This window comes from Nitratireductor arenosus, from assembly GCF_009742725.1.
Lineage (GTDB): Bacteria > Pseudomonadota > Alphaproteobacteria > Rhizobiales > Rhizobiaceae > Mangrovimarina > Mangrovimarina arenosa.
Genome location: NZ_WPHG01000008.1, coordinates 57672 through 111999, shown reverse-complemented (window position 1 = coordinate 111999; position 54328 = coordinate 57672). Strand labels below are relative to the sequence as shown.

Here is a 54328-nt window from a genome sequence, read left to right as displayed (position 1 = left end):
TGTTGATTGCGCGCGGCCGGCATGCCGGCCGCGCAAGGTCAGGCGCCCTGTTTGACGATGGTCTTGACCTTGGCGCGCGCCTCCAGCGTGCGGTGGACGGGGCATTTATTGGCGATCTCCTCGATCTTGTCGGCCAGCGCCTCTGGCACCGCGCCCTCGACAGTAATGACACGTTCGAAGCGGTCGATCTTAGCGCTGCCCGCCCGCTCCTCGTCGCTGCACTCCTCGCAATCGCGCGCATGCACCTTGGCGTGCGAAACATCGACGCTGACCCGGCCGAGTTCGACCTTCTTGAAGTCGGCATAGATGCGCAACGTCATCGACGTGCAGGCGCCAAGCGCCATCGACAGAAAGTCGTAGGGCGACGGGCCGGTATCGAGGCCGCCCACGCTTTCGGGCTCGTCGGCGAACAGGCGGTGGCGCCCGGCCTGGACGGCGTTTTGGAATTTGCCGGCGCCGGTTTCCGTCACCCGCACATGCTCGACGTTTTCCGTGCCTTGGGGCGTGTCCCTGCGCAGATAGCGCCCGGCCCAGCCGACGATCACCTGGGCGGCGAACTCGGCGTCGTCGGGATTGGTGAGCAGATGGTCGGCCTTGTCGAGCGACACGAAGCTCTTGGGGTGCTTGGCGCTGGTGAAGATCGTCGTCGCGTTCTCGATGCCGACGACGGCGTCGACGGGCGAGTGGAGGACAAGCAGCGGCTTCTTCATCCCCGCGATGGCGTCGGCAAGACGGGTCGAGCGAACATCGTCGACAAACTGCTTACCGATGCGGAAGCTGCGTCCGGCCAGCGTTACCTCGGCCTCGCCCTTGGTCTCGATCTCCGACAGGCTGGCGCCGAAATTCTTCAGCACATGGCCGGTATCGGCAGGGGCACCGATGGTGACGACGGCCTTGGCCTCGGGCACGTCCTTGGCGACGGCCAGCACCGCCGCGCCGCCGAGCGAATGGCCGATCAGTAGCGACGGAGCTTGATAATTTTCGCGCAAGAAGGCGGCGGCCGACAGAAGGTCGGCGACATTGGAGGAAAAGTCGGTCGAGGCGAACTCGCCCTCGGAGGAGCCGAGCCCGGTAAAGTCGAAGCGCAGCACCGCGATACCGGAACGCGACAGTTCGGAGGCGATCCGGCGCGCTGCGACGAGGTCCTTGGAGCAGGTAAAGCAATGGGCAAACAGCGCATAGGCGCGTATCGGCCCATTCGGCGTGTCGAGGCGCGCCGACAGCTTGGCGCCGGAATGTCCCTCGAAATCCACGCGCACGATCGTTTCCTTCATGGCAATCCTCGTTGTTCGGGCGGATCGCCGGACCGTATCAGGTCGTGTCGCCGGGCTCCCGTAAAATTTCGTTCAACCGCTCCTGCTCCTCCGCGTTCAGCGGCGGCGGCCCGGCTCGCCGGGCGCGGCCGCTGACGAGGAGGAAGATGCCGCCGACGGCGAGCAGCACCACCGGCGTCGCCCACAAGGCGGCGTTGCGCAGGCTGAAGCGCGGCCTGAGCAGGACGAACTCGCCATAGCGCGCGACCACGAAATCGATCACTTCCTCGTCGGTGTCGCCGGCAACCAGACGTTCACGCACCAAAACGCGCAGATCCTTGGCGAGGTCGGCGTTCGAATCGTCAATCGACTGGTTCTGACAGACGAGGCAGCGCAGATGCGCCGACAACGCACGCGCGCGCTCCTCCAGCGCCGGATCGTCCAGCACCTCGTCCGGCTCGACGGCCAGGCCAGGCCCCGCCCAGGCCGACGTCAGGACGAAAAGTCCCGCAGCCAGATGGCGCGCGGCCGTTCTCATGTGGTGGCCGCCGCGTGCCCGGCCTTCTTGGGCCGCGCCGGCGCACCGACGCGCAGGCGCCGGTCGGCCAGCGACAGCGTCCCGCCTATCATCATCACCAGCGCACCAAGCCAGATCAGAGTCACCAGCGGTTTCCACCAGATGCGCACCACGATGCCGCCATCGTCGGTCTCGTCGCCGAGCGAGACATAAAGCTGGCTCAGGATCAGCGTCTCGATGCCGGCTTCCGTGGTCGGCATCCGGCGCGCCGTGTAGAGCCGCTTGGACGATATGATGGTGGCGATCTGGCTGCCGTCGGCGTCGAAAACCGGAAACACGCCCTGGTCCTCGGTGTAGTTCGGCCCGCGATGCGGGTTCAGCGCCTCGAAACGCAGCGTATAGCCGGCCACGTCGACGGTCTCGCCGGGCTTCATGGTCAGGATCGTCTCGGTCTGCAGCGTGACGACGGCGATCACGCCGAGCGTTGACAGTCCAAGCCCGAGATGGGCGAGCGCCGTGCCATGCGCCGAGCGCGGCAGGCCCATGAGCCGGCGCAGAGCCGCTTTCGGCGCGACCTTACCGATACCCGCCCGCATGGCGAGATCGGTTAACGCACCGAAGATCAGCCAGAAAGCGAGGCCGACGCCCAGCGCGGCAAGCGCCGCGTTCTTGTCGAGAAACAGCAGTGCGAGAATGCCGGCGAGCGCGGCAAGCGCAAAGGCGACGGAGAGACGCTGCGCCACGGCGAGCACGTCGCCGCGCTTCCACGCCAGGAGCGGGCCGAACGGCACCGCAACCAGCAGCACGGCGAAGACCGGGCCGAAGGTCAGGTTGAAGAACGGCTCGCCGACCGAAATCTTGTCCCCGGTCACCGCCTCGATGGCGAGCGGGTAAAGCGTGCCGACCAGCACCGTGGCGGTGGCCGTGCTCAAAAAGAGATTGTTGAGCACCAGCGCGCCCTCGCGCGAGATCGGATGGAACAGTCCGCCCGGGGCGAGCGCCTGGGCGCGCCAGGCAAACAGCGCCAGCGCGCCCCCGATGAAAAAGACCAGGATGGCAAGGATGAAGACGCCGCGGCTCGGGTCGCTAGCGAAGGCGTGCACGGAGGTCAGTACACCCGAGCGCACCAGGAAGGTGCCGAGCAGCGACAACGAAAAGGCGAGGATGGACAGAAGAAGCGTCCAGATCTTGAGCGCCCCGCGCTTTTCCATCACGATCGCCGAATGCAACAGCGCGGTGCCGGCCAGCCACGGCATGAAGGACGCGTTCTCGACCGGGTCCCAGAACCAGAAACCGCCCCAACCGAGCTCGTAATAGGCCCAGAAGGAGCCCATCGCGATGCCGCCGGTCAGAAATATCCAGGCGACCAGCGTCCAGGGTCGAACCCAGCGCGCCCAGGCCGCATCGATACGGCCCTCGATCAGCGCGGCGACGGCAAAGGAAAAGCAGATCGAAAAGCCGACATAACCCAGATAAAGCAGCGGCGGATGGATGGCGAGCCCGACATCCTGCAGGATCGGGTTGAGATCGCGACCCTCGATCGGCGCCGGGCTAAGCCTGGCGAACGGATTCGAGGTCATCAGGATGAACAGAAAAAACGCCACGCCGACCATGCCCTGCACCGACAGCACGGTGGCCTGCAAGGTCGCGGGCAGATTGCGCCCGAACGCGGCGACGAGGGCGCCGAACAGGGTCAGGATCAACACCCACAACAGCATCGAGCCTTCGTGATTGCCCCATGTGCCGGTGATCTTGTAGAGCATCGGCTTTTGCGAGTGCGAGTTCTCGAACACGTTGACGACGGAAAAATCGGACAGCATGTAAGCCGAGACCAAGGCCGCGAAAGCCAGCGCCGTCATCGCGAAACAGGTGATCGCGACCGGACGGCCGACGGCCATCAGCCGGGCGTCGCCGGTCCGCGCGCCGAGAAGGGGCAGCGCCACCTGGACCAGCGACAGCGCGAAGGCCAGCACGAGGGCGAAATGTCCGGTCTCGGTCATCGTGGCGCTACTCCTGGGCGTGTTGCCACACGCCCTGTTCCTTCAGGCTGTCGGCGACTTCCTTCGGCATGTAATTTTCGTCGTGCTTGGCCAGAACGCTGTCGGCCACGAACGTGCCGCCGGCATCGAACGTGCCTTCGGTAACGACGCCCTGCCCTTCGCGAAACAAATCCGGCAGCAGGCCAACATAAACCACGGGCACCCGGTTCTCGCCATCCGCGACGGCGAAGGTGACCCGGCTGCCTTGCCCCCGCATCACCGAGCCATCCTCGACCAGACCACCGAGGCGCACGCGCTGGCCGGGCGGCACCGCCGCCTCCGCGATGTCGGCGGGCATGTAGAAATAGGAGGTCTTTTGCCCGAGCGCGTAAAAGGTCAGCGCCGTCGCCGCACCGAGAAACCCCAGCGCGCCGGCGATGATTGACAATCTCTTTTGCTTGCGTGTCATGCTTACTCCACCGCGCCGAGGCCGAGCGTTCCGGCAAAGTCGCGCAATTCCTGTCCGGCCTCGCTTTCGGGGCCCAAGGCCTTGAGACCGCGCTCCAGGGCCTGCCTCGCATCGTCCTTGCGGCCAAGCACGCTGTAGGAGCGCACGAGCCGGCGCCAGCCCTCCGCATCGGCGGGATTGTCGCGCAGGCGCTGGTCCAGGCTCGCGACCATGGTCTCGATCATGGCGGCGCGATCCTCGGCGTTCATCTGCGCCGCCGCCTCCACATCGTCCCGGGACGGGCCACCGGCAACGGGAGCGGGAGTGCCAAGTTCGGCTTGGGCGCGCGCCAGCGCCTCGCCAATCACGCCGCGCCAGGGCGAAGATTGCGGCAGATCGTTTTGCAGTGATGTCAGCGCGGTGATCGCGTCTTCCAGGCGGCCGTCCTGCGCCTGCGCCGTCGCCAGATAAAACCGCGCCTTGGGATTGATATCTCCGCCGGCCGCCAGGGCGCGGCGGAACGCGTCGGCGGCCTCCTTGGTCACGATGCCGCCGGCTTCCGCGAACAAAGCCTCGCCCAGACCTGTTTCGCGAGCCGGATCGCTGCCCAGAAGCCTGATCGCGTTACGATAGGCGACCGCCGCGTCGCCGGATCGATTCATGCGCAGATAGATCGGCGCCAACACGTTCCATCCGCGGCCGTCCTGGGGATTGGCGCGAATGTGACTTTCGGCCCGCGCCACCAGCTCGTCCAGCGTGTTGTCGCGCGGGTCCTTTTCAAGCCGCTGGGCCAGCGGCTGGGCGGGCAGATCGGGCGAACCGATCGCGGTGTAGACACCCCAGCTCAGCAGCGGGACGCCGAGTACCGAGCAAGCCGTAACGATCGGTACGAGCATGGAAGTGCGCGGGGCGGCCGCGATGCGGGTGGCCTCGAGCTTGATCATCCTGCGGCCGATCTCGGCACGTGCCTCCTCGGCCTCGCTCTCGCCGATCAGGCCGCGCTGCCTGTCGCGCCCGATCTCGGCAAGTTGGTCGCGATACACTTCCAGATCGTGGGCGGCGGCCGGTGCATGGGAACGCGGCGGGCGTGCGAGCGGCAGCAATACCGCGAGCGAGGCGGCAATCGTCAGCAGCGCGAGAATGAGCCAGAACACCATCATCAATCACATAGACCCGCCGGCCTGTTCTGCCAATCGCCGCGGCATGCGGCGATTTGGCTCCTGAGGCCACTAGGCGCCTGACGCTACGTCAGCGGCGTCCAGCTTCCGTCCTCGTTGCGGCAGGCGGTGCCACGCGCCTCGCGCGTGCCGGTCGTCCCGGTCACCGCATGCTTATATTGCCGGCAGTCCTGGCTGCCGACCCGATAGGGCTGGGCCGCGACCACCTCGCCCGACCACGTGCCACCATCGTTCTGCCAGGTGACCGGCTTACCGCCCGGCGTATGTTCGAGCGCGGTGTACTCAGCCTGCAGGGCGAGCCGACGCTCCCGCGTATTCAGACCCTTGCCGAGTTCGCGACCGATCAGGCCGCCATCCATCGCCTTTTCGATCGAGGCCGTCGACTGCAGCCCCGGCGTTACCCGGCCGAGCGAGGTGGTCGTGCAGCCGGAAAGCAAGGCGCAGGCGAGCGCAAGCAAGAGATTCGGTCTCATGTGGCCGGCCTGCATTCCTTTTTTCGGATAGTGGCGAAGATGATCGATTCCGCGTACCGGCCAGTTTTGACCGAAATTTGGCGCGGCTTCAATCACGCGGCGTCAACATTGTCGTCAACTGGCCTGCCGAAGCACGATTGCGACCCGCAGACCGCCCAGTTGCGCGCGCTCGAGCGCGATAGTGCCGCCATATTCGCGGACAAGGTCGGCAACGATCGCAAGCCCGAGCCCGGTGCCGGGCTTGCTTTCGTCGAGCCGGCTGCCGCGTCTGAGCGCCTCGCGCGCCCTGTCGGGCGGGATGCCCGGCCCGTCATCCTCGATCAAAACTTCGAAGCTCTCCCGGCCATCCTCGCCCGCCGCCAGCGAAACCCGGACGTGGGATTTGGCCCACTTCACCGCATTTTCCAGGAGATTTCCCAAAATCTCCTCCAGATCCTCGCGTTCGCCAGCGAACACGATATCGTCGGCCGGAAGGCGACAATCGAGGGTCACCGCCGGATTGAGCTTGCGGAATACCCGCACCAGCCGGTCCACGATGTCGCGCGTCGGCGTACGGAAGACGACGCTGTCGCGCTGGGCGGCGATGCGCGCGCGCTTGAGGTAATGCTCGACCTGCTCTTGCATGGAGGCGGCCTGTTCGACGATCAGGCCACCCTTCTGCCCGCCCATCGAGCGTCCCTCGTTGAGCAGCACGGCAACCGGCGTCTTCAGCGAATGGGCGAGATTGCCGACCTGGGTGCGAGCACGCTCCAGGATGCGGCGATTGTTTTCGATCAGCGCATTGGTCTCGTTCGCCAACGGTTCGATTTCGGAGGGGAAGCGCCCGTCGAGTTTCGTGGCGGTGCCTTCGCGCACCTGGGCGAGCGCGTTGCGAACCTGATCGAGCGGGCGAAGGCCGAACAGGATCGCCACCGCGTTGATGGCGATCATGCCGGCACCGAAAACCGCGAGATAGGTGTAGATCTGCCACTCGAACTGGCTGATTTGTTGTTCGAGTTCGCTGCGATTGCCCATCACACGAAAGCGGGCGATCCGGTTTTGCGCGTCGAGGATGAAATCGTTTTCCAGAACGTCTATGCGCTCGCCGCCGGGACCGGTCGTCTCGTAGCGGCGTTGGAATTCGCTGTCGAACGGCACGTCCGAAACGGGCGGGGCGGGGATCGGCCGGGTCATCGAAGGGGAACGGAAGCCGCCGCCAAGCCCGGGCGACAGCGGTTCGACGGCCCAGTACCAGCCGGAATCGGGTTGGGTGAATTTGAGGTCGTAGAGTTCCGGGGCGCCCCGCAAGCTACCATCTTCGGCAACGCTGACGGCGGTAACGACGCTGTAGAGATGGGCCGTCAGAAGCCCGCGGAAACCGCGCTCCTCGGCATCGCGGTAGAGCGCGGAGATCAGCGTCGCGATGACGACAAGCGCGGCGATGGCCCACAAGCTGGAATAGGTAACGACACGAAAGGAAAGCGAACGCGGCCCAAACCTCATCCGCCGCGCCCGGCCTGCCATACCGTCCAGGTCGCGGACGAGTTCCCGCTCATTCGGCAAGCCCGTGCATGCGGTAGCCCATGCCGCGCACGGTCTCGATCAGGTCATTGCCGATCTTCTTGCGCAACCGTCCGACGAACACCTCGACGGTGTTGGAATCGCGATCGAAATCCTGGTCGTAGAGATGCTCGACCAGTTCCGTGCGCGACACCACCTCGCCCATATGATGCATCAGATAGGCAAGCAGGCGGAATTCGTGCGACGTCAGCTTCACCGGCGCGCCGTCAAGGTCCACCTTCGAGGTCTTGGTATCGAGCCTGAGGGCTCCGCAGACCAGTTCGGTGGTGGCGTGGCCGGCGGCCCGCCTGATCAGCGCGCGAACCCGCGCCAGCACTTCCTCGATATGGAAGGGCTTGGCGACATAATCGTCCGCGCCGGCGTCGATGCCGGCGACCTTGTCGCTCCAGCGATCGCGCGCCGTCAGCATCAGCACCGGCATCTTCTTGCCGTCGCGGCGCCATTGCTCGATGACGCTGATGCCATCCATCTCCGGCAGGCCGATATCGAGAATGACGGCATCATAAGGCTCGGTATCGCCGAGGAAATGGCCTTCCTCGCCGTCATAGGCGCTATCAACGACATAGCCCGCCTCCGCGAGCGCGTCGCTAATCTGTCGGTTGAGGTTCTTGTCGTCCTCGACAACGAGTATGCGCATCAGATCCTCGACGTCATCGATTGTGCCCGGACCTATCTAACGCGCTTCGGCCACGGAGGAAAAGCGGTTCGTCGGCCTCTATCCCGCGTTCACGGTGGTCTGCACGCGGCGCGGCGGCTTGCCGTCCTTGCTGGGCACCGTATAGGTGATGATACACACCGTGCGCCCGCCCTGGTCGACGGCTACCGCCTTGCGAAGCTGGCCGCCGGCGCTGGAGGCCACCGACCGGCCGATCGCGTTACAATCGGCGGCGATCGTGTGGATATAGGCCGGCACGCTCGGGGCCTGCGCAAGCAGGGTGGCGTGCGCGGGACCGGTCATCGCCACGGCAAGCGCCAGGACCGCGTTCCTGAGATGGGGAAAAAAACCGTTCATGGCGTTCTTCTAGCCGGCCGCGGCTGAACGCGGAATGAACATGCGCGGCTCGAAGCGGCCTTGTCGCCCAGTCCGGACACGTTTTTTTCCCCTGCTCAGCCGGGATTGGCCTCGGTGTTGCTAATTTCCGCAAGCCTAGCCGATTTTCGTCGTCGCGGACAATCGGCCGAAAAGGGCGAAAATTCCCGAAATCGCGGTGACGGTTTCCAGCACGGTCTCGGTCAACGCGGCGTCGTCGACCTCGCCAAGCGGCAAGCCGAACAGGCCGGCAGTCCCAGTCAGCACCGTGATGAGCGATGCCCAAACGGTGCGCGACATATACCAGGGTTTGGTTGCGTTCATGGAGACGTCTCCTTTCTTTGGGTCGGATGGCGGTTGAACAGGTGGCAAAGAAGCGACGGCCTCAGCCGATTTCGGCCCGCAGGACCGCCTTCAGGCCAGGGGCGCCGGCGGGACCCTTCTTCTGCATCACGACGATATCGGCCTCGGCCGGCGTGGTGGCGAAATCGGCGAGGATGTCGGCGGTCGGATAGGTCCAGTGCGGCACGGTCGTTTCGGCAGCGCGCACGAGGGCACCGGCGGGATTACGGATTTCGACCCGGTAGGCCTCCGCCTCCTCGCCGAGCGGGATTTCGGCCGGCTCCCAACTGTCGGCGGCAATCCGGCCGCGGCGTATCCAGCGGATCATCAGATCGCCGCCGGGTTGCGGCCTGACGGCGAGGTGAACCGGCGCCAGCGGTTTGGCCGCGCGCACGCCGCCGCCGAGATGGGCCGCCGCAAAGGTCGAGCCGCCGAAATCCGCGCCGGCCGGACCGATCAGCCAGTGAAGCGGCAGCCCGACCTCCTGGACGCGCAATCCCGCCGGACGGACGGCAGCGTCCAAAACAATGAACGGCGCGCCAGCCGCGGCGCCGGCGGCCGTCGCGTCCTCGGTGCCGAGCTGTCCGCGCAGCAACCCGCCCAGTTGCCAGATATTCGGGGCCGTCTCGACGGCTGTCTCGAACTGGACGATTTCCCAGACGCCGTTATCCGCCCTGATGGCGACCGCATTGGCACCGTTCAGCATTTGGATGGTGGACACGCTCGCAAGTTCGCCGCCGCGTAACTGCACGCGCGGACTGTTTGCCCGGTCGATACGCCCGACCGGCCCGCTGGCCAGATCGGTGACAAGCACGCCGACGACCGCCGGCCGGTCGAGATCGGCGCGCTCGTCGAAACCGGTCCCCTCGGGCGAGGCGAAGACGCGTTGTGACCGCCACGGCCGCGCCCACGCGGCGATCTGCAATTGCCGGTGCGGCTCGTCGGCGGCGGCCATCAGCGGCAGGTCCAAAAACACGGCGAACGGTGCCGCGACCGCGTTCGGCAGGCGGGCAGGAATGTCGCTCGGCGCGGGGATATCGGGGGTTTTCGGCACGCGTTCAACACACCGCGCCTCGACGTGGCGGACCAGCCCCTCCTCGATCCCGGTCACCAGGAATTCGCCGGTGAGCCCGACCTGCGGCAAGGTGACCAGCGAGCCGACCACGAGCAACCGCTCGCTCGCCGGCACGAAAAAGGCTACCGTCTCGCGTCCCCGCCAATGCCGGCGCTGCCAGTCGACGGCGATCGTTCGGGCCGCGCCCTCTTCCAGGTTTCCCGAAAAAGACAGCGTCTCCTGACGGTTATTGCTAGCGTCCGGACGGACATGACGTGCGGTCGCGGCCTGGTAGTCGCGCATGGGGTCGCGAAAGGCGAGCATCACCTCGCCGGGCTGGTCGTGGGGCGGCGCGCGCATATGCGTGACCACCGGCTCGGGATCCCGTGCAACGAGGTCTGTGACCTCGACCGCCTGGCCCGGCAGCGTTTCGACGTCGCGCACGACAAGTACGCCGGCCGCCTCGATCACGGCCAACCCGTAGATTTCGGCCAGTTCCTCCAGCACCGCGCGCGCCGTGGACGGCTGGACGACCACATAGCCGACCAGCGTGCCGCCGGCATCGGTCGTGTCGGCCAACGGCAGGCCGTGATCGGCCAGAACCGCGTTGACCAGGTCGGCGACCGTCGGATTGGCCACGCGCCCGTTCAGCCAATGGCCGAGCGGCCAGTTGCCGCCGTCGCCCCAGATGTCCGTGGCCAGCGGGAAGACGGGAAATGGCCGCGCGTCCCAGGCCCACAGATAGATCCGCTCCCGGTCGACCATGCGCCCGCCATAGGCGCCCGACACCGGATTGTCGGTCTCGTCGAAGCCGACGACCGCCTCGTCCCAATGATCGAGATGGGTGCGCAGGAAACGATGTTGGGCGAGGTCCGAGCGGCCGCCATTGGAAAAATACGGCAATGCGCTTTCGGCGGATTTGGGATCGACGAACACATTGGGCTGGTTCGGCCCCTTGTCGCAGGCCGGACAACCGAGTTCGGTGAACCAGATCGGCTTCGAACGGGGCACGAACGCCGTCGGCGTCGCCGCCTCCACCCCGCCCGGGCGATCATGATGCGGGTTCGACCACCACGAGACGATATCCTTGGGGCGGAACACCCACGGCTTGCCGTAGGCGCCGTCGGTGATGGCGCTGCGCTCGCGCATCAAGCGCGCCGCCTCGCTTACATAATGCCAGTCGTACCCCTCGCCCCCGGCGATCGCCGCCCGCAGCGCCTTGGCGTCGTAAGGACCCGAGGCGCCATCGGGACTGGCGCCGGCATGATCGCCGTCGCGCCAGTCGGCCAGCGGCAGGTAATTGTCGATGCCGATCGCATCGATGGCCGGATGGGCCCACAGCGGATCGAGATGGAAATAGACGTCGCCGCTGCCATCTGACGGCTGGTGGCCGAAATATTCCCTCCAGTCCGCGCCGTAGCTGATCTTGGTCGGCGCGCCGACGACGAGACGCACCTGCGCCGCCAGATCGCACAGCGCTTCGACCACCGGATAAGCGTCGGTTTGATCGCGCAGCGTCGTCAGGCCGGGCAGTTCGGAGCCGATCAGGAAGGCGTCGACGCCACCGGCCGCCTGCGCCAGCATCGCGTAATGCAGCACGAAACGGCGATAGCCCCAGTCCTGCGGATCGCCGGCATACCGGGCCATTCCGTCTTCAATCGAAAAGTCGGCCGCCGTCGCCGCGCCCATGAACAGATCGGCCTGGCCGCGCGCGGAGGCGGTTTTGTCGGCGCTTTGAGGCCGGCCCGGCGCCGGATCGCACGTGATGCGGCCACGCCATGGATAACGCGCCTGGGCGGAGCCGCCATAAGGGTCTGGAAGCGTATTGCCGGCCGGCACGTCCATCATGATGAAGGGGTAGAGCGTGACCTTCAGGCCGCGAGCCTTCAAGGCGCCGATCGCCTGGATCACCGACAGATCCGACGGCGTGCCGCCATAGGCGGCGCGGCCCGCGTCCTGCGAGACGATGTCGGCCTCGGTCGGGCCGAGCCCGCCTGCTTCCCAAGGAACAGACGCGGCGGCGACCGACGGGTCGGCGATGCCGGGCCGGATACGGCACTGTCCGGCCCTCAGATCATTGCCGAACCAGGTCGCCACCAGGGCGACGTTTGTCAGGTTCGGACAGGTGGCGACCAGTTCGTCGAGCGAGGCTTCGAAATCGCTGGCGGCGTAAAGCACGTGCCGGTTGACGAGCCCGGCCTCGCCCACCTGGACGCTCTGGCTGACCTCGCCCGGCGCGTAGCCGAACTGGGTCGATCCCGGGATCAGCGCGACGGCGCGCACCTGGCCGCACAGGGGACCGACAGGGCGGATGACTTCGAACTGGAGCTGCGGCAGGCGGTTGCCATACGCCTCAAGCGGTAGGCGTTCGAACACCACATAGGCTATCCCGCGATAGGCCGGAGCGTTGCCCGCGCCCTGCTTGGCCTCGATCAACGGATCGGGCGGCTGATCCTCGCTGCCGCGATAAAGACGCATCGTCACCGCGGTCAGGTCGAGTTCGCGGCCGTCGGCCCACACCCGGCGGATCGTCGCGATCTCACCCTCGCACAGGGCGAACGCCGCGTTGGCGAAATAGGTGTAGGTATTGACGCGCGGACCGCCCTTGCCGCCCTGGCGCTCGGAGGTGCGGGTTTCTTCGAACCGCGTCGCCCAAATCAGCGTGCCGCCCAGCCGCGCGGTGCCGTAAAGCCGGGGCACGGGCGTTCCATCCTCAGCCGAGAACGGCTGCGCACCTTTCAGCCGCGGTCCTTCCCGCGTGCGCGTCCCGCCCAGCACATAGCGGTCCAGGGCATAGCCGGCGAGCGCGCCGGCGGCGGTACCGATGGTGACGCCGGTCGCGCCCAGAAAACCGCCGAGATAGGCGCCGGCGGCCTGTAGCAGGAGTGTGGCCAAGACTTGCCCTCAGTCGGGTTCGGGAAACGAGAACACGCCGGCGATGCGGCGGCGCCATTGCGGCACGAGCGCGGAGACGGTCACCGCATGGCCCTGATAGGCGTGCACGAAACGATCCGGCGCAAGTAGGATGCCGGCATGTTTGGCCGGCAGCGCCGGTTTCCAGCGAAACAGAACCAGGTCGCCGGCCGCGGCTCCGGCCAGCGGACGCTCGCGACAATAGCGGCGCGCCGCGTCCAGCAGGCGGTCGCGTCCGCCCGCTTCCGCCCAGTCAGGCGCGTATGCTTCGACCGGCTCGGGTTCGTCTTCGTAGAGCGCGCGCCAGACGCCACGCACCAGTCCCAGGCAATCGCAGCCGACGCCCTTTTTCGATCCCTGATGACGGTAGGGGGTTCCCACCCAATCGAGCGCTTCGGCGACGACCCGCGCGCCAACCGACCCGTTCGATGCCGGCTTCACGCTCATGGCACCAATGGGCTCCCGTCGAAGGTTTCGTCCGGCGTCGCGTACCCATAGGCGACATCGTTGCCCGGCAGATGCGGAAAGCCGCGGAAATTCAGATGATTGCCGAATTTCGCCTTGCAGGTGGAAAACCGCTTGTCGCAGCCGGCGCGCAGCGCCACCGCCGTACCGGGAGGCGGCAGAGGCGCAGTATCACGCCAGATCACCAGTTCGTCGGCCGCGCTGCCGCGCCGATGCGCAAGAATGCGATGGCGCGCCCCCGCCAGCGGCCCGTCGAGACAGGTCAGGATACCATTGGAAAACCAGGCGGGCTCGAACGTCTCGATGCCGTCGACCGCCACCATGTCGGCGGTGACGACGGCGCTCACCGTCCCCTCGCCGGCAAAAGCGGGCTGGTCGAGGGCGACGCCGCAACGCCCGTCGCCCAGTTCCGCATCGCAGCCGCGGCGGAACCAGCGTCCGCGCGGCTGGTCGAGATGGCGCTTCTGGCTTTCCAGCTCGGCGCGAAAACGTCCGTCCTCCAGCGTGATCCTGCCAATCACCGCCTTGCGCAGCAATGCGTGTTGGTCGGGCGCGCGCCAGTTGACCAGAAAGGTCTCGACGGTCGCCCCGTCGAAACGCCCGGCTGCGATTTCCCCGGCATCGAGATCGGCCGAAAACAGCGCGCCTTCGATATCGAGCGTGTCGACCGACAGTCCGAGGCTTTCGCGCGTTTCGCTGGCGGAAAACCCCGAATCCGGCGCGCACGGCGTGCCGTCGACGACCAGCGGACGGTCGTGGTCGGTGAACCCCAGAACCGTCGCGTCGGCCCGCACGACGCGCCAGCAATGGCACACAGTCGTCACATCGCGTTGCAAATGCGCCAGAAGGTCGGGCGAAAAGCCGCTCACGACAGAACCTCGATCAGGGGAATGGCAGGAATCTGGCCGGCCTTGAAAGCGGCAAGGTTGACCGACAGCGCCTCGCTATCGAAGCGGACCGGGACGTCGAATTCGTAACCGGCCGTGACCGACAGGCCGGCCTGGGGGATCGAGGCGGGCTCGAATACGACCAGCCCGGTGGTGGCATCGACCGTGAAGTCGACGCCCGCCACCCCACCCGCGCCGTCCACCGCGACGCTGACGGTGCCCTCGACCGGCTTGCGGATCGGGCGCTGATAGGCGTCCGGTCCCGAACCGTAAATCTTGATCAGCTGATAGGCGGCGGTCGCGCCGTCGCCGGTTCCGATCGTCTGGTCGAGGGCGGACGGCGTTTCGTGCGGCGCGCAGGATTTGCGGTCGAACGGATCGCGAAAGCGGAAACCGTGCAGCGATCCGCGCCGCGCCTCGAAAAAGGCCAATACCGCATAGACGTCATCAAGCGAACGCAGCCCGGTGCCGGCATCGTAGCTGCGCCTGGACTCGGCAAACCTGGCATTGCGCCTTTCCCGGCCGGAGGTCAGCGTCACGATCTCGTTGCGCCGCACCGGCCCGCCGGTCGCCCCGAAAGACACCGCGCTTGGGAACAGCACCTCATGAAACGCGTCAAGTTCGGCCAATGCCGCCTCCCCCGTTTTGCCTGTCGACCCGGTCCGATCACAGCGAGCGTGCGCCGCGCGAGGCGGCGCGCGCGATCATGCCGGTGATCTGCGCTTCGGATTTGCGGAACGAGGCGGCGTCCGGCGTCGTCACGTTGAAGACGATATTGACCGGCGCTGTCGTCCCGCCCGCAGCCACACCCAAGCGTCCGTCGGCGCCGCGCGCAAGCGGCAGGATAGCCTCCGCGCCGGCCTCGCCCATCAGGCCCAGTCCGCCCGGCATTGGAAAATAGGTCGGTTGCGACACCACCCCGCCAGCGGCGAACCGGGTCGGTTTGCCCGGAACCCCGCCTTTGGCGTGCGGAACGGCCTTCAGCAACATGTCGAACAGGCTGGACATGCCCGCGCCGATCAGGTTCTGCAGCGGCGCCAGCGCCTTGCCGAGCGCCATCTCCGACAGGCTGAGGGCGAGGCGGCGCAACACGTCCTCCAGCGCCCGGCCGCTGAAGGCGGCCCGTTTGAACGCGTTCGTCAGGCGCGCGCCGAAATCGTCCGACAGGCTTTTGAGGTCGTCGAAGACCTTGCGTACGGACTCGGCGTCGAATTCCAGGTCGATCCGCGCGGTATCATCCATGTCTGTCCCTAACTCGCTGGTCTGGAAACCGTGTCATCAACGCTTCGAGAGCGGCGCGGTCCGGCACCGCGCCGGCACCGCGCACGACAAGCCCGCTCGCGCAGGCGAACTCCTTCGGCGTCATGGCCCAGAATTGGGCCGGCGACAGTCGCAAGACGCCGAAGCCGATCGCCATCAGTCGTGACCAATCCATCGCTGCCGCCCGCTTGCCCGTCGTCACGTCGTATTTGCGGCTCCGTCGCGCGGCTCCGCCGGCACGGCGTCCGCCGCCGCGAAGGTGGCGGTGAGAAGCCGCGCCACGATCTCGGCAAAGCCGGCCACGCCGCCGTCGACCGCCATCGCCATCACCTCCTCGTCGGTGAGCGACGCGCCACCGCCGCGCAGGCCCGCACCGACAATGCGTGCTAGGTCACGGGCCGAAAGCCGGCCGCTCGCGATCCGCTTGACGAGCGTCTGCAGGTCGCCCGCCTCGAAACCGGCCTCCAGTTCGGCCAGCGCGCCCAGCGTCAGGCACAAGCGGTAACGCCTGCCGTCGAGCTCGGCGGCGATCTCGCCGCGCTGCGGATTGATGATCATCAGCTTGCCGAAAAGCCGATCGCGCCGGCCGATTCGAGCGCCAGTTCGAACGTCACTTCGGCATCGTGAGTGCCGGCATATTCCAGCGCGGTGATCTGGAAGGGCCCCTCCACCGTGCCGAAGTCAGGCACAACGATCTGCCAGTCGGCGGTCGCGCCGGCAAAGAAGCGGGCGCGGATCTCGGCATCCGACTGCGCGTCCTTGAAGATGCCCGATCCGCTCACCGATGCGCGCTGCACGCCCGAGCCGGCAAGCAGTTCGCGCCAGCGTCCGGCCGAGTCGGAATCGGTGATGTCGACCGTCTCGCTGTTGAACGCCAGCCGCCGCGCCCTGAGACCGGCGACGGTCAGAAATCCGCCCATCCCGTCGATGTCGAGCTTCAGCAACAGGTCCCTGCCCTTCTGCGCAGCCATGAACACGGTCCTTTCGTTTGGTGAGAATTCGTGGTGGCGCCGCCGGCGCTCAGCCCGCCGCCTCGATCAGCGCGCGAAATCGCATTACGCCCCGGTAAAGGGCGAGGTCGTCGTCGTAGCGCACCTCGGCGAAGTCGTGCCGCATCAGGACCAGCCTGCCTTCCGCCAGCGGCACCGGTTGGTCGGCCAGGCGCGGCTTGATCAGCTCCATGATCTCAAGCGCTTCGGCCTTGCCGCGTGCCTTCGACCACACATGCAGGCTGAAAAGCTGCTCGGTGCCGTTCTCGGTGCCGGTGCTCCAGTCGTAAACGCTGGTGCGACCGAAGGTGACATAGGGAAACGGCACGTTGGCCGGTGCGTGATCGTAGATGCGCGCGCCGCCCAACCGCGCCGTCAGGCCGGCGTCGGCGCTCAGCGCCGCATGAACGGCCGCCTGCAGTTCAATCGCTGCGGCCGCCATGCGCGCCTCCCGCCTGCGGCATGCGCGGGTCGGGCGCGCCTGCGGCCTTTTTTCCGCTCGCAGCCCGAAGCCGCCGGGCGTGATCTTGCTTCACCCGTTCATCGGCGCGCGCATGCGCCCGGTTCCTGAGAACCCGCACCAGACCGTCCAGCGTCAGGCGCATGGCAAGTTTCATCGTCCCTCCTCCTCGCTCTGGCAGACGAGATAGCGGCCGCTCTCGTCAGGATCGTGCAGATGGCGGATCGCAAACAGCCGCGCGCCGGCGCGAAAACGCATGCCGCTCGCCACGTCGTCGCGATGGCGGATGGTGATGTGGTGCGTCACCCGCTCGATGCGCTGGTCGGGACCGAAGCGGCTCGATGCGGCGACCGGCTCGAGCCGGGCAAAGAGCGTCGCCACCGCGTTCCAGTTTTCGACATGACCTCCCGTCGCGTCGACGACCGTCTCGGCAACCTCCAGCGTCAGCCGCGTGCGCAGCGCGCCGGGATCGATGCGCGCGCGCCTCACAGCAGCGCTTTCGGCCGATAGGCCGCCATCAGCCGCTGATAGCCGTCGGGCAGCGACACCGGCTGGTCGCGTGCACCGAACGCGGCGCGGAACTCGTACCAGTGCGACACAAGCAGCGTCATCGCCCGCTTCAGCAGATCGGGCACATCGACGCCCGAAGCGCCGAACCCGGCGCGGAAATCGATTTCGATTCCGTTCATCGCCAGTCCCGGCCTTGCCGGCTCGCGCATGAAAAGCCGCGCCGGCCGCGACAGCCCGTCGAGCTGATAGTCGGCGGGGTCGGCAAGCGACGCGGCGCCCTCTTCGTCATAGATCGTGACGGACAGGATTTCGCGCACCGGGTGCCGGCGCAGATGCGCCACCCCGCCTGGCGGCCAGCCGTCGAGCACCAGCCGCCAGTCCTGGTCGATCAGCGCAAGACCGGCATGCCGCTCCACCTCCTCGCGCGCCGCCCGGATAAGACCGGTGATCAGATCGTCCTCGGCCGTGTGGTCGAGGCGCAGAAACGCCCGGCATTCGGCCACGGTCAGCGGCTCGACCGGCGGCGCGACGGTGCGATACAACGCCATCGAAGATCCTTCGTCGTTGGGATTTTTTTTTGAAACGAAGCGGCTCCGGCACTGGCCGGAGCCGTGAGCCATGGCGCCAGGACGCCATGGCGAAGCGGATCGCAAATCAGGACACGCCGAATTTCAGCAGCTTGATGGCGTCGAAGTCCTGCACGCCGCCGCCGACCCGCTTGGTGGTGTAAAACAGCACGTAGGGCTTGGCCGAGTAGGGATCGCGCAGCACCCGCACGCCGGTACGATCGACCACCAGGTAGCCGCGGCCGAAATCGCCGAAGGCGACCGCGGTGGCATTGCTGGCGATATCGGGCATGTCCTCGGCCTCGACCAGCGGGAAACCCATCAGCATGGCCCGGCTGCCGGGGCTCGCCGGCGGCTGCCACAGATAATTTCCGTCGGCGTCCTTGAGCTTGCGGATCGCGGCCTGCGTCTTGCGGTTCATCACCCAGCCGGCATTCTGCCGGTAGCCGGCCTTCAGCGCATAGATCGTGTCGATCAGCACGTCGGAGGCGTCGCTCGCCGGCAGCGCGCCGTCGACCCCGGTCGCCACGTAACCGAGCTTGCCCCACACCCAGGCGCTTTCGCCAACCTGGTCGTAATCGAGAAAGCCGCGCGGCTTGTTGATGCCGTCGCCGGCGACGAAGGCCACGCCTTCCTGCTCGGCAAAGGCGGTCTCGATCTCGCCGGTGATCCAGTCGTCGAGGTCGATCGCGCTATCGTCGAGCAGCGACGCGGTCGCCGCCGGCATGGCGTAGATCTCCATGGTCGGAAACTGCAGCTCGGCCAGGGTCGCGCTGGTCGTCTCGGGCCGTGCCGCCGTCTCGCCGACCCAGCCGACCGCCGGCCCGGTCAGCGCGAAGGGCTTTTTCAGCACCGCGCCCGATACCTGCCGCACCGAGGCGATACCGCGGATCGGCGACAGCGCGGCCAGCCGCTTGCCGATCGCGGCCTCCGTCTCGTGGGGCACCAGATAACCGCCGTCCTGGCCCGAGCCGTAGGACATCGCCTTGGTGTCGAGCGCCCGCAGGGCGCGGTCGTCGCCGGAGCGCATATAGGCATGGAAGGCGTCCTTGTGCTCGCCGGACGCGCCGGCCGCGAAGCCGGCCCCGCCGAGTGCCGGACGCGCCTTGCCGATCAGCAGCCCGTCGAGGCGCCGGCGCTGGTCGCCGAGCGCCTCGGAAATGCGTTCGAGCCGCTCCTCCACCAGCACGTCGCCGGCCGCCTTGCCCTCGACGGCGGCCAGACGCTCGTCATTGGTCTGCTTGAACGCCTCGAAGGCGTGCATGAATTCGGCGAAGGCCGGCGCGATCTCCCGCGATGCGCCGGTTTCGGCCTTGTGTTCGGGAGCGGCGATGCTCTTTTGCGTCATTGCGGTTCCTTTCCTTCGATCAAGAATGTTGCAGCGCGGATGATGCCGGCGAGATCGCCCGGCGGCGAAGTCGCCTCGCTATCGGGGCCGATCGCCTCGACGCGGGCGCCGGTCAGCATCGGGAAGGTCACGACCGAGATTTCCCACAGATCGGCCTCCAGGATGCGGCGCACGCGCCGGCGCGGCTCGCGCGCCGCGCGCACGGTGCGAAAGCCGATCGACAATCCGTCGATGGCGCCTTCGGCAATCAGCGCGCGCACCTCGCGCGCCCGCCCGACACCCGGCGACAGCACGCCTTCGACGAACAGGCCGCGCGTGTCCTCGCGCAGGGCGAGCCAGCGCCCGATCGGCTGGGCCGGATCGTGCTGGAACAGCATGCGGATGCCGCCCGGTCCCTTCTCGGCCAGCGCGCGCGCAAACGCGCCCGGCTCGATCAGATCGCGGCCCTGGTCGAGCCGGCCGAACAGGCTGGCGTAACCGCGAAAACGGCCGCCTTTGCCGGCGCCCGCGCCGGGGCGGGCCCAGCCGGCCGCGTCCCTCGTCCGCGCCGTCTCAACGTTCATCGCGTTTCCCTCCCGCGTCCGGCACACGCCCGCCCGCGGGCCAGCGCTGCAGGAGGCGCATGACGAGCCCCAGCGCCCACCAGGCGCACAGGCTCGCGGCGCCCGCGCCCATCAACATGGTCTCAGCGGTGCCGATCGCGTCGGCGATGCCGAGTTCGTCGGCGATTTTGAGCCCGGCGACGGTGCCGAACACCAGGCCGCAGACCACCCCGACGGCGAAGCGGATCGCCGCTTCGCGCCGGGTTCGCGGCAACATGTAGGCGAGCGAGACGGCAGACCCCGCCACCGCGCCCGCGCCCTTGGCCGCCCATTGCCAGGCGGCATCCGGTACGTCGGTCAAGTCCTTCTCCGATTTTGCTGAAACGCGGCGGCACGATGCCGGGCCTGGCAGCACTCGATCATCCCCGGTCGAGGTTCGCCGGGTGCTCGTGTGCTGTCATTAGAGGTCCTGGCTCAGCCCCAGCCGACAACAAGCTTGTCGGCCGACTCGGGATGGTTGAGCCAGATTCGGACCCGGCTATTCAATCCTCAACCAGACCACCGGTGTCCCCGGATCCTTCGTCCCGCACGTGTGACACCCGTATTTGCGTCCGATGCGATTGATCTCGCGGATTTCCTCCGCTGTCCAGTTTCGACCGGGACCGCGCGCCGGCAGCAATTCCTTGGCGTATGGACCCGGCCCGATCCCCATGCGCTGCAGTTCCAGCAGCCCTGCCTCGGCCTCGCGACCTACCGCCAACCGATCACGACACGTTTCGGCCAGGTCTGATGATCAACCCAGATACGCAGTCGCGTCGTCTTTTCGGGAACAGCGGCCCCAAGCAGTTCCTCCGCCATGACCGTGTTGACCGCCAGGGTTCGGGTCGGCGTCGCGACGGCACCCTCAAAAACCAAGTCTAATCCGTCGGGCGCTTCCTCGACTGGACCCAGGGCGATTTCCGTCTCGCCATCGATTTCCGGATAGCAGCCGACTGAGACGCAGGACGGGCTGGCATGAACCAGGGCATCACTGTCGCGTTCAGGCGGTTCGCCGCCGCTGGCGTCTTCAACGAACACGATCGAGTTGGATGGAGCAAACCTTATCGATCTCATTTTCCGCCCCTTCCCCTGACCAGCGATGCAACAAATCCACCTTGGCGTCGGCTACAGGCCAAGCAGTGGGGGAAAATCCTCCCAGCGCGACCGGTAGTGTTCAAGCCCGTTGGATCCTGATAGTCTCCAATGAAGTTTGACCTCGGTGTCCCCGGATCCTTCGTGCCGCACGTGTGGCAGCCAAACTTGCGTCCGATGCGATTGATCTCGCGAATTTCCTCCGCTGTCCAGTTTCGTCCGGGGCTGCGCGCCGGCAGCGATTCCTTGGCGTATGGACCCGGTCCGATCCCCATGCGCTGCAGTTCCAGCAGCCTGGCTTCGGCCTCGCGCATCGCTGCCCGGTTGGCGGCAATCTCACCCTCCACCGTCTCGTACGCACTCGGACGCGGTTTCCATCTAGGATCGAGTTCCCGTACACGCTGCACGGCCGCACGCATGCGGCTGTTGCTGATTGCCAGCTGTGTCGCCTGCGCCGGCGGCACGTTTCGCCAGCGTCCCCCGACACGGCGCGGGCCGCCGCGACCGCCAGGCGGCCTGGCCTGAACCGGTATCACCCGCGCACCGCTACCCTCGTCGGTCCACTGGCCGCCATCGGGATTGCCCTTCGGCACGCGCGGCTGGTCGGGGCGAAACCCGGCCTTGGCCGCTAGCCCCCCCTCGGCGGATAGCCGACCGCCTCGCGCTTTTCGTCGTCGCCGAGGAAGCTCGCCGCGTCGACGCGCCGCCACAGCGCCTCGCGCTCGCTCGCCAGGCCCTCGATACGGTCGGCGTCGTACCACAGCCGCAGGCCCGTCCCCGTCCCGCCCAGAAAAGCCGACAGGTCCCTGGCGATGCGGCCGACCAGCGGCAGGATCGTCAGGCGATACAGGGCGCGGTTGGCCTCGGCGTAATTGGCATAGGTGTTGTCGCCGGGAATGCCCAGCAGCATCGGCGGCACCCCGAAGGCGAGCGCGATGTCGCGCGCGGCCCCGTTGCGGGCCTCCAGAAAATCCATGTCCTTGGGCGACAGCCCCATCGCCTTCCAGTCGAGCCCGCCTTCCAGAAGCAGCGGCCGCCCGGCCCGGCTGGCGCCGCCATACCCGTCCTCGAGCTCGGCCTTCAGCCGCTCGAACTGCTCCTCCGTCAGGTTGGTCCCGTCCTTGGGCGCATAGATCAACGCCCCCGAGGGACGGGCCGAATTGTCGAGCAGCGCCTTGTTCCAGCACCCGGCCGCGTTGTGGATGTCGAGCGCCATCAGCGCCGCCTCCAGCGGCGGAAAGCCGTAATGGTCGTCGAGCGGGTGAAACAGGCGAAACTGCGCCGCCCCCTCGCCCGGCCGGCCGAGCGCGATGCGCCGCTTGGCGCCGCCGCCGCGATAGTCGAGCGCCACCGGCCAGCCGGCCTCGTCGGTCGCCACCGCCACCCGGTCGGGCCGCAGCAAATGCAGTTCGCGCGTTTGCGTGCCGCCGCCGATCAGCTCGACATAGGCGCTGCCCGACAGCAACAGATGCCCGTAGAGCGCTTCCATGAAGGCGCCGCCGGCCTGGCGCGGATTGGGCGCCTCCAGAAGATCGAGCAACGGGTGGTCCCCGTGCTCGGCCTCGCCCTCGTAAAGCACGAACGGCACTGCGGCGGCGGCCTCGGCGATCAGCCGCACGCAGCGATGCACGACCGGGTTGCGCATGAACCCCTCGCGGGCGAGCGCGCCATAGTCGCGCCGCGTCCAGCGCGCCTGGCCCTGCATGTGCAGCGCCAGAAAGCCGGACGGTGCGGCCTGCTTGTTTTCGACACGGGCCTGCCCGTGCCGCGGGCGCCTCGCCCACGGCCAGTTCACTCTCATCGCCTTGTCCCGTCTATCGGATGTCGCGGATGCGCGGATTGCCGCGCGCGGCCAGCAGCAGTTCGCTCAGCGCCCACACCAGCGCGTCGAGCCGGTCGGGCGAGCGGCCGCCGGCAAGCCCGTCCGGGCCGAAATCGCACATTTCGTCCTCCAGCTCGGGAAAGCGCGCGGCGTGGCGCACCCGCCCCTGCTCGTAGAGCGCGGCCACCGGCTCGGCGCGCAGCCACTTGCCGCGGCTCGCCCTGACCGGCTTGACCGCCACGGCGGCGTCGACATTGCGGATAACCGCCTCGACCATGTCGCCGCCCTGGTTGACCTCGACCACCACCCGGTCGGCCCGGTGGCGGTGATAGAGCGCGGCCACGCGGCTTGCCCAGTCATGCGGCCTTGCCCGGCGCAGCGTCGCATCCGCGATCACCACCGCCTCGCCGTCGGCCGTCGCACCGGCCACCACGATGCCGCAGGCGTCCGAGGTGCGGCGCGCGCTCGCCGGCGGGTCGACCGCCACCACGATGCGCGCCAGGGCCGCCGTGCCGGGGCGAAACGCCGCCTCCACCATCTGCCGCGACCACAACGCGTCCTCGCGGTCGGCGATCATCTCGCCGTCGAGTTCCTGGCGGCCGAGCCGCGTGCCGCCGTAGCGGGTCCGCAGCCTGTCGACGAAGCCGGCCGCCAGATTGGCCTGGTTGTCGGCCGTCTTCATGCGCGTCACCGTCACCGCCGGGTCGGCCAGCAGCCGGCGCAGCAGCGGGATCGGCCGCGGCGTGGTGGTGATCAGCTGTTTCGGCGCCGGCCCGACCCGCAGGCCGAACTGCAGCATGTCGAAACAGGCCTCGGCATGGCGCCATTTGCCGGCCTCGTCGCACCAGGCGGCGTCGAATTGCGGCCCGCGCAGGCTTTCGGGATCCTCCGAGGAAAAGATCTGCGCCGTCGCCCCGCCCGGCCACACCAGCCGCCGCCGCGAGGGCTCGTAGCGCGGCCGCGCCTGCCGGGCGCGGGCGGCGATCCCCGACAGCCCGTCGATCATCACCTCGCGCACGTCGGCCAGCGTCTCGCCGATCAGCGCCAGCCGGCCGTATTTGCGGTGGGCGAAGGGCGGCAGGCCGCGCACCAGCGCGTCGACCCATTCCGCTCCCAGACGCGTCTTGCCCGCCCCGCGCCCGCCCAGCACCAGCCAGGAGCGGCCGGGCGGCCACAGCAGCGGATATTGCCGCGCGCGGGCAAAAACCACCCATTCGCGGCGGATCGTCCAGGCCTCATCCAGGCTCGGCGTCCATCCCGCCGCTCGCGCCGCCGCCGCCGCCTCGGTCGACGATCTCGGCGGCGAATTCGTGGGCGAGCGCGACGATGCGCTGGTTGATCTTCTCCAGGACGGCGGCCTTTTCGGCGTCATTGTCTATGGTGTCTTCCGTCATCTGGGCGCGGGCCATGTCCTCGGCCTTCTCCAGGGCGCGAAACGCCGCCAGCGCGGCGTCGAGATCGGCCTTGTCGACCCCGCCCTCCCCGGCCTCGAGCGCGGCGCCGAGTGTCTCGATACGGCCGATCCAGCGCGCCAGCTCGCGCCGCAGCCGCGCCAGATGGTCCGACGTGATCTCGGTCTGCTGCGGCGCCCGCCAGCCCTCGCGCCGGACGCGGCGGGCCAGGCTGGCCTCGCCGCAGCCCGTCAGCTGCGCGATCGTGGCAAACCCCGCTTTACCGTCCTCGAAAACGCGCCGCGCCGCCGCCCAGCGCGCCGCCGCAGCCAGCACCATCAACCGATCCCGTTCGTTTTCTTGTGTTTGGGTTTTTCGTCGTCTGGAACTTCGTCGTCCAGGATTTCGCCTGTCGCGGACATTGGCGATGTCTCGCAACACCCCCGCACCTCCGACCCGACCGGCCGCCCTGGCGCAACTGTCCGACGATAGCCGAACCCTACCAAAGCCCCGTCACGGTGTCAAGGACTTTTTTCCTAATTATGCACTTGACGTACCAAGGAAGATAATCCTATGATTCGCGGTGACAGGCTGGCGGCAGATTTAGAAGAAAATTGGATGGACGCGCTCCGCGCAGACCCAGCTCTCGGTGCTACCGCGCTCAGGGCTTGTACGCCAGAATTCAAGGCAAGCTTAGAAACGATTCAAGAGGCTTTCCGTGGCGCGGCTCGCGATTTGAAGGAATTCAACGACAGGGGCACCGTTGATCGTCGGAGGCTCTTCCAGCGTTATGTTAAAGGTGGGGCGTGGATTGTCTGTGATTTGGATGTGGTTGAGCGGGGCACTGATAAAGCAGCCGCTTTGGCCTGCTTCTACCCCCATCCCGCAGTTGGTGAAGACGTTCCCATTTCTATCTTTCCACGACATGGTGACCCCAGCCATTTGCGCGGCACTCAAAAGCAGCCTGTGCTTGTCGATGTTGCGGAGCTTATTCAGGACCCAGAAGGTGTGCCCTTGCCCACCCTTGTAAGCCTGAATTTCATTGATGAAGATGTCTTGAACGGCTACGTCGCAAGGTCCGAGGCACCTGGAGGACCGCACCTCACCGGCGAAGCCATTTGCATCGTCGGCAAATGGGAACCCCGTACCATCGGTCTTGCCGGTATGTGGGTAGGTAAGCGCTACGACGAGATAATCGAGGGTACTGCGCAAATTCCCAATGGCGTCACCTATCAAGGAGTTGATGCGCTTGGTGGGCTGATGGAGAGAATCAAAAATAACTTCAATGCGTCCTTCCCGCTGATCCGGTTCAAATCTCAATCGGTAGAAGTCTGTCGCCAAAAAGGCGTTGATTTGAGCCTCTACGTTCGCAATGTGATCGCATGCGCGGTTTAGCTTCTCCCTCGCATCTGAAAGGTCGGGCTTTGTCATGGTCGGTGCTCCTAAAGACGATGATGAAAAGAAGGGCGACGAGATATTGCGCCGCCTGTTGAAAACCCCTCCCGATCCCAAAGCCGGAAAGGGAGAGAAGAAGCCACCTAAGCGCGGCGCCAAGAAGCGTCAGGATGCGAACTCAAAATGACACTCGCGACATCTGAAAATGTCCATATCGGTACCGCTGGGCTGCGGAGCCATGGCGACATTTGCGCCCCGAGCGATCCAGCAATGGGGGCATTGGAGCTTTCCTCCGAGCGCCGGTTGAAAGCCATCAAGGCGCTTAATAGAGAAGTTCGCCGCATCAAGTTGCGCTTGTATTTGGACTACTTTCGTCTTCGCTTGACGAAGCTCGGATTCCAATTCATGGCATCGCTGGCGGAACCCGTTAGCAACCTCAATCGCGCTTTGAAAAAGTGCTTTGGCTAACTCACGCACAGGGCAATCCTCCCGCCTGAAAGACGGGAGGTTACTTCTTTTTGCGCATTCTTTGGAGTCTTCGTGCCTTTTGCTTAAGCGTGCGCGGCTTCGTCAGTCCGCCGACAGGTAAAACGCTTGCCGCGAGCGCCGCGCAACAGGTATTCGGCGCGTTCTGCATCGGAAATCTTGAGCGCAGCGCGGCGGTTATAGCGGAAGTCAAATTCAGCAAGGTAGCGATGCAGATGCGCCTCGCCGCAATGCTGATAGACGCCGACCCTGCCGCGTTTGAAGATGGAGAACACGTTTTCAATCGTGTTGGTGTGCACCACAACATCGCCTTCGCGGCGGGCGTATTTCTTCGCGGTGTGCTTCACCGTGCGGTGACCGGCATATTCCTTGCCGGTATCGGTGTAGAGGCGGGACTCGTCGGCATAGAACGTGGTGTCGCGAGACACGTTGCGCACCAGCGCTTCGCGAACGGATGCCGTGGTGGCATTGTTGACGTGGAAGGTGCGCACCGAACCGCCGGGCTCGACCGGCGCGGCGGCTCTCCCGGCAGTCCACTTCCGCCAGCCAGCGCCGCAGATGCGCGTCGCCGCCGTGCCGGTCGGCGCGGAGCCATACCGCGCGCGCCGACGCTCCCTCCCCCGCCGCCCCGCCTCGCAAACGGACGTCCGTTCCCCGCCGGATCATCGCCCGGCGCTCCGGAATATTTTCCCATCCTCTTTACGATGACGCGAAGTTGCAAAGGTCTGCGGCCGGTTTTTCCTTGTATGCGCCGGCCGCTTTGGTGCAATGATGCCGCAGCGGAAGTGGTGGGCCGCCTGAAAATTGCCCGTATGGGAACGCAGCTTGCCTGCCCGATGGCTTACGGACAAGCGGTTGATGGACAACCCATTCGAACAAAAAAAGACGCGCGCCCCGCGAACCTCGAAACTGCTCGAGATCGACGCCTGGATCGATTCCAGCCTCTATGAGGCCGGATTCAAGGTCGGCGAGATATGGGAAACGATCACCATCTTCTTCCGCCGGTTCCGCGTCTATGGCTGGCGCCGCGGCGTGGTGGAGGCGCTGAGCGAGAGCGTCACGCTCGGCGCGGCCGGCTCGGTCGTGCTCCTGGCGCTGGCCATGCCCGCCTTCGAGGAGACCGCCGGCAACTGGCGCGCCCAGGCCGACTACGCCGTCACCGTGCTCGACCGCTACGGCAACGAGATCGGCCAGCGCGGCATCATCCAGCGCGATTCCGTGCCGGTCGACGAGATCCCCGACCACGTCATCAAGGCGGTGCTGGCGACCGAGGACCGGCGCTTCTTCGACCATTACGGCATCGATTTCTTCGGCCTTGCCCGCGCGATGACGGAAAACATGCGCGCCAATTCCGTCGTCCAGGGCGGCTCCACCATCTCCCAGCAATTGGCCAAGAACCTTTTCCTGTCGAGCGAGCGCACCATCGAGCGCAAGGTCAAGGAAGCCTTCCTGTCGGTGTGGCTGGAGATGAACCTGACCAAGAAGGAGATTCTTCAGCTCTATCTCGACCGCGCCTATATGGGCGGCGGCACGTTCGGCATCACGGCGGCGGCCGACTTCTATTTCGACAAGGGCATCAAGGACGTCGACCTCGCCGAGGCGGCGATGCTGGCCGGCCTGTTCAAGGCGCCGGCGCGCTACGCGCCGCACATCAACCTGCCGGCCGCGCGCGCGCGGGCCAACGAGGTGCTGACCAATATCGTCCAGGCCGGCTTCATGACCGAGGGCCAGGTGATCGCGGCCCGGCGCGAGCCGGCCAATGTCGTCGACCGCGACAACCAGCAGCATCCCGACTATTTCCTCGACTGGGTGTTCGAGGAGGTCAAGGAATTGGCGGCGCGGCTGCCGACCCATTCGCTGGTCGCGCGCACCACGCTCGACATGAACATCCAGTCGGCGGCCGAGGAGGCGCTGGAATACCATCTGCGCCAATACGGCAAGGATTACGGCGTCAAGCAGGGCGCGATCGTCGTCATCGACGACGGCGGCGCGGTGCGCGCCATTGTCGGCGGGCGCGACTACGGCACCAGCCAGTTCAACCGCGCCACCCGCGCGCTGCGCCAGGTCGGCTCCTCCTTCAAGCCCTATGTCTATGCGACCGCGATGGAACACGGGTTCACGCCCGACACGATCGTGCGCGACGCGCCGATCACCTGGGGACGCTGGTCGCCGAAAAACTACTCGCGCGGCTATCGCGGCAACATCCCGCTCTCCACCGCGCTGATCAAGTCGATCAACACTGTGCCGGTGCGTCTGGCCAAGGAGCATCTCGGCATCAAGCCGATCAAGGAGATGGCCGAGGCGATGGGCATCGAATCGCCGGTGTTTTCCGACAAGACCATGGTGCTCGGCACCTCGGGGCTGACCGTGCTCGACCAGGCGACCGGGTTTCACGTCTTCGCCAATGGCGGCCTCGCCGGCCGGCGCCACGGCATCACCCAGCTTATGACCCATTCCGGCGACGTCGTTTACGACTGGCGCCGCGACGCGCCGGAACCGAAGCGGGTTTTGAGCGAACAGTCGGTCGGCTACATGAACTCGATCATGGTTCAGGTGCCGGAGATCGGTACGGCACGGCGCTCCGCGCTCGACGGCATCCGCAGCGCCGGCAAGACCGGCACCACCCAGGCCTACAAAGACGCCTGGTACGTCGGTTTCACCGGCAATTACACCGCCGCGGTCTGGTTCGGCAATGACGAGTCGACCCCGACCCGCAACATGACGGGCGGCTCGCTGCCGGCGATGACCTGGAAACGGTTGATGACCTACGCTCACAACAATATCGAGCTGAAGCCGATCCCCGGCATCGACAAGCCGTTCCTTGAGGGCAAGGACGCGCCCAAGGTCGCCGATGCCGGTGTCGACGGCGACAATGACGGTCAGGCCGCGAGCCGGCCGCCGGTGATGTCGGCCGCCACCACCCGGCTATTGCGTGAGATGACGCGGCTTTTCCGCGAAGCCGCCCCGATCCGGGTTGCCAGCGAACGCGACACCCTGTCGTCGCTTTGAGTATCCGAGCCGTGCGCCCCGCGTCTTTTCCATCCTGCCCGCACGCGCGCCGATATCGGGCCTCGCTTGCGAGGCCTGTTTGATGCGCATTCCGCTCTATGTCGCGCTGGTGGTCGCGATCGCCGTCGGCGGCGGCGGCGCCTCGGTCTGGTTCGCCCTCAACGCGATTGACGGGCTCGACACGCTCAGGGTCGGCGTCTGGACCGCCTATCCCGATTCCGGTACGCCACAGGTCGATCCCTATGGCCGGGCCCGTATCGCGCGCGACGGCGAGTTGCCACTGGGGCGCGCGGAGGGGCTGTATTTCCTCGCCAGCCGCGATTCGTCCGGACAGGGCCTGCGCCGGCGATGCCGCTACCGGATCGAAGGCGGCGTGCCGGTCGCGCGCTTCTGGACGCTTTATGCCGCCGACAGGACCGGACGCGCCGCGCCACGACCCACCGGGCCCGCGGACGGGCTGCACTCGCGCCAACTCCTGCGCCGGACCGACAATTCCTTCGAAATTGCGATCGGACGCGCGCCCGCGCCCGGCAATTGGCTCGCCGTGAAAGGAACCGGCGAGATGGTGCTGGTGCTCACGCTTTACGACACGCCGGTCGCCAACGGCGCCGATGCCCGCGACATCGAAATGCCCGCCATCTACAGGACCGGCTGCGATGCTTAGGCTGGCCTATACAATCCTGCCCGGCCTGGTCGGCGCCGCGATCGTGCACATCGCGATCCTGCTTCTCTTGCCGGCCTATGCCGAACGTGATGCGTGGTCGCGGCTGGAACAGGCCGGCGCGCCCAACAGTTTCGTCAGGCTGCCGGAAGCGGCCTCGGCAACGCGCGGCGCGCGGGCGCCGGACCCCTTCATGGCGGCCGGCGCCTGCCGTTTCGATGTTTCCGCAAGCGGAGTGCGCGTCCAGTCATCGCAAAAACCGCTGTTCTGGTCGGTCTCGGTCTATAATCGCTGGGGACACAACATCTACAGCCTGAACGACCGTACCGCCTCCGACGGTCTGCTGGACCTAGTCGTGGTCTCGCCCGACCAGATGATCGATCTGCGCAAGGAACTGCCGGAAACCCTCGCCGGATCGATCATCATCGAGGTGGAAGAGGACATAGGCATCGTCGTCGTGCGTGTTTTCCGCCCCGACGCCACCTTCGCCCCGCTGGTCGACGAGTTCTTCGCGTCGACACGTTGCGAACTGTTGCAAGACGCGATATAGCCTGCTCGATTTCCCATTCTGGTGGCTTCAACCACCGCCCGCGCAAGGGACGCGGGCGAAGAAAGGACAATTGTATCATGGCCAATCAGCTTCTCATGCCCAAAGCGACCGCGGTCTGGCTGGTGGACAACACGGCGATGTCATTCGACCAGATCGCCTATTTTTGTCACCTGCACCCGCTTGAGGTGAAGGCGATCGCCGATGGCGAGGCCGCGCAGGGCATCAAGGGCATGGACCCCATCACCACCGGGCAATTGACACGCGACGAAATCGCCAAGGCGGAGACCGATCAGAACTACCGGCCCAAACTGTCCGAGCCCAAGGTCCGCATTCCCGAAAAGAAGCGGCGCGGGCCCCGCTACACGCCGCTCTCCAAGCGGCAGGACCGCCCCAACGCGATTTTGTGGCTGGTGCGCAATCATCCCGAATTGAAGGACGCCCAAGTCTCGCGGCTGGTCGGCACGACCAAATCGACCATTGATCAGATCCGCAACCGCACGCACTGGAATTCGGCCAATCTACAGCCGATGGACCCGGTGACGCTCGGCCTGTGTACGCAAATCGACCTCGACCTGGAGGTTCAGCGCGCCTCGCGCGGCGCGCCGCAGCAGCAGAACGCCGACGAGACGCTTTTGCCGGCATCGGCGACCGAAACCCTGCCCGTTGGCGCCGGTGCGTCGCCTGTTGAGGATGAGGGCGAGAAGGAACTCGATGCCGACGCCGTCTTCGCCAAGCTGTCGTCGCTCAAATCCGCCGATCCGGAAGAGGATTCGGAAGAAAAGGACCAGTAGAACCCGATCCCGGAAACGGAGCCAGGCTTCGGACCGGGATATCGCGCCGTGAAAGGCCGGGCTCGCGATTGTTCTCCAGCGAAGCAGAGTCGTGGGCCGGAGCCGACCGCGCCCGCCTTTCGGCCGGCTCAACCCGGCCGGTCAGGAACGGCTGCTGACGGGTGCGTGGCGCGATGACTTTTTGTGCCGCCCGGTCCCGGTTGTCGACCGCTTTCGCGCTGGCGTTCATAGCGAACACCGGGAAAAACGACAATCGCGGCGGTGCCGGTCAGCCGGCGGCGGCCCGATTTGCGCATGGCGGCATAGGCTTGGAACTGGATGATGTTCGTCATGGCTGTGCGTTCCGTTGTATGGGTCACGACTGGCACGCTTACGACGCTCTATTTCCGGACTCTGCCCGCCATAGGGTTAACAGCTTGCTAACATATTGATTGTAGTGTGCCGGCATCGGCGCGCGGGCAGGTTTGAGAGCCCGGCGCAGCCAGCGTAACCGATCACCATGGCGTAGAGCGTATCACGTGAGTACAGCGGATTTCAGGCGGATTGCGGACCGCGATCAGGCCGGCAAGGCCGAGCGGTTGTTGCGGGCGGCGGTCTCGGCCTTCGCCTCGCTGACACGTCCCAGCCGGCGCGAGATCCGCCAACTCGACCAGCTCGCCGCCCCGTTGTTCGACAAGGTTCCGGCCGAGACGCTGCGCTACGTGGCCGCCGTTCTGTCCGAATCGCCGCATACCCCGCCTGCCCTTCTGGCACGGCTGTGCGACCAGAGTGCCGACATCGCCGCGCCCCTGCTCATCCGATCGCCGCTGCTCGGCGATGTTGCGCTGCTCGGCCTGATTGCCCGACACGGCCTCACCCATGCGCGCGTCATCAAAAGACGGCCTCGCGTCCATCCCACCATCATCCAGGTCAGCAAGCTGCTCGAGGCGACAGCCGCCCGACCAACCGAACAGGTCGCGCAGTCACCGGTGCCGGCCAGCCGCGGTCTGGCAGCACTCGTCCGCCACCGGCTGCTGCAGACCATGTCCGACAACGAAAACGCCGCCGCCGAGGCTTTGTCGGCGCACGGCCAAGACGACGAGGCGCACGATGACGACCGTTTTCGCAAGCTGAGGGCGGCCGCCTTGGCCGAAAACCGCGAACCGTTTTTCCGCGCGCTGGCCGAGACCGTGTCTCTGCCCTACGACACGGCACGCATGATCGCCCGGGCGCGTACCTACGACGATCTGCTCGTTGCCCTGCGCTCGCTGGACCTCAGCGAGGAACAGGCCTTCCTGCTTGCCTGCGCGGCCTCGCCGTGGCGCTTCCCCCAGCGCAGGAATATCCGCCTGTTCCTGGAAAAATTCCGGTCCATCAGCCGCGACGCCGCACGCGTCCTCGTGGACAATAACTGGCGCGACGGCGCCGGCCGGTCCGACAGGACCGCCCTTCCGCCGGCACAAGACGACGCCGGGGAGACGGCCGCGCTCAGGGCGTAAGAAGGTCGATCATTTCGCTCACCGGCGTCGACAGCTCGAGTTCCACGACCCAGGCGTCCGGATCGAACTTCAACTCGCGCTCCAGTTTCCTGGTCAGCGCGTCGTCGTCGGCGATCTCCGGCAGCGAAACAAACAGTCTCCCGGCCGGCCGGCCGTCGCGATAACCGGTTTGCGGCGCGGGCGCGAACAGGCTCACCGCACCGTTGCGGCCACGCTCGACGACAAAGATCGCTCCTGCCTCCGTCGCACCGCGATGCACGATGGCGGCGAAACCGCCGGCCGCGAACGCCCGCCTGATCAGCGAGGATACGAAAAGATCGGATGTGACGCGCACGTGCAAACCTCGCCTGCCGCCGGGCCGCGTCTGGCGCTCGCGCGGATGGTCGGCCTAGAGCGTTTCCAGGCGAAGTGGATGCCGCTTCGCCGCTCGGAAACGCGTTAAAACAATAAGTTGGAGCCGATATGCGATTCCGTGAAAAGCAGAACGGCTCTAGTTCGTAAGTCCGATTTCGGTCATCTTGGCAAGCAATTGCGCGTCAGGCTGGCCGGTGACGGGAAGACCGAACAGCGACTGGAACTCGCGGATCGCGCTGCTTGTCTGGTCGCCAACGATCCCGTCAAGGTCGATCCCGTCATGGCCGAAAGCCCGCAATCCAGCCTGGATCTTGACGATATCGGCATCGCCGAGGCGTCCCGGCGCCGGTCTGTCTTCGGCAGAGGCTGCCTGGCGCGGTTGCGGACGCGGCGCCGGCGCGGGCAAGGCAGCGATTTTCTCTTCGGCCTGCGGACCCTCGATCTGCCGCAGCAGCGCATCACTGACCTCGCCGTCGACCTCGAGCCCTATCGTCTTTTGATAGGCGGCGATCGCCTGCTTGGTCAGCGGCCCCGAAAGCCCGTCGACGTCGCCATCGTAGAGGTCCAGGCGCGCAAGCGTGGCCTGCACCTTGCGCACCACCGGATCGCCGACGGCCGGCGGCGGCACCGAGGCGGTGACATCCGGGCTCGGCGGCAGCACCGCAACCACCGGCTCCTCGCGCAGCACCCGGCTGGGGGCAGGCGCTTGGGCCTTGACCATGATGCGCGTCTGCATCAGCGGCCTGGGATGCTGATAGGGCTGGTACCAGAGCGCGTTGGCAGACACATAGCCCAACGCCACGACAAACGCCGTCACGCCACCGACAAGGATCGGGTTGCGGGCAACCGTGGCGCCGACGACGGTCGCGAGGCCGCCAAGCGTCTCGGCCAGGACCGGGCTTTTTCTACGCGAATTTGCGGAGCGGGTCATCGGATGCGTCTCTCGATTGTCTTTCCGTCTCGATTTTCACGACATGCGGCGCGGGTTCGTGTGCAACGGGGGCACCTTCGGGCACCGCGATCGTGACCGTCGTGCCCTCGCCCGGAGCGCTTTCGATCGCCATGGTGCCGCCATTGCGCTCGACCAGCCCTTTAACAAGCGCCAATCCGAGCCCGGTCCCCTCATATTGGCGGGTGTAGTCGTTCACAACCTGGAAAAACGGTCTGCCGATCTGGTGGAGTTCGTCTTCGGCCATGCCAATGCCGGTATCGCTGACCCACAATTCGAGCCAGCCGTCGTCGCGCGATCCGCCGACCGTCACGGTGCCGCCTTCGGGCGTGAACTTGACCGCGTTGGCGAGCAGGTTGATCAGGATCTGCTGCAGGGCGCGCTTATCGGCCAAAACCTCGCCGAGCGGGTGATCGCCGGCGACATCGACGCGCACCTGCTTGGCTCTCGCCTGGCACGACACGATCGAGCGCGCGGTCGCGACGATCTGGTCGACCGCGAAACGCTCATTGCTGGGCGTATAGGTTCCGGCCTGGATCTTGGCGATATCGAGGATCGAGTTCACCACGGAAAGCAGATGCTGGCCTGATTCCTGAACCAGCCCGACATAGTCGCGCTGGCGCTCATTGGCGAGCGGACCCGCCAGGTCCTGCAAGAGCATGTCGGAAAACCCGATGATCGCGTTGAGCGGCGTCCGCAATTCGTGGCTGACGGTGGACAGGAACCGTGAACGGTCGGCTTCGGCGCGCGCAACCGCCGTCTCCAGTTCGTCGCGCAGCCGGACCATGTCGTCATTGGCGCGCAGGAAACCGACGAAACCGCCGGCTGCTGCGCCACCGGCAAACTCCAGCCGGAACGGGCCGTAGATGGCCCCGACATCGCCCTTGTTCAGGCGCGGCAGACGCACCCGCAACTCCAGCGAACAACGGTCGGCGCCTTCGCGCATGTCGGCCAGCGCGTTGAGATAGTGAACCCGGTCGGATACGTGGATCCGGTCGAAAAATCCCGTGCTGAGCAAAAACTCCGGTTCCAGACGCAACAGCTCACGCGCCTGCGTCGAGACGTCGGTCAGTTCGCCATTTGCGGCGAACCGCAACGTCACCGCGTCGAGCAACCCGTCGAGCGCGTCCTCATCGGGCGCGCCGGCCTGGTCGCGCGAAATATCCCGGTCGCCGGTCTTGCGCGCGAACCACAGGCCGGCATAGATCACCGGCAGCAGCCAATGACCGGCCGACGCCCCGATTGCCGGAAGGTCGGGCAGGACGAAGCCGGCCAGGCCCGCCAGCAGGATCGCCGCGCCGGCGGCGACTAACCCCGTCAGCAAAAATCGGCGGTTGCGACCGACATTGTCGGTTTCCGCGATCAGGGGAAGCCAAGCGAGAAAAAGCGGCGAGGCGGTACCGCCGGCGAAAGACATGACGACGGCGCTTGAAAGCACCGCCGCGCAAAGGGCAAGCGGGCCGGCTATCCGCCGCGAGCCGGTCTGCGCCACGATCACGGCTGCGGACCATCCGGCCACGAAGGCCATGCAGATCGCGGCAAGTGCCGCCGAAACGCCCAGCGGAACGGTCAGCACCTGCGCGAACGCGGCGGAGGCGAGAAACGGACCGGTCAGCGACGCCGCCAGCAGGCGGCGCTGGCGCGCTCGCTCGCCGGGCTCGGCGACGCCCGGATGCACCAGCCCCTCGCAAGCCTGCGAAAGCCTGTTCTGCCATCCTCCGAGACTTTTATCGACGCTACCCAAAAACACGCACTCGCCACTTGTCCGCTTAGCGGATCACCGTTTTCCCGAAACTCTCATTCTCCCTTTAAGGAATGAATAAGGGCCGGCAATCACAGCGCGAAGCTTGACGGAAAATCCGATTTTAGCAGGGCACGGCCGGCGGAACATCGGCGGATGGTAAACACTTGGTATGCGTCCCCATCGGCGGCCTTTGATCGGAAGCAAGCCGCAACTCGCCCCTTCCGGTCCAAAAAAATCAGAAAAATCAGCGCTGTAGTTCGTTAATACGAGCTTGCCGGAACAGGTGGGAATCGCGGCAAGTTTTCCTTAAAGGCCGATTGCGCGCATTTGCGTCGAATTTGACGAAAAAGTCCCCTTTTGCGGCAAGCGTCCTTTCGCAGCCGTGTGGCATGTCGGTACGGGAAGGGAAAAGCCTGGCCACGCAGATGTAAAGCCCGGCTTTGTCGATGGGGAAGAAACAATGGGTTTCCTGATCAAGACGGCATTCTGGTTTTCGCTGGTCCTGCTTCTTCTGCCGATCTCGCCGGAGGGCACGGACCCCGAAGCCACGGTCGATCCGCTCGAGGCAGTGTTCGCCGCGCGGGCCGCCATCAGCGACGTGTCATCGATGTGCGATCGTCAGCCCGATGTGTGCGAAACCGGCCGCGCCGCGGTCCAGACGATCGGCGTGCGGGCCCGCGAAAGCGCGCGCATCGCCTACGAATTGCTGGACGATCAGTTCGGGCAGTCCGACCCGGCCCTGACCACGGGAACCGTTGCGACGGAGCCCGCGGACACCGGTGCGACGGCGGATTGATTCGCCGCAATCGGCATTCAGGAAGTGACGTACGCCGCGCGAGCCCCTATATGCGGGGGCAAAGGCTGCGCGATTCATGACATCTGACCTGCAAACCATACTCGACGACTTCTCCTTTCTCGACGACTGGGAGGATCGCTACCGTTATGTGATCGATCTCGGCCGCGACCTGCCGCCCTTCCCCGACGAGCACAAGACCGACGCAAACAAGGTGCGCGGCTGCGTCAGCCAGGTCTGGCTGACCACCAAGCGGGAGGCGGGCGACGACCCCGTCATCCGGTTCACCGGCGATTCGGACGCCCATATCGTGCGCGGCCTGGTCGCGATCATGCTCGCGCTCTATTCGGGAAAAAGGGCAAGCATGATCGCCACGACCGACGCCGAACCGGTGTTGCGGCAGCTCGGCCTCGACGAGCACCTGACACCGCAGCGGGCCAACGGCCTGCGCGCCATGGTTTTGCGGATGCGCAAGGACGCCGAAACGGCGTTGCGCGAAAAAGCCTGACCCGGCGCGATCGCGCCGGAATGGCTCATGATCGACCACGATGCCTCGCGTGGCTATCCTCCTCGGGCCGACGTCCGTTTTGGGCGGTCATGCTCCGGTGGCCGGCGATCGCAGGGATGGCCGGAAATCCTCGGCTCCCCAGTGATGGCCGCGGCGGCGGTGGATCCGTGGGGAGCCCGGCGCATAGTGGCGGGCCAGGGCGGCGAGCGCCGCCTTGAGCAAGATCTTTGCGGAGCGTGACGGCCATTGGCGTTCGGCTTCGACCTGCCCTATCCCCTTGAGGAAACAGCAGACGTCGATCAGGATGCCGGAAAGTTCGGGACCGACGGCCCCGATGGCCGCGTCGACGCGCTGACGCGCCGCCAGCGCCGCTTCGGTCAACTCCGCGACACCGCCACCCTCGCCGCGACGGCGCGACGCGATGGCGGCATCCCAGTTGGCACTGATGCGCGGTGTCAGGCGACCTCTGTCGTAGTCCGAGCGCAAGCGCTCGCCGGCATTGACCTCGGCTTCGCTCAGAAACGCCGCGCCGTCGCGCCCACGCCGGCGTGCGAGCTGTGACAGGGGCGATTCGGCCAGATTGCGTCTGACCGTGTTGCGCCTACCTTCGACGTCTATCTCGACCTCGATCGTTTCCCCGTGCTGCGCGCGGAACGGATCCCGCCCCGCCTTCATCCGCACCAGGCTTGCCTGGCCGGCGGCGGTCAGCACGAGACCACCATCGCATTCGCGCGCCAGTCCGGCCCGCAACACGGCCTCCAGCGCCTCGGTTTGAACGCTGATCGTCCCGCGGGTCGCGCCCACGAGGCGTTTTCGGCCCACGTCGGCGCACGCCTCGACGGTCGCCGCGTTGCAGGCCAGGAACCGCAGAATACGCGATTTCGGCTTCCGGGTTTCGACGGCCATCTCAGGCAAAATCCCGATACCGCAGCGCCGCGCGGGCGACACGCTCGGCCATAGCCACGATGGTGTCGAATTCCTCGTCGTCGCGCATGTCCTCGATCAGGTGGCATGCATGAAGGACAGTCGTGCGGTCGCGCCCGAAGCCGCGACCGACCTCGCTCATCGACAGGCCCAGGACGACATGGGCGACATACATCGCTATCTGGCGCACGCGCGCGACCGCGAGCGCGGTGCGGCCCGGGCGACGCAACTCCTTGCTGCTGACCCCGAAGATCGCCGCCGCGATGTCGATCATGCATTCGCAGATCTCGATCTTACGCTCGATCGGGTCTTTCGAGGCGTGTTGTTCCGTACAGGCGGGCCGGGCCTGACCCGGGCGGCCCGCCCCAGCGGCTGCGTCAAAGGCACGGTTGACGATCACGAGACATGTTTCCTTTTTCGATAATAGGAATATGTTCTTATATCGATCCACCAGCAACCTGTGAACAAACAGGAAACGCACGCTAGGGTAGCATTGGATCAAATCTCTGATTTTCTTTGATCTTTTTTCGAAGAAACCTGGCAATCCCGCCGATTTCCTCCCCGCCCGACCAGAACCGGCAAGACTCGTCACCGACAGCGGGACGGGAGATTCGGATGCGACGCATGATCGACGAGGCGCAAGCCTTCGGCGGAAAGAAAGCCGAGCAGGCCCGCGTGGCCGCGAACCGGGTCGCGCTGTTTGCCGTCTGCGGTATCGACCTTGAAACCGCCGTGGACGCGCCGGTCGCACGCAAACGCCTGGTGCGCCTACGCCTCAAACGGCTCATCGAACGGGAGAGGCTGAAGGGAGAGGCGCGCCACTGGAGCTACGATCTCAACCGGCATATCGCGCTGAAACAAGTCTATGATCTGCTGGGGGCCAATACGCCATCACGCGCGGGCAAAACGAAAACGGCGCCCGAAGGCGCCGCTCGATAAGTCACGAAACCGGACGCAAACTCAGCTCTTGCTCTTGCGGCCGAGTCCCATCTTCTTTGCAAGTTGGGACCGCGCCGCGGCATAGCTCGGCGCAACCATCGGATAGGTCGCGTCGAGGCCCCATTTTTCGCGATACTGGTCAGGCGTCAGCCCGTAATGCGTCATCAGATGACGCTTGAGCGATTTGAACTTCTTGCCGTCCTCGAGACAGATAATGTAGTCGTCGTGGATCGACTTTTTCGGATTGACGGCCGGTTTCGGCTTTTCCGCCGGCACGATTTCCGCAGAGCCGCCGACGCGGCCCAGGGCTGCGTGAATCTCGGCGATCAGGTTAGGCAATTCAGCCGCCGGCACCGGGTTGTTGCTGACATAGGCAGCAACCACGTCAGCCGTCAGTTCGATCAGAGTGTCGTTGTTTGCCACCGACGTCTCGGAAGTTTCCATGTTTGTCTAAGGCCCCGTTTTCAAGATATTCGATTGTCATGCAGCGTTCTTCGGCGCTGCTCGCCAAATCTGCGCGAACGCCATCACTAACGACGTTTCACTCGCCCCGTAGATAACCCCTTCGCTAAATAATTCAAGGAAAACCTCGGATTATTTTAGGGGGAAATACATACAGCCTACCCCCTAGAATTTGTATCCTTAATTTATCATTTACAACCATTACGCGTTTTTTGCGACGCTTAGCAGTTCCAAAGTAGAGATTCCGGCCCGTTGTGAGATTTCCGCGCGATCGACATGCCGGCGGCAGAAGCGGACCTGAAGCCTGCAATCAACCAACCTGTGCCGTGACCGCGCCCCGTCGGGTGACGGCGCGTCCTTGTGTGAAACACCGCCGTGCGAGGAACTCGCCTGGCGGCGGCGTCAATCGACGTCGGCGGGGCTGCTTTTTACCTGTCGCGCCATGTCATCATGCACCGACCCATGCCACAGCTTGTAGCCGGCGATATAGGCGGCTCTGGCAAGAAGATGGGCGGAGATCGGCGCGGTCAGTAGAAAAAACACCACCCCAGCTAGCGCGCGCGTGGTCACCGACGCGTCGTCGGTATAGATGCTGAGCGCGATCAGCATCACGCAGGCGCCAAGCGTGCCGGCCTTCGATGCGGCGTGCGTGCGGCTGTAGAAATCCGGCAAGCGCACCAGCCCTATCGCCGCGACCAGCGCGAAAGCGGCGCCGATGACGATCAGCGCCCCGACAACATAATTATACAGTTCGGCCATCATCGCTGCACCTCGCTTTTCGGCGGTGGCGTCTCGCCTTCCTCGCCGGCACGGCGGCTCATCACGAAACGCGCGAAGGCGACGGTGGCCAGGAAGCCGACCAGGCCGAGCGCGATGGCCACGTCGACATAAAGCGTAATGCCCGTCTTGATGCCGATCACCGCAATGAAACCAATCGCCACCGACACCAGCATGTCGAGCGCGATGATGCGGTCGGGCAGCGTCGGGCCGCGCATGACACGAAACACAGTGACCAGAAAGGACAGGCTCAACAGGCCGAGCGCGATGTCCTCGGCCAGAACCAGAAACGTCTCCCCGCCGCTCACCGGAACGCCTCCAGGATCTTGCGCTCGAAGCCGGTGGCGATGTCGAACCGGGTCTGGTCTGGATCCGAACAGTCGATCGCGTGCACATAGAGGAAGCGGCGATCCTCCGACACGTCGACCGAAAGCGTGCCCGGGGTCAGCGTGATCAGATTGGCGAGCAGCGTGATTTCGAAATCGCGGTCGACCTTGAGCGGATAGGCGAAGATGCCGGGCTTCAGGTCCATCCTGGGTTGCAGGACCAGAACCGCGACACGCCAGGCCGACAGGACGAGTTCGTAGGCGAACAGGAGTGCGAGCGCGACGACGCGGCGCGCGCGCGCGAAATAGCCCAGCGATCCGACCTGCTCGCGGATGAGATAAAGCGCCGCCGCCCCGAACGCGAAGCCAAGCAGGAAATTCGAAAAACTGGCCGAGCCGGTGATCGCCATCCAGGCCAGGGCAAGCAGGATATGGTTCAGATAGAGGATCATGAGCCGGGTCCCAGCGGAAAGACGGCCTCCAGATAGGCGGACGGGTCGGTCAATCCGGCCGCCGCGAGCTGCGCGAGTTGCAGAACCGGTTCGGGGTACACGCCGATCCAAACCGCCGGCACCAGCAGCCCCGCCAGTATGGCATAGCCGCCGCCGAGTTGCGTCGCCGCGCCGTCGTCGCCGGCCGGACTGCCTTCCGGCCTATCGCGCCAGAACGCGAGCGCGAACACCCGCGCAAGCGCGACCGTCGTCAGGATCCCGCTCACCAGGATGGCGATCGCCAGCCACCACATGCCCGCATCCAGCGACGCCTTCACCAGCACGACCTTGGGCCACAGACCCGAAAGGGGAGGCAAGCCTGCCGCCGCTAGCACCAGCGCGAAGGCGATCGCCGCCAGCATCGGATGCGCCCGATACAGTCCGGCGACATCATGCAGCGAATAGCTGCCGCCGGCTTCGTGCATCAGGCCGACCAGAAGATAAAGCGCGGTCATGATCAGGATCGAATGAACCGCGTAGAGCACGGTGCCGGCGAGCCCGAGCGGGCTGCCGAGAGCCAGGCCGGCCAGCATCACGCCGATGCCCGACACCACGACGAAGCCGACGATGCGACGCAGATCGGACTGCGCCAGCGCCCCCATAATGCCCAACACCATCGTCGCGCCGGCGACCCAGGCGATCAACTCGGACAGCACGATCCGCTCGAGCGGGAACAGCACCATCATCGAGCGCAGCAGCGCATAGATGCCGACTTTGGTCAGAAGACCGCCGAACAGCGCCGAGGTGACGATCCGCGGCGTGTGATAGGAGGCCGGCAGCCAGAAATTGAGCGGAAAGGCGGCCGCCTTCATGCCGAAGGCCAACAACAACAAGGTCGCGATCGTCATCAGCGGGCCTGTCTCGCGCGCGGCCCCGACCTTGTTGGCGATATCGGCCATATTGAGCGTGCCGAGCGTGCCGTAGAGCGCGCCGGTGGCGATCAGAAACACGGTCGTTGCGACGAGGTTGAGCACGGCATATTTGGTCGCGCCGTCGATTTGGCGCTGTTCGGAGCCGAGCACCAGAAGTCCGAAGGACGAGATGACGAAGACCTCGAACCAGACATAGAGATTGAACAGATCCCCGGTCAGAAAGGATCCGTTGACGCCGGCCAGCATCAACAGCAGGAACGGGTAGAAGCCATAGCGTCGGCCGGTCCCGTCGATGTCGCGGATTGCAAACAGCGCACCCAGGAGCGTGACGAAGGTGGCGGTGAGCGCGAAGGTCGCGCCAAGCGCGTCGGCGTTGAAACTGATGCCGAAAGGCGGCAGCCAGCGCCCCATCGTCATCACCAGCGCGCCCTCGGCGATCACCCGGCCAAGCAGTGCGGTCGTCGCGGCCAGGGTCGCCGCCGCCACGACGACCGCCATCCAGGCGTGCAGGCGGACCTGGTGGCGCACCATCAGCAGGATGGCGCCGCCCAGGATCGGCAGCGCGACCGGCAAGATCACGACCCAGTCGGCGAGCGCCGTCGGGGCAGTCACCATCGCCGCGCCGAGATCGACGGAATTTGCGCTGCTTACGGCCATCTCGGTCAGTATCCCATCGGCGGCGGACCCTCGCCATCGGGTTCGGCCACGCGCATCTCATCGGTGTCGTCGGTGCCGAGCTCCTGGTAGGCGCGATAGGCCAGAACCAAAAGGAAGGCGAAAAACGAAAACGAAATCACGATCGCCGTCAGGACGAGTGCTTGCGGCAGCGGATTGGCGACCGATTCGGGCGGCGTGTCGAAGCCGGCCGGTATGATCGGCGGCACCTCGCGCAACACCCGACCGGCGGCGAAGATAGTCATGTTGACGGCGTTGCCCAGGATCACGATGCCCAGAATCATCCGGATCGTGTGCTTGGACAGCATCAGATAGACTGCAACGGCGTAGAACAGCCCGACCAGGCCCGACAGCGCGGTTTCCATTACACCCGCTCCCGTTCTTCGAGCGCAAGCGCGATCGAGGTGACCGAGCCGACCACAACGAAATAAACCCCGATATCGAAAAACAGCACGGTCGACAGATCGACCGTCACGCCGAGGATTTCAGGCGACGTCCACAGTCCGGTGAGGAACGGCACGCCGAAAAACAGCGATGCGAAGCCGGACAGCGCCGCCAGGAACAGACCGAAGCCGGACAGCGCCATCGGATGGAAATAGAGCGCCCTGCGCACCGGCGAGACGCCGCAGGCGATGCCGTAGATTGCGAAGGCGGACGCGGCGATCAGGCCGCCGATGAAGCCGCCGCCGGGCTCGTTGTGGCCGCGCAGCAGCACGAACACCGAAAACAGCACCATCAGGCTGGTCAGATAGGGTGCGCTGGTGCGGAAGATGACGGTTCTCATCTCAGCCGCCTTCCTTGCCGTCTGCAGCCGGTTTCGGGACCCTGACGCGGATCAGGGCCAGGATCGCGAGCCCGGCGATCATGACGACGGCGATTTCGCCGAGCGTGTCGAGGCCGCGGAAATCGACCAGGATGACGTTCACCACGTTGCGCCCGTGCGCGATCACATAGGAATAGGTCTTGAAGAACTCCGACAGGCTGTCGTCGAACGGCATCTGGGTCACTTTCAGAATCAAAAGCCCGAAGCCGGCCCCGCACGCTGCCGCCACGGCGATGTCGAGCAGTTTTTCGTTGGTCGGCCGGTGATCGCTTGGATGCAGGCGCAGACGCGTCATCGCCAAGGCAAGAATGACCACCGACAACGTCTCGACCATGAACTGGGTGAACGACAGGTCGGGCGCACCCAACAGCATGAACAGCAGCGCCACCGCGAAACCCTGGATGCCCAGCGACACGATCGCCGTCAGCCGGTCCTGCGCGTAGACCACCGCGCCCAGGCCGATGGCGGCGATCGCGAGCACCGTCCATTCGTAAAACGGCAGGTTCGGCATGTCGGGCAGATCCGGCAATTCACCAAACACGGTCATCGGCGCCCACAGCGCCAGCGCGATAGCGATGAAGGTAACGGTCATATAGACCTCCATCCGCCCGCTCTGGATAATCCTCGTCACGCCGAAGGAGACGCGCAGCAACCCGCGGATCGTCTGGTCGAACCCACGATCCGGGCCCCAGCCGATCGCGGCGAGCAAGCCGGCTATCGCCGCGCGTGCCTGATCGAGGCGCCAATAGACGACGATACCCAAAACAACGGTCAGCACCGAAAGCACGAGCGGCAGGCTGACGTGCGGCACGACCGAAATGTGGACCGCGATGTCGCTGCCAGCGACCGCGCTCGCCATCGGGCTCGAGACAAAGTGATGCGCGGTTCCGGACAACAGCGCCGAGACAAGCCCGAGTGTGGCCAGCGCCAGTGGCCCGAGCCACAACAGCACCGACCCTTCATGGGCGTCCTTCGGCGTCGCCACGCGCGGGCCCAGGAACGGCTTCAGCGCCACCGCGAAACCGATCACCAGCATCAGCGCATTGCCGAGAATGGCGACCAGCGTGAACAGGCCGTGCCAGCCGTCCTGAAACTGCAGTGCGGCGTAGATCTCCTCCTTGGCCAGAAAGCCGAAGAAGGGCGGCAGCCCGCCCATCGACAGCGCTGCCAGAAGGGCGGCGGCGAAGGTGACCGGCATTGCCCGGCGCAAGCCGCCCAGCTTGGTGACGTCACGGGTGCCGCTCTCGTGGTCGATCACGCCGGCAACCATGAACAGCGTGCCCTTGAACAGGGAATGGGCGACGAGATAGAGCACCGCGCCCTCGACAGCCTTGTCGGAGCCGAGCCCGGTCAGCATGACCAGGATGCCGAGTGAGGCGACGGTGGTGTAGGCGAGCATCAGTTTCAGGTCCGTCTGGCGGATCGCCAGCAGCGTTCCGACGATCAGCGTCGTGCCGCCGAAGACCGGCAGCACGGTTTCCCAGGCATCCGTGCCGCCGAAGGCCGGGTTGAGCCGCATGACGAGATAGACGCCGGCCTTCACCATGGTCGCCGAGTGGAGATAGGCCGATACCGGTGTCGGCGCCTCCATCGCGTTTGGCAGCCAAAAGTGAAACGGAAACTGGGCCGACTTGGTGAAGGCGCCGCCCAGCACCAGCACAAGCGCCACCAGATACAAGGCGCTATGCCGCATGGTGTCGCCGGCGGCCAGCAGCCCGGAAAGCTCCGTTTCGCCGGTTGCGATCCATATCACCAGCAGGCCGGCCAGAAGCGACAGTCCGCCGAGACCGGTCACCACCAGCGCCTGGATGGCGGCGCGGCGCGAGGCCTCGCGCTTGTGGTCGAAGCCGATCAGCAGGAAGGAGGTGATCGAAGTCAGTTCCCAGAACACGAACAGGGTGAGGAAGGAATCGGAAACGACCAGCCCCTGCATCGCCCCCATGAACAAGAGGATGAAGGAAAAGAAACGTCCGAGTTGGGGATGACCCTTCAGATAACCGCCCGAATACAGAACGATCAGCGTGCCGATGCCCGAGATCAGCAGGGCGAAGGTCAGCGACAGGCCGTCGAGGAACCAGGAAAAGCGAATGTCGAGGCTGGGGATCCAGGAGTAGCCACCCGACACGGTGGCCCCGCCGGCGATCGTGTCGAGCAGCCCGGCGAAATGGAGGAAGATGAAGGCCGGCGCGATCGCCAGCACCCAGGCGGCGTTGTGTTTCAACACCCGTGTCAGGAACGGTGCGGCCAACGCGGCAAGAAACGGCAAGACTAGCGCGAAGAAGGTCAGCGATTGCGATCCGCTCGCCATTCAAAGGTCCTGTTTTCGCGCGAGCCCCCGCGCCGGTAATGCAATTCCGTCGTGACATAGCGGCTCGCCCTGCGCCGGGCAAGCGGATGCGGCGCCTGGCCGCGCTTGGCGAACGGGAAAATCCGCCGGCGGCGTGCGAAAAGACGCCAAAGCAACGGCGCCATTGGTAACGGCCTCAAACGGAACGGCCGGCTGTGGAAAACCTCAGCCGGCGCAGTTCGATACGCGACGGAGCGCGACAAAAAGCATCAATGGGGGCTGATATAGCGGCCGTAGACCCAACCGGTCGTCCAGTCACCGGTCTGCGTTGGATCGTGCCAGACCTCGCACCAGCGATAGCGCACGGCCTGCGACTGCTGCCAGGCGGAAAGCCCTGCGATGTCGTCGAGGGTGAGGCCCTTGGTACAGCGGCCGGTCATCTGCAGCGGCGTGCCGTTTGGATAGGCCGCCTGCTTCTGAGAATAGTTGGCCGGATATTTGCGCACATTGAGCGTGTCGCCCCACGGCACGTTGGCGACTTGCCAGCCAAAGAAGGCCGAAGCCCCGGCCTCGACGGCCTGGGCGCCGAGCGCGGTCGTCACGACAAGGGCGGCGGCGAGGCATTTGCGCATTAACATCGTTCCCTCCGGTTGCTGCCTGTTCAATTGATTGCGGGCCCGGAATGCCATAGCTGGGTTGAATACCGGCTGATTGGCCCGTTCATGTCGCGTTCAAGCCCCCACCCAATCCGCGTTTCGAGAAGGATCCATGGCGAAAACCGAAAGATTTCCGGATATTCCGGCTCCGAAGGCCGAACGACGCCCCGTCGAAACCAGCCATCACGGCATTACCCGCGTCGACGATTATGCCTGGCTGCGGGCGCAGAACTGGCAGCAGGTCTTTCGCGACCCGTCGACGCTGGCGGCCGACATCCGCGCCCATCTGGACACCGAGAACGCCTATCAGGCAGCGATGATGGGCGACACGGAAGCCCTGCAGAAAGCCTTATTTTCGGAGATGCGCGGCAGGATCAAGGAGGACGATTCCTCCGTTCCGATGCCGGACGGCCCCTATGCCTACGGCACGTCCTTCAAGACCGGCGGCCAGCAGCCGCGCTTCTTTCGCACGCCGCGCGAAGGCGGGGCGCACGACATGCTGCTCGACGGCGACGCCGAGGCCGAGGGCAAGACCTATTTCCGCCTCGGCAGCGCCGACCATTCGCCCGACCATGCCCGGCTGCTTTGGGGCTATGACGACAAGGGCTCGGAATTCTACGATCTCAAGGTGCGCGACCTCGAAACGGGCGCCGATCTTCCCGACCGGATTGCCGATACCGGCGGCGTCGGGGTCTGGGCGGCCGGCAATGACGGTTTTTTCTATACCCGGCTCGACGAAAACCACCGCCCGTCGAAAGTGCTTTTTCACCGTTTGGGAACCGATGCCGGCGCGGACCGCCTCGTCCACGAAGAGACCGACCCGGGCTTCTTCATGAATGTCGGCGGTACGCGCACGCAGGACTGGGTGTTCGTCGCCATCAACGATCACGAGACATCCGAATATCATGTCCTGCCTGCATCCGACCCGTCGGCTACGCCGAAATGCGTGCGCGCCCGCGAAACCGGCGTTCAATACGACCTGGAAGAAGGCGGCGACATTTTCTTCGTGCTCACCAATATCGGCGGCGCCAAGGATTTCAAGGTAATGACGGCGCCGGTCTCCGATCCCTCGGAGGCCAATTGGCGGGAGCTTATCGCGCACGAGCAGGGGCGGCTGATCCTGTCGATCATGGCGTTCCGCGATTTTCTCGTCCGCCTCGAGCGTAAGGACGGCCTGCCGCGCCTTGTCGTGTACGAACGCGAGACCGGTGAGGAGCATGTGGTCGCGTTCGAGGAAGAAGCTTATTCGCTCGGCCTCGTCGGATCGCTCGAATACGACACCGACACGATCCGGTTCGCCTATTCGTCGATGACCACGCCCTCGCAGGTCTTCGACTACAATATGCGCACGCGCGAACGGGTGCTGCGTAAGACCCAGGAGGTCCCGTCCGGCCACAACCCGGACGATTACGTGACACGGCGGCTGATGGCGCCCTCGCATGACGGCACGCTGGTGCCGGTTTCGCTGCTCTATCGCCGCGACACGCCGCTCGACGGCAGCGCGCCCTGCCTGCTCTACGGTTATGGCTCGTACGGCATCGCGATCCCGGCCTCCTTCAACACCAATTGCCTGTCCCTGGTCGACCGCGGCTTCATCTATGCGATCGCGCATGTGCGCGGCGGCAAGGACAAGGGTTATGCCTGGTACGAGGACGGCAAGCGCGACAGGAAGGCGAACACTTTCGAGGATTTCGTCGCCGCGGGCCGGTACCTTGCCGCCGAGAACTTCACCGCGCCCGGCCGCGTCGTCGCCCAGGGCGGCTCGGCCGGCGGCATGCTGATGGGCGCGGTCGCCAATATGGCGCCGGACCTGTTCGGCGGCATCATCGCCGAAGTGCCTTTCGTCGACGTTTTGGAGACCATGCTCGACGACACGCTGCCGCTGACCCCGCCCGAATGGCCGGAATGGGGCAATCCGATCATATCGGCTGACGACTACCGCACCATCGCCGCCTACTCGCCCTACGACAATGTCGGCGCCAAGGCCTATCCGCCGATCCTGGCTCTAGCCGGGCTGACCGATCCGCGCGTGACCTATTGGGAACCGGCGAAGTGGGTGGCGCGCCTACGCGACCGCAAGGCCGGAGACAATCCGGTACTTTTGCGCATCAACATGGAAGCCGGTCATGCCGGGGCGTCCGGGCGTTTCTCGCGGCTCGAGGAAATCGCCTATGCCTACGCCTTCGCTCTGAGGGTGATGGGGCGGGACTGAGTTGAATGGTTGCCAGGCGGCGGCGAATGGGCTTTGTTTTGTAGAAAGGGGCATATCGAACGTTTGCGAAGGAGCTCTCCATGATCCGCAACGCATATACGGCATTGTCCTGCCTGGCCGGTTCCCTGCTCTTGTCGGCGCTCACGCTTCCGGTCGTCGCCGGGGACATTGTCGAGCGGCCCGGCGAGCGGCCGCGCGAGATGCCCAACATATGCAGCCAATATCCCGACGACCCCTATTTCGGCAGCTTTCGCGGCATCGGCCAGAGAGGCATGTTCCGCGACCAGATGATCTTCGAGGCGGGCTGCTTTGCCAGCAAGGCGCGTTGCGAGGCGTGGCTTTACGCCATCCGCTCCGACCACAGTGCGGGCGAGAAGTCGGCCTACTGCAAGCCGCGATAGGCTGCTGATCGCGCGCCCGGCGGTTCAGTCGCGGGCGGGATAACCGTTCGGGCGCGGCGGCACCGCCTTGAGATAGGCCGCGATCGCCTCGCGATCCTCGGCCGGCAGCCGCGCCATGTTCTTCTGGACCGCGACCATGGCTCCGCCGACAGTGTCGAAATCGGGCGTGAAGCCCGATTCCAGATAATAAGCGATATCGCCAGCCGACCATGACAGGCCGCCCTCGCCGGCGGTGATGTTGGGCACGATGCCGTCGCCCTCGGCCGCGGCGGCGCCCGCCAGCCACTCATTCGTCTTCGATCCGCCGGTGAAGGCGCGCGGCGTATGGCATTCGCCGCAATGGCCCGGCCCCTCGACGAGATAGCGCCCCGCTCTCGTCTTATCGTCGGCGTCGGGACCAAGCGCGATCACCGGTTCGGGATCGAGGTAGAGCCGTTTCCAAAGCCCCAGCCCGCGGCGGATGGTGAACGGAAAGCCGAGCACGTGCCCCGGCGCAGCGCCCGGTACCGCCGGCAGGGTACGCATGAAGGCGTAAAGGTCGGCGATGTCGGCCGGGCGCATGCGCGCGTAGGAGGCGTAGGGAAAAGCCGGGTAATAATGGCTTCCGTCGGGCGCCACGCCGCGCAGCATGGCGTTGGCGAAATCGCCGGCCGACCAGCCGCCGATACCGTCTTGCTGGTCGCTCGAAATATTCGGCGCGACGAAGGTACCGAAGGGTGTTTTGAGTTCCAGCCCGCCGGCCAGTTCCAGGATCGCATCGCCCTCCGCGCCCGGCCGCGCATGACAGGAAGTGCAGCCCGCGGCCCAGAACACGCGCTCGCCGCGCGCGGCGTCGCCCTCGGGCAGCGCCGCAACGGTTTCCTGCGACAGCCGGTTCGGTCCGGAAAGGTAGAAAAGGACAAGCCCGCCCGCCACGCCAAGCACGACGACAACAAGGACGAGCCTGCCGAGGGTTGTTTTTGACAAGCTGGCCGGCCGGGTCAGTTTTTCTTCATGCGATAGTTTTCGTGGCAGCCGCCGCAGTTCTGACCGATCTTGCCGAGCGCGGCCTGCACGCCGGCCTGGTCGGCCGGCACGGCCGAAGCCACTTCGGCGACGTCGGCCTTCAGCTTGTCGGCGCGCTCCTGGAAGTCAGCCATATTCTCCCAGATCGCCGGCAGGGCCTCGGTTTCACCGGTCGTGCTGCCTTCGGGAAACAGGGCGGCGACATCGAGTTTCTGGGCGGCCTCGTTCAGGGCCGTCAGGTTTTGCTCGACCACGCCGGCGTCGAAGGCGTTTTCGCCCTTGGCGATCGCCGCGAGGGGACCGAGCGCCTTGCCCATCGACTTCATCACCGCCTGGCGATCCTCGACGGCGCCAGCAAACGACAACGACGCCGTCACCGCAAGCAACGCGCCTGCCACAAACAATCTCTTCATCAACCATCCTCCAGGGTGTTCAGGGGAAGAAATCAAAGGCGTTACAGCGTGATAATGGCCGAGAAACGGTTCACGCGTCATCACGCTTGTGTGAAAGTCGGCACCGCCCCGGTCAACAGACTGTCAACAAAAACGGACCCCGGCCGGAACCGGGATCCGTTGCATTGGACACAAACGCGTTCGCGGCGGCCTGTTCAGCCGGCCGCCTTTTCGTAGCATTCGAGCACATAATCCCAGTTGATGAGATTATCGACAAAGGCCTCGAGATATTTCGGCCGCGCGTTGCGGTAGTCGATATAGTAGGAGTGTTCCCACACATCGACGCCAAGGATCGGCGATGCGCCGTGCACCAGCGGATTCTCGCCGTTCGGCGTCTTCATGATTTCCAGCTTGCCGTTCTTCACAGCAAGCCAGGCCCAGCCCGAGCCGAACTGGGTGGTGCCGGCATTGATGAAATCGGCGCGGAACTTGTCATAACCGCCCAGATCGCTGTCGACGGCCGCCTGCAGCTTGCCCGGCAGGCTCTTGCCGCCGCCGCCGCCCTTCATCCATTTCCAGAAATGGATGTGGTTGTAGTGCTGTCCGGCATTGTTGAACAGGCCCGCATTCTTGCCGTGCGACTGCTTGACGATCTCCTCCAGCGAAAGCCCGTCCATGCCGGCCTCGGCAGCCAGCTTGTTGCCGTTGTCGACATAGGCCTTGTGGTGTTTGTCGTGATGATATTCGAGCGTCTCGCGCGACATATAGGGTTGGAGCGCCTCGTAGTCATAGGGCAGGTCCGGCAATTCAAAAGCCATCGTCAATCTCCTTTTTCAAACACGAACGGGTTGTTGCTTTCAGTTAAGCTCCCTGCCCCGCTTGCGCAACGGGCCTGGCCCAACGTTGTCTTGTCAGGGTCGGACCCTAGACGGTGATCGAGTGCGCCCACTCCCAGTATAGCGCGCGCACGCGTTCGGCGACGGGACCGGGCTGCAGACGCCGGTCCTCGATCTGGATAACGGGAACCACCTTGGAATGGTTGCCGGTGGAAAAAATTTCATCGGCATTGAGGAAATCGCCAACACTCAGCGTTTTTTCGGTCACGCGCATTCCGGCCGCGCCGAGCAGGGCGATGGCACGCGCCCTGGTGATCCCGGACAGGAAGGTGCCGTTGGCGATCGGTGTGAACACTTCGCCGTCCTTGACGAGAAAGATGTTCGACGTGCCGGTTTCGGCGACATTGCCCAACATGTCGAGCACGAGCGCATTGTCGAAACCGCGCGATTTGGCCTCGATGATGGCGCGGCCATTGTTGGGATAAAGGCAGCCGGCCTTGGCGTTTGTCGGCATCGTCTCCAGCGTCGGACGGCGGAACGGCGACACTGTGACCGAAAAGCCGGACGGCGAGATCATCGGCGCCTCGTACAGGCACAGGCAAAACCGGGTCGAATCGGGTTCGGCCGGAACTCCCATATAGCCGCCATGCTCGGCCCAGTACATCGGCCGGATATAGACCGCCGTCTTGCCGTCGAACTTCTTCAGCCCGTCCATCGTCAGGCCGAGAATCTCCTCGGGCGTAAAAGTCGGCTTCAATCCGAGCGCGATCGCCGAGGCGTTGACCCGCTCGCAATGCCGGTCGAGATCAGGCGCCACGCCCTCGAACCAGCGTGCGCCGTCGAACACGGTCGTGCCGAGCCACATGGCATGGCTGCGCGGCCCGATGATGGGGAAATTGCCTTCATGCCAGTCGCCGTCGAGATAGGTCCAGGTCAGCGACTGCGCGCTCGTATCAACAGCCATGATTGGAACGTCCTTTGTTGCTGACCTATGGATAGCCGTTCATGCCGTGGCGTCAATCGCCTGTGCCGGAACACCGATTGCGCCAACCCACCCTTGACCCGATCCGGCCCATCGGATCAAGTCTTTCCAACCGGGGAACCAATGCCCATGCGCCACTCTGCCTTCATTTTCGACGCCTACGGCACGCTGTTCGACGTCCATGCCGCCGTGCGCCGCCATGCCGGGGCGGTCGGGCCGGATGGCCAATTATTATCCGAAATCTGGCGCGCCAAGCAGCTCGAATATTCCTGGGTCCGTACTATGATGGGAGCCTTCGTCGATTTCTGGCAATTAACCGAGCAGGCGCTCGACCATGCTTTCGAGCGCGTTCCCTCGGCCGACCGGGCGGCGCGGCAGGACCTGCTCGACGCCTATTGGCGGCTCGACTGCTATCCGGAAGTGCCGTTGGTCCTGAAGGCGCTCAAGGCGGAGGGAGCAAGGGTGGCGGTGTTGTCGAACGGCTCGCGCGCCATGCTGGAAGCGGCGGTGAAGTCCGCGGGTCTCGATCTGGTGCTCGACGACATTTTTTCCGTGGACGACATCGGACGCTTCAAGACCGATCCCGCCGTCTATGACATGGCCACCACCGCCTGGCGGCTTTACCCGCAAGCCGTCTCGTTCCAATCCTCCAACCGTTGGGACATTGCCGGCGCCACCAAATTCGGATTCCGTACCGTATGGATCAATCGCGCCGGCCAGCCGGACGAATATCGTGACTACCCCCCGGCCCTGATTCTGCCGTCGCTCGACGGCCTGGTCGAAACCCGCTGAGGCCTCGAACGCCTGTTGCATGAACGCAACAGTCAGGCCGTCGCCACAAGGCTGCCTTTGTTTTTTCACCCCGTGGCCGCATTCGATCAGGCATATCAGCCCGGCGGGAGGAAATGTTCGGCGTGCCGGACGTTGAATCGTTTCTAGTGGCTTTCTTTGCGAGGTAGCATGTCCGGCCGATATCACAAGTCCGCGCCCATGACGCGGCGCTCACTTCTTTCCGGCGCGGCGGCCGGTGCCGCGTCGTTCGCGCTGGCGTCATGTACGACCACGAGCGGCATCCCTCCCGCGAACAAGCCGAAGGAAGATGTCGAGTTGGGCTCGGCCTTCGGCAGTTACGCCACCATGTACGCACCGATCACCGATGGCGGCTTCGATGTTCCGGCGGTTCCGATCGACAAGATGGAACGCCGCTATCTGCGCCGGCTGGTTCCCGACCCGACTGGAGAGCGCCCCGGCACCGTCGTGGTCGATACCTCGGGCCACTTCCTTTATCTGGTGCGCGAAAACGGCCAGGCGATCCGATACGGCGTCGGCCTTGGCCGCGCGGGCTTCGAATGGTCGGGGCGCGCCGTTATCCAGTGGAAGCGCAAATGGCCGAAATGGACTCCGCCGGACGAGATGATCGCACGCAAGCCGGAGCTGGAAAAATACAGCGTCCGCAATGGCGGCATGGAGCCCGGACTGATGAACCCGCTCGGCGCGCGCGCGCTTTACATCTTCCAGGACGGTGTCGACACGCTTTACCGGGTTCACGGCTCGCCGGAATGGTGGACCATCGGCAAGTCGGTTTCGTCGGGTTGCGTGCGCATGCTCAACCAGGACGTGATGGACCTTTACGATCGTGTGCCCAACCGCACACCGATCCTGGTCACCTCGGGCATTTCACCGGCGGTTTCCTGACCGAAACCCGCCGGGCCGTCAGCGCCCCCGCTTGAGACTGCCGAGAATGCCGCGCACCAGGGCGCGGCCGAGCGAGGAACCGACCGAACGCACCACCGACTTGACGGCGGCCTCGGTCACGCTCTGACGATTGGAGCTGCGGCTGCGTGTGGTCTTGCGCTTTGTCGTGCGTGCTCGCCGATCGTCGTCGCGATCGTCGAAATCCGGCAGGGTCCAGCGCGTGCGTGCCTCTCCGCGGTCCTCCTCCTCGTCGCGGCGCGTCGCCTCCTCCTCGGCGCGGGCGGCTTCGGCCGCCCGCTTCTGCAGTTTCTCGAAGGCCGATTCTCGGTCGATCGGCGTGTCGTACTGGCCGGCGACGGGGCTGATCGCGCTGATTTTTTCGCGTTCGGCTTCCGAGATCGGTCCCAGCCTGGACGAGGGCGGCCGGATCAGCGTGCGTTGCACCATGGACGGCACTCCCTTGGCCTCGAGTGTCGACACCAGCGCCTCGCCGACACCGAGCTGCGTGATCGCGGTGGCGCAGTCGAAATCGGGATTGGGCCGGAAGGTTTCGGCCGCCGTCTTCACCGCCTTCTGCTCGCGCGGCGTGTAGGCGCGCAGTGCGTGCTGGATACGATTGCCGAGCTGGGACAGGACCGTCTCGGGCACATCGAGCGGGTTCTGCGTCACGAAATAGACGCCGACGCCTTTCGAGCGGATAAGACGCACGACCTGCTCGACGCGATCGAGAAGGATTT

Annotated in this window: 64 protein-coding genes and 1 pseudogene (1 of these 65 running past the window's edge); 15 read left to right on the top strand and 50 right to left on the bottom strand. The window is 65.5% G+C overall.

What is annotated here, in order from left to right; all coding sequences use genetic code 11:
- Window positions 1–38 precede the first annotated feature (38 nt).
- From GN330_RS21845 to GN330_RS23900, 29 genes are all read right to left on the bottom strand, one after another.
- A complete protein-coding gene (locus tag GN330_RS21845) occupies window positions 39–1274 on the bottom strand; it encodes a bifunctional alpha/beta hydrolase/OsmC family protein (protein WP_156715573.1) in 1236 nt (411 codons plus the stop codon).
- A gap of 37 nt (window positions 1275–1311) precedes the next feature.
- A complete protein-coding gene (locus GN330_RS21840; RefSeq protein WP_156715570.1) occupies window positions 1312–1791 on the bottom strand; it encodes a cytochrome c-type biogenesis protein in 480 nt (159 codons plus the stop codon).
- Window positions 1788–3770 (bottom strand): heme lyase CcmF/NrfE family subunit, encoded by a 1983-nt coding sequence (locus GN330_RS21835; protein WP_156715568.1) that lies wholly within the window; start codon window positions 3768–3770, stop codon window positions 1788–1790. Before GN330_RS21835 ends, GN330_RS21840 begins: the two co-directional genes overlap by 4 nt.
- A gap of 7 nt (window positions 3771–3777) precedes the next feature.
- A complete protein-coding gene (ccmE, locus tag GN330_RS21830) occupies window positions 3778–4218 on the bottom strand; it encodes a cytochrome c maturation protein CcmE (protein ID WP_156715566.1) in 441 nt (146 codons plus the stop codon).
- 2 nt (window positions 4219–4220) lie between these two features.
- Complete coding sequence (gene ccmI, locus GN330_RS21825; RefSeq protein WP_156715674.1) at window positions 4221–5354, bottom strand: c-type cytochrome biogenesis protein CcmI; 1134 nt, start codon at window positions 5352–5354, stop codon at window positions 4221–4223.
- Between the two features lie 86 nt (window positions 5355–5440).
- On the bottom strand, window positions 5441–5848 hold the full coding sequence (locus GN330_RS21820; RefSeq protein ID WP_156715563.1) for an RT0821/Lpp0805 family surface protein: 408 nt from the start codon (window positions 5846–5848) through the stop codon (window positions 5441–5443).
- A 114-nt stretch (window positions 5849–5962) separates the two neighbouring features.
- Window positions 5963–7330: an ATP-binding protein gene (locus tag GN330_RS21815; protein WP_156715561.1), complete on the bottom strand. Its 1368-nt coding sequence runs from the start codon at window positions 7328–7330 to the stop codon at window positions 5963–5965.
- A gap of 49 nt (window positions 7331–7379) precedes the next feature.
- Window positions 7380–8045: a response regulator transcription factor gene (locus GN330_RS21810; protein WP_156715559.1), complete on the bottom strand. Its 666-nt coding sequence runs from the start codon at window positions 8043–8045 to the stop codon at window positions 7380–7382.
- A gap of 78 nt (window positions 8046–8123) precedes the next feature.
- Window positions 8124–8420, bottom strand: a complete 297-nt coding sequence (locus GN330_RS21805; RefSeq protein ID WP_156715557.1) for a hypothetical protein — start codon at window positions 8418–8420, stop codon at window positions 8124–8126.
- Between the two features lie 135 nt (window positions 8421–8555).
- Complete coding sequence (locus tag GN330_RS21800; protein WP_156715555.1) at window positions 8556–8762, bottom strand: hypothetical protein; 207 nt, start codon at window positions 8760–8762, stop codon at window positions 8556–8558.
- Window positions 8763–8823: 61 nt separating this feature from the next.
- Window positions 8824–12729, bottom strand: coding sequence for a baseplate multidomain protein megatron (locus GN330_RS21795; protein ID WP_246188807.1), 3906 nt, complete (start codon window positions 12727–12729; stop codon window positions 8824–8826).
- A gap of 9 nt (window positions 12730–12738) precedes the next feature.
- Window positions 12739–13194, bottom strand: a complete 456-nt coding sequence (locus GN330_RS21785) for an NlpC/P60 family protein (protein ID WP_156715550.1) — start codon at window positions 13192–13194, stop codon at window positions 12739–12741.
- The gene (locus GN330_RS21780; protein WP_343041044.1) at window positions 13191–14081 is read right to left on the bottom strand and encodes a DUF2163 domain-containing protein; all 891 of its coding nucleotides are present in this window, start codon (window positions 14079–14081) and stop codon (window positions 13191–13193) included. The genes GN330_RS21785 and GN330_RS21780 overlap by 4 nt, the downstream gene beginning before the upstream one ends.
- A complete protein-coding gene (locus GN330_RS21775) occupies window positions 14078–14728 on the bottom strand; it encodes a DUF2460 domain-containing protein (protein WP_156715548.1) in 651 nt (216 codons plus the stop codon). The genes GN330_RS21780 and GN330_RS21775 overlap by 4 nt, the downstream gene beginning before the upstream one ends.
- A gap of 37 nt (window positions 14729–14765) precedes the next feature.
- Entirely contained in the window at window positions 14766–15341 is a 576-nt protein-coding gene (locus GN330_RS21770) for a phage tail tape measure protein (RefSeq protein ID WP_156715546.1), read from the bottom strand.
- The gene (locus GN330_RS21765; RefSeq protein WP_156715544.1) at window positions 15334–15534 is read right to left on the bottom strand and encodes a rcc01693 family protein; all 201 of its coding nucleotides are present in this window, start codon (window positions 15532–15534) and stop codon (window positions 15334–15336) included. The genes GN330_RS21770 and GN330_RS21765 overlap by 8 nt, the downstream gene beginning before the upstream one ends.
- 23 nt (window positions 15535–15557) lie before the next feature.
- On the bottom strand, window positions 15558–15920 hold the full coding sequence (locus GN330_RS21760; protein ID WP_156715542.1) for a gene transfer agent family protein: 363 nt from the start codon (window positions 15918–15920) through the stop codon (window positions 15558–15560).
- Window positions 15917–16330, bottom strand: a complete 414-nt coding sequence (locus tag GN330_RS21755) for a phage major tail protein, TP901-1 family (RefSeq protein ID WP_156715540.1) — start codon at window positions 16328–16330, stop codon at window positions 15917–15919. Before GN330_RS21755 ends, GN330_RS21760 begins: the two co-directional genes overlap by 4 nt.
- A gap of 49 nt (window positions 16331–16379) precedes the next feature.
- Window positions 16380–16790, bottom strand: coding sequence for a DUF3168 domain-containing protein (locus GN330_RS21750; RefSeq protein ID WP_156715538.1), 411 nt, complete (start codon window positions 16788–16790; stop codon window positions 16380–16382).
- Complete coding sequence (locus GN330_RS21745; protein ID WP_156715536.1) at window positions 16771–16965, bottom strand: hypothetical protein; 195 nt, start codon at window positions 16963–16965, stop codon at window positions 16771–16773. The genes GN330_RS21750 and GN330_RS21745 overlap by 20 nt, the downstream gene beginning before the upstream one ends.
- Window positions 16962–17297, bottom strand: a complete 336-nt coding sequence (locus GN330_RS21740; protein ID WP_343041043.1) for a phage head closure protein — start codon at window positions 17295–17297, stop codon at window positions 16962–16964. The genes GN330_RS21745 and GN330_RS21740 overlap by 4 nt, the downstream gene beginning before the upstream one ends.
- The gene (locus tag GN330_RS21735) at window positions 17294–17866 is read right to left on the bottom strand and encodes a head-tail connector protein (protein WP_156715531.1); all 573 of its coding nucleotides are present in this window, start codon (window positions 17864–17866) and stop codon (window positions 17294–17296) included. The genes GN330_RS21740 and GN330_RS21735 overlap by 4 nt, the downstream gene beginning before the upstream one ends.
- Window positions 17867–17972: 106 nt before the next feature.
- Window positions 17973–19232 carry a phage major capsid protein gene (locus GN330_RS21730; RefSeq protein WP_156715529.1) on the bottom strand — a complete coding sequence of 420 codons (1260 nt, stop codon included), beginning with the start codon at window positions 19230–19232 and terminating at the stop codon, window positions 17973–17975.
- Window positions 19229–19795, bottom strand: a complete 567-nt coding sequence (locus GN330_RS21725; protein ID WP_156715526.1) for an HK97 family phage prohead protease — start codon at window positions 19793–19795, stop codon at window positions 19229–19231. Before GN330_RS21725 ends, GN330_RS21730 begins: the two co-directional genes overlap by 4 nt.
- Window positions 19785–20135, bottom strand: a complete 351-nt coding sequence (locus GN330_RS21720) for a DUF6107 family protein (protein WP_156715524.1) — start codon at window positions 20133–20135, stop codon at window positions 19785–19787. The genes GN330_RS21725 and GN330_RS21720 overlap by 11 nt, the downstream gene beginning before the upstream one ends.
- Before the next feature lie 389 nt (window positions 20136–20524).
- Complete coding sequence (locus GN330_RS21715) at window positions 20525–20887, bottom strand: hypothetical protein (protein ID WP_156715522.1); 363 nt, start codon at window positions 20885–20887, stop codon at window positions 20525–20527.
- A gap of 646 nt (window positions 20888–21533) precedes the next feature.
- Complete coding sequence (locus tag GN330_RS21710) at window positions 21534–22706, bottom strand: phage portal protein (RefSeq protein ID WP_156715520.1); 1173 nt, start codon at window positions 22704–22706, stop codon at window positions 21534–21536.
- 13 nt (window positions 22707–22719) lie between these two features.
- Window positions 22720–23937: a DNA-packaging protein gene (locus GN330_RS21705; protein ID WP_343041041.1), complete on the bottom strand. Its 1218-nt coding sequence runs from the start codon at window positions 23935–23937 to the stop codon at window positions 22720–22722.
- 25 nt (window positions 23938–23962) lie between these two features.
- Complete coding sequence (locus GN330_RS23900) at window positions 23963–24457, bottom strand: hypothetical protein (protein WP_246188806.1); 495 nt, start codon at window positions 24455–24457, stop codon at window positions 23963–23965.
- Between the two features lie 234 nt (window positions 24458–24691).
- Between GN330_RS23900 and GN330_RS21700 the strand changes: the two genes are divergently transcribed.
- Genes GN330_RS21700 through GN330_RS21690 form a run of 3 tightly spaced genes read left to right on the top strand, consistent with a single transcriptional unit; the run spans window position 24692 to window position 25981 of the window.
- Window positions 24692–25513 (top strand): hypothetical protein, encoded by an 822-nt coding sequence (locus GN330_RS21700; RefSeq protein WP_156715516.1) that lies wholly within the window; start codon window positions 24692–24694, stop codon window positions 25511–25513.
- 34 nt (window positions 25514–25547) lie between these two features.
- Window positions 25548–25700 carry a hypothetical protein gene (locus GN330_RS21695; protein ID WP_156715514.1) on the top strand — a complete coding sequence of 51 codons (153 nt, stop codon included), beginning with the start codon at window positions 25548–25550 and terminating at the stop codon, window positions 25698–25700.
- Window positions 25697–25981: a hypothetical protein gene (locus tag GN330_RS21690; RefSeq protein ID WP_156715512.1), complete on the top strand. Its 285-nt coding sequence runs from the start codon at window positions 25697–25699 to the stop codon at window positions 25979–25981. The genes GN330_RS21695 and GN330_RS21690 overlap by 4 nt, the downstream gene beginning before the upstream one ends.
- An 83-nt stretch (window positions 25982–26064) precedes the next feature.
- On the opposite strand, the pseudogene GN330_RS21685 reads toward GN330_RS21690, so the two are convergent.
- A pseudogene (locus GN330_RS21685) lies at window positions 26065–26627 on the bottom strand (IS1595 family transposase); the annotation flags it as partial.
- A gap of 230 nt (window positions 26628–26857) precedes the next feature.
- On the opposite strand from GN330_RS21685, the gene GN330_RS21680 reads away from it, so the two are divergent.
- The 4 genes from GN330_RS21680 (at window position 26858) to GN330_RS21665 (ending at window position 31010) form a co-directional block, all read left to right on the top strand.
- Window positions 26858–29008: a transglycosylase domain-containing protein gene (locus tag GN330_RS21680; RefSeq protein WP_156715509.1), complete on the top strand. Its 2151-nt coding sequence runs from the start codon at window positions 26858–26860 to the stop codon at window positions 29006–29008.
- An 82-nt stretch (window positions 29009–29090) separates the two neighbouring features.
- Complete coding sequence (locus GN330_RS21675) at window positions 29091–29672, top strand: DUF1214 domain-containing protein (protein WP_156715507.1); 582 nt, start codon at window positions 29091–29093, stop codon at window positions 29670–29672.
- A complete protein-coding gene (locus tag GN330_RS21670; protein ID WP_156715505.1) occupies window positions 29665–30219 on the top strand; it encodes a DUF1254 domain-containing protein in 555 nt (184 codons plus the stop codon). The genes GN330_RS21675 and GN330_RS21670 overlap by 8 nt, the downstream gene beginning before the upstream one ends.
- 77 nt (window positions 30220–30296) lie before the next feature.
- Window positions 30297–31010, top strand: coding sequence for a DUF1013 domain-containing protein (locus GN330_RS21665; RefSeq protein ID WP_156715503.1), 714 nt, complete (start codon window positions 30297–30299; stop codon window positions 31008–31010).
- Window positions 31011–31138: 128 nt separating this feature from the next.
- Here the strand turns inward: GN330_RS21665 and GN330_RS21660 are convergent, their stop codons facing one another.
- Window positions 31139–31342 (bottom strand): hypothetical protein, encoded by a 204-nt coding sequence (locus GN330_RS21660; RefSeq protein ID WP_156715500.1) that lies wholly within the window; start codon window positions 31340–31342, stop codon window positions 31139–31141.
- Between the two features lie 186 nt (window positions 31343–31528).
- Here GN330_RS21660 and GN330_RS21655 point away from each other — a divergent pair, with 186 nt between their 5' ends.
- Window positions 31529–32488, top strand: coding sequence for a hypothetical protein (locus tag GN330_RS21655; RefSeq protein ID WP_156715498.1), 960 nt, complete (start codon window positions 31529–31531; stop codon window positions 32486–32488).
- On the opposite strand, the gene GN330_RS21650 is transcribed toward GN330_RS21655, so the two are convergent.
- From GN330_RS21650 to GN330_RS21640, 3 genes are all read right to left on the bottom strand, one after another.
- Window positions 32478–32822 (bottom strand): DUF1491 family protein, encoded by a 345-nt coding sequence (locus GN330_RS21650; RefSeq protein WP_343041039.1) that lies wholly within the window; start codon window positions 32820–32822, stop codon window positions 32478–32480. The genes GN330_RS21655 and GN330_RS21650 overlap by 11 nt on opposite strands.
- A 156-nt stretch (window positions 32823–32978) precedes the next feature.
- Window positions 32979–33773, bottom strand: coding sequence for a peptidoglycan-binding domain-containing protein (locus GN330_RS21645; protein WP_156715493.1), 795 nt, complete (start codon window positions 33771–33773; stop codon window positions 32979–32981).
- Complete coding sequence (locus GN330_RS21640) at window positions 33748–35535, bottom strand: sensor histidine kinase (RefSeq protein ID WP_156715491.1); 1788 nt, start codon at window positions 35533–35535, stop codon at window positions 33748–33750. The genes GN330_RS21645 and GN330_RS21640 overlap by 26 nt, the downstream gene beginning before the upstream one ends.
- A gap of 460 nt (window positions 35536–35995) precedes the next feature.
- Here GN330_RS21640 and GN330_RS21635 point away from each other — a divergent pair, with 460 nt between their 5' ends.
- Together GN330_RS21635 and GN330_RS21630 are read left to right on the top strand one after the other, a co-directional pair.
- Window positions 35996–36331 (top strand): DUF5330 domain-containing protein, encoded by a 336-nt coding sequence (locus GN330_RS21635; protein ID WP_156715489.1) that lies wholly within the window; start codon window positions 35996–35998, stop codon window positions 36329–36331.
- Between the two features lie 76 nt (window positions 36332–36407).
- Window positions 36408–36836, top strand: a complete 429-nt coding sequence (locus tag GN330_RS21630) for a SufE family protein (RefSeq protein ID WP_156715487.1) — start codon at window positions 36408–36410, stop codon at window positions 36834–36836.
- 87 nt (window positions 36837–36923) lie between these two features.
- Here GN330_RS21630 and GN330_RS21625 read toward each other — a convergent pair whose 3' ends face one another.
- Both GN330_RS21625 and GN330_RS24240 read right to left on the bottom strand, forming a co-directional pair.
- Window positions 36924–37742 (bottom strand): DUF6456 domain-containing protein, encoded by an 819-nt coding sequence (locus tag GN330_RS21625; protein ID WP_156715485.1) that lies wholly within the window; start codon window positions 37740–37742, stop codon window positions 36924–36926.
- A 1-nt stretch (window position 37743) separates the two neighbouring features.
- Window positions 37744–38034: a helix-turn-helix domain-containing protein gene (locus GN330_RS24240; protein ID WP_156715670.1), complete on the bottom strand. Its 291-nt coding sequence runs from the start codon at window positions 38032–38034 to the stop codon at window positions 37744–37746.
- A gap of 350 nt (window positions 38035–38384) precedes the next feature.
- On the opposite strand from GN330_RS24240, the gene GN330_RS21615 reads away from it, so the two are divergent.
- On the top strand, window positions 38385–38699 hold the full coding sequence (locus GN330_RS21615) for a cytoplasmic protein (protein WP_246188804.1): 315 nt from the start codon (window positions 38385–38387) through the stop codon (window positions 38697–38699).
- Between the two features lie 21 nt (window positions 38700–38720).
- Here the strand turns inward: GN330_RS21615 and GN330_RS21610 are convergent, their stop codons facing one another.
- The 9 genes from GN330_RS21610 to GN330_RS21570 all read right to left on the bottom strand — a co-directional run bounded on the left by GN330_RS21610 (window position 38721) and on the right by GN330_RS21570 (window position 46050).
- Window positions 38721–39143 carry a Ros/MucR family transcriptional regulator gene (locus GN330_RS21610; protein ID WP_156715483.1) on the bottom strand — a complete coding sequence of 141 codons (423 nt, stop codon included), beginning with the start codon at window positions 39141–39143 and terminating at the stop codon, window positions 38721–38723.
- Window positions 39144–39563: 420 nt separating this feature from the next.
- A complete protein-coding gene (gene mnhG, locus GN330_RS21605; protein ID WP_156715481.1) occupies window positions 39564–39923 on the bottom strand; it encodes a monovalent cation/H(+) antiporter subunit G in 360 nt (119 codons plus the stop codon).
- Window positions 39920–40246: a cation:proton antiporter gene (locus GN330_RS21600; RefSeq protein WP_343041037.1), complete on the bottom strand. Its 327-nt coding sequence runs from the start codon at window positions 40244–40246 to the stop codon at window positions 39920–39922. The genes mnhG and GN330_RS21600 overlap by 4 nt, the downstream gene beginning before the upstream one ends.
- A complete protein-coding gene (locus GN330_RS21595; RefSeq protein WP_106571065.1) occupies window positions 40243–40716 on the bottom strand; it encodes a Na+/H+ antiporter subunit E in 474 nt (157 codons plus the stop codon). Before GN330_RS21595 ends, GN330_RS21600 begins: the two co-directional genes overlap by 4 nt.
- Complete coding sequence (locus GN330_RS21590) at window positions 40713–42284, bottom strand: Na+/H+ antiporter subunit D (protein WP_156715479.1); 1572 nt, start codon at window positions 42282–42284, stop codon at window positions 40713–40715. Before GN330_RS21590 ends, GN330_RS21595 begins: the two co-directional genes overlap by 4 nt.
- A gap of 5 nt (window positions 42285–42289) precedes the next feature.
- Window positions 42290–42667 (bottom strand): Na+/H+ antiporter subunit C, encoded by a 378-nt coding sequence (locus tag GN330_RS21585; RefSeq protein ID WP_156715476.1) that lies wholly within the window; start codon window positions 42665–42667, stop codon window positions 42290–42292.
- Entirely contained in the window at window positions 42667–43086 is a 420-nt protein-coding gene (locus GN330_RS21580) for a Na+/H+ antiporter subunit B (protein ID WP_156715473.1), read from the bottom strand. The genes GN330_RS21585 and GN330_RS21580 overlap by 1 nt, the downstream gene beginning before the upstream one ends.
- A 1-nt stretch (window position 43087) precedes the next feature.
- Window positions 43088–45433: a putative monovalent cation/H+ antiporter subunit A gene (locus GN330_RS21575; RefSeq protein WP_156715470.1), complete on the bottom strand. Its 2346-nt coding sequence runs from the start codon at window positions 45431–45433 to the stop codon at window positions 43088–43090.
- 248 nt (window positions 45434–45681) lie between these two features.
- A complete protein-coding gene (locus GN330_RS21570) occupies window positions 45682–46050 on the bottom strand; it encodes an SH3 domain-containing protein (protein ID WP_246188803.1) in 369 nt (122 codons plus the stop codon).
- A 130-nt stretch (window positions 46051–46180) separates the two neighbouring features.
- Between GN330_RS21570 and GN330_RS21565 the strand changes: the two genes are divergently transcribed.
- Entirely contained in the window at window positions 46181–48280 is a 2100-nt protein-coding gene (locus GN330_RS21565; RefSeq protein ID WP_156715468.1) for a S9 family peptidase, read from the top strand.
- A gap of 80 nt (window positions 48281–48360) precedes the next feature.
- Window positions 48361–48681, top strand: coding sequence for a hypothetical protein (locus tag GN330_RS21560; RefSeq protein WP_156715466.1), 321 nt, complete (start codon window positions 48361–48363; stop codon window positions 48679–48681).
- 24 nt (window positions 48682–48705) lie between these two features.
- Here GN330_RS21560 and GN330_RS21555 read toward each other — a convergent pair whose 3' ends face one another.
- The 4 genes from GN330_RS21555 to GN330_RS21540 all read right to left on the bottom strand — a co-directional run bounded on the left by GN330_RS21555 (window position 48706) and on the right by GN330_RS21540 (window position 51878).
- Window positions 48706–49647, bottom strand: coding sequence for a cytochrome c (locus GN330_RS21555; protein ID WP_156715464.1), 942 nt, complete (start codon window positions 49645–49647; stop codon window positions 48706–48708).
- A 14-nt stretch (window positions 49648–49661) separates the two neighbouring features.
- On the bottom strand, window positions 49662–50099 hold the full coding sequence (locus GN330_RS21550; RefSeq protein WP_197435274.1) for a c-type cytochrome: 438 nt from the start codon (window positions 50097–50099) through the stop codon (window positions 49662–49664).
- 194 nt (window positions 50100–50293) lie between these two features.
- On the bottom strand, window positions 50294–50896 hold the full coding sequence (locus GN330_RS21545; protein WP_156715460.1) for a superoxide dismutase: 603 nt from the start codon (window positions 50894–50896) through the stop codon (window positions 50294–50296).
- Between the two features lie 106 nt (window positions 50897–51002).
- Window positions 51003–51878 (bottom strand): branched-chain amino acid aminotransferase, encoded by an 876-nt coding sequence (locus tag GN330_RS21540; RefSeq protein ID WP_156715458.1) that lies wholly within the window; start codon window positions 51876–51878, stop codon window positions 51003–51005.
- A 147-nt stretch (window positions 51879–52025) separates the two neighbouring features.
- On the opposite strand from GN330_RS21540, the gene GN330_RS21535 reads away from it, so the two are divergent.
- Window positions 52026–52688 carry a haloacid dehalogenase type II gene (locus GN330_RS21535; protein ID WP_156715456.1) on the top strand — a complete coding sequence of 221 codons (663 nt, stop codon included), beginning with the start codon at window positions 52026–52028 and terminating at the stop codon, window positions 52686–52688.
- A gap of 198 nt (window positions 52689–52886) precedes the next feature.
- A complete protein-coding gene (locus tag GN330_RS21530; RefSeq protein ID WP_425487194.1) occupies window positions 52887–53591 on the top strand; it encodes a L,D-transpeptidase in 705 nt (234 codons plus the stop codon).
- A gap of 18 nt (window positions 53592–53609) precedes the next feature.
- Here GN330_RS21530 and GN330_RS21525 read toward each other — a convergent pair whose 3' ends face one another.
- On the bottom strand, window positions 53610–54328 hold the 3' end of the coding sequence (locus GN330_RS21525) for a helicase HerA-like C-terminal domain-containing protein (RefSeq protein ID WP_156715452.1). It continues 853 nt past the right edge of the window; 719 of the gene's 1572 nt are visible here — the last part of the coding sequence; the start codon falls outside the window, past its right edge; it ends in the stop codon at window positions 53610–53612.

Coding starts and splice junctions, on each gene's coding strand:
- GN330_RS21845 (WP_156715573.1), bottom strand. CDS start 1,274: ATGAAGGAAACGATCGTGCGCGTGGATTTCGAGGGACATTCCGGCGCC.
- GN330_RS21840 (WP_156715570.1), bottom strand. CDS start 1,791: ATGAGAACGGCCGCGCGCCATCTGGCTGCGGGACTTTTCGTCCTGACG.
- GN330_RS21835 (WP_156715568.1), bottom strand. CDS start 3,770: ATGACCGAGACCGGACATTTCGCCCTCGTGCTGGCCTTCGCGCTGTCG.
- ccmE (WP_156715566.1), bottom strand. CDS start 4,218: ATGACACGCAAGCAAAAGAGATTGTCAATCATCGCCGGCGCGCTGGGG.
- ccmI (WP_156715674.1), bottom strand. CDS start 5,354: ATGGTGTTCTGGCTCATTCTCGCGCTGCTGACGATTGCCGCCTCGCTC.
- GN330_RS21820 (WP_156715563.1), bottom strand. CDS start 5,848: ATGAGACCGAATCTCTTGCTTGCGCTCGCCTGCGCCTTGCTTTCCGGC.
- GN330_RS21815 (WP_156715561.1), bottom strand. CDS start 7,330: ATGAGGTTTGGGCCGCGTTCGCTTTCCTTTCGTGTCGTTACCTATTCC.
- GN330_RS21810 (WP_156715559.1), bottom strand. CDS start 8,045: ATGCGCATACTCGTTGTCGAGGACGACAAGAACCTCAACCGACAGATT.
- GN330_RS21805 (WP_156715557.1), bottom strand. CDS start 8,420: ATGAACGGTTTTTTTCCCCATCTCAGGAACGCGGTCCTGGCGCTTGCC.
- GN330_RS21800 (WP_156715555.1), bottom strand. CDS start 8,762: ATGAACGCAACCAAACCCTGGTATATGTCGCGCACCGTTTGGGCATCG.
- GN330_RS21785 (WP_156715550.1), bottom strand. CDS start 13,194: ATGAGCGTGAAGCCGGCATCGAACGGGTCGGTTGGCGCGCGGGTCGTC.
- GN330_RS21770 (WP_156715546.1), bottom strand. CDS start 15,341: ATGGATGATACCGCGCGGATCGACCTGGAATTCGACGCCGAGTCCGTA.
- GN330_RS21765 (WP_156715544.1), bottom strand. CDS start 15,534: ATGGATTGGTCACGACTGATGGCGATCGGCTTCGGCGTCTTGCGACTG.
- GN330_RS21755 (WP_156715540.1), bottom strand. CDS start 16,330: ATGGCTGCGCAGAAGGGCAGGGACCTGTTGCTGAAGCTCGACATCGAC.
- GN330_RS21750 (WP_156715538.1), bottom strand. CDS start 16,790: ATGGCGGCCGCAGCGATTGAACTGCAGGCGGCCGTTCATGCGGCGCTG.
- GN330_RS21745 (WP_156715536.1), bottom strand. CDS start 16,965: ATGAAACTTGCCATGCGCCTGACGCTGGACGGTCTGGTGCGGGTTCTC.
- GN330_RS21735 (WP_156715531.1), bottom strand. CDS start 17,866: ATGGCGTTGTATCGCACCGTCGCGCCGCCGGTCGAGCCGCTGACCGTG.
- GN330_RS21730 (WP_156715529.1), bottom strand. CDS start 19,232: ATGACGCAAAAGAGCATCGCCGCTCCCGAACACAAGGCCGAAACCGGC.
- GN330_RS21725 (WP_156715526.1), bottom strand. CDS start 19,795: ATGAACGTTGAGACGGCGCGGACGAGGGACGCGGCCGGCTGGGCCCGC.
- GN330_RS21715 (WP_156715522.1), bottom strand. CDS start 20,887: ATGAGATCGATAAGGTTTGCTCCATCCAACTCGATCGTGTTCGTTGAA.
- GN330_RS21710 (WP_156715520.1), bottom strand. CDS start 22,706: ATGAGAGTGAACTGGCCGTGGGCGAGGCGCCCGCGGCACGGGCAGGCC.
- GN330_RS23900 (WP_246188806.1), bottom strand. CDS start 24,457: ATGGTGCTGGCTGCGGCGGCGCGCTGGGCGGCGGCGCGGCGCGTTTTC.
- GN330_RS21700 (WP_156715516.1), top strand. CDS start 24,692: ATGATTCGCGGTGACAGGCTGGCGGCAGATTTAGAAGAAAATTGGATG.
- GN330_RS21695 (WP_156715514.1), top strand. CDS start 25,548: ATGGTCGGTGCTCCTAAAGACGATGATGAAAAGAAGGGCGACGAGATA.
- GN330_RS21690 (WP_156715512.1), top strand. CDS start 25,697: ATGACACTCGCGACATCTGAAAATGTCCATATCGGTACCGCTGGGCTG.
- GN330_RS21680 (WP_156715509.1), top strand. CDS start 26,858: ATGGACAACCCATTCGAACAAAAAAAGACGCGCGCCCCGCGAACCTCG.
- GN330_RS21675 (WP_156715507.1), top strand. CDS start 29,091: ATGCGCATTCCGCTCTATGTCGCGCTGGTGGTCGCGATCGCCGTCGGC.
- GN330_RS21670 (WP_156715505.1), top strand. CDS start 29,665: ATGCTTAGGCTGGCCTATACAATCCTGCCCGGCCTGGTCGGCGCCGCG.
- GN330_RS21665 (WP_156715503.1), top strand. CDS start 30,297: ATGGCCAATCAGCTTCTCATGCCCAAAGCGACCGCGGTCTGGCTGGTG.
- GN330_RS21660 (WP_156715500.1), bottom strand. CDS start 31,342: ATGACGAACATCATCCAGTTCCAAGCCTATGCCGCCATGCGCAAATCG.
- GN330_RS21645 (WP_156715493.1), bottom strand. CDS start 33,773: ATGACCCGCTCCGCAAATTCGCGTAGAAAAAGCCCGGTCCTGGCCGAG.
- GN330_RS21635 (WP_156715489.1), top strand. CDS start 35,996: ATGGGTTTCCTGATCAAGACGGCATTCTGGTTTTCGCTGGTCCTGCTT.
- GN330_RS21630 (WP_156715487.1), top strand. CDS start 36,408: ATGACATCTGACCTGCAAACCATACTCGACGACTTCTCCTTTCTCGAC.
- GN330_RS21625 (WP_156715485.1), bottom strand. CDS start 37,742: ATGGCCGTCGAAACCCGGAAGCCGAAATCGCGTATTCTGCGGTTCCTG.
- GN330_RS24240 (WP_156715670.1), bottom strand. CDS start 38,034: ATGATCGACATCGCGGCGGCGATCTTCGGGGTCAGCAGCAAGGAGTTG.
- GN330_RS21615 (WP_246188804.1), top strand. CDS start 38,385: ATGATCGACGAGGCGCAAGCCTTCGGCGGAAAGAAAGCCGAGCAGGCC.
- GN330_RS21610 (WP_156715483.1), bottom strand. CDS start 39,143: ATGGAAACTTCCGAGACGTCGGTGGCAAACAACGACACTCTGATCGAA.
- mnhG (WP_156715481.1), bottom strand. CDS start 39,923: ATGATGGCCGAACTGTATAATTATGTTGTCGGGGCGCTGATCGTCATC.
- GN330_RS21595 (WP_106571065.1), bottom strand. CDS start 40,716: ATGATCCTCTATCTGAACCATATCCTGCTTGCCCTGGCCTGGATGGCG.
- GN330_RS21590 (WP_156715479.1), bottom strand. CDS start 42,284: ATGGCCGTAAGCAGCGCAAATTCCGTCGATCTCGGCGCGGCGATGGTG.
- GN330_RS21585 (WP_156715476.1), bottom strand. CDS start 42,667: ATGGAAACCGCGCTGTCGGGCCTGGTCGGGCTGTTCTACGCCGTTGCA.
- GN330_RS21580 (WP_156715473.1), bottom strand. CDS start 43,086: ATGAGAACCGTCATCTTCCGCACCAGCGCACCCTATCTGACCAGCCTG.
- GN330_RS21575 (WP_156715470.1), bottom strand. CDS start 45,433: ATGGCGAGCGGATCGCAATCGCTGACCTTCTTCGCGCTAGTCTTGCCG.
- GN330_RS21570 (WP_246188803.1), bottom strand. CDS start 46,050: ATGTTAATGCGCAAATGCCTCGCCGCCGCCCTTGTCGTGACGACCGCG.
- GN330_RS21565 (WP_156715468.1), top strand. CDS start 46,181: ATGGCGAAAACCGAAAGATTTCCGGATATTCCGGCTCCGAAGGCCGAA.
- GN330_RS21560 (WP_156715466.1), top strand. CDS start 48,361: ATGATCCGCAACGCATATACGGCATTGTCCTGCCTGGCCGGTTCCCTG.
- GN330_RS21550 (WP_197435274.1), bottom strand. CDS start 50,099: ATGAAGAGATTGTTTGTGGCAGGCGCGTTGCTTGCGGTGACGGCGTCG.
- GN330_RS21545 (WP_156715460.1), bottom strand. CDS start 50,896: ATGGCTTTTGAATTGCCGGACCTGCCCTATGACTACGAGGCGCTCCAA.
- GN330_RS21540 (WP_156715458.1), bottom strand. CDS start 51,878: ATGGCTGTTGATACGAGCGCGCAGTCGCTGACCTGGACCTATCTCGAC.
- GN330_RS21535 (WP_156715456.1), top strand. CDS start 52,026: ATGCGCCACTCTGCCTTCATTTTCGACGCCTACGGCACGCTGTTCGAC.
- GN330_RS21530 (WP_425487194.1), top strand. CDS start 52,887: ATGACGCGGCGCTCACTTCTTTCCGGCGCGGCGGCCGGTGCCGCGTCG.